Raw genomic sequence first — 57671 nt, forward strand, 5'->3', positions numbered from 1 at the left:
CTGTTGTAGGTACACGAATTGCTGTACGATCCATACTCACGCGCCCTACAATCTCACATTCAGTCTCCCTAATTCTGACATTTGACCCTTGCATTGAACGTAAATAGCCATCTGCATAGCCAATCGGTAATAAAGCAATCGTCATATCTTCAGATGCTGTATATGTTTGACCATAACCTACCGTCTCACCTTTTAACAACGACTTTACTTCCATCACTTCTGTCACGAGTTGAACAGCCGGCGTTAGTTGTGCAGTCGCAATACTTTCAATAAATGCTGAAGGATAGTAGCCATACATCGCAATACCTGGTCTAAAAGCATTACATAATGACGGATTGAAACGTAAAGTTCCTGCAGAATTTTGCATATGAATATAAGCAGGATGTGCTGTACTTTCAATAATTTCTTCAAATCGTTCATATTGTAAATGGGCTGAATCGTTATCCTCATCTGCTGAATGAAAATGTGAAAAAGCCCCTTCAAATACAAGATTTTCTTGAGATTGTATTAAAGCAATAATTTCATGATACGCTTCTATATCTTTCACACCTAACCGATTCATCCCTGTATCTACTTTAATATGTAACCATAATGTCTTTTCATTATCTTCTTCAATTTCAGCAATCGCCGCTTCTAACCATGCTTTTGACGTAACCGTTACTGCAACACGGTGCTGAATAGCTTTATTAATGGCATCTGGGGGAATACTCGATAAAATCAAAATCTTCTCCTTGATTCCGTGCATTCTCAACTCAATCGCTTCGTCCAAAGTCGCCACACAGAAAAACTCAGCGCCTAACTGACTTAAATGTTGAGCAATTTGTATACTCCCAAGACCGTATGCATTCGCCTTAACGACAGGCATCATCGTTTTATTCGGTTGTAATTTCGTTAATGCATAATAATTATCCGTAATCGCATCTAAATTCACTTTCATCGTGGTGGTGCGATAATATTTTTCTGACATGATTGTCATCCTTCCTCTATCTATATTCGTCCATTATTGTTCTAAAATCACTTGTGCGGCTGCATAATGTTCTGTATGTGTGATGGAAACATGTACGCGATAGCCTGCCATTTGAATTGTAGGTTTGCCAAGCGCATCATTTTCACAATGAATTTGTTTGAATGTAATGTCCTTACCAATCCCTGTACCTAACGCTTTACTGAATGCCTCTTTCACCGCAAATCGACCAGCTAAAAATTCGACACGGCGTCGGTCAGTCGTATAATCTCTATAACGTTCAAGTTCTCGTTCTGATAAAATACGTTCTGGAAAGCGGGGTTGACGTTGTACAGTTTCTATAATTCGGGCTATTTCAACTAAATCGAGTCCTACACCATATATCATAAAGGTCCCTCTTCTTTTTCGTCGTGTTCTACTAACGGCATTGCTTCTGATGTTTGTACTTTCGCATCCTTTTGTTTAATAAATGCCATCACTTTTTGAGCGGTTTCTTTATCAATCAACGTCACATCGACATTGCCTCCAGCTGTGGAAAGTGTCAATGTCGCTAACTGATATTTTCGCATCAACCATCCTTCTTTAAAATCGACGTTTTGAATTCTAAAAGTTGGAATACGTGTTTGTTTAATCATCATAAACCCTTTTCGTACTGTAACGATATGCGAATCGTATGTGTAGCCAAACGTACGATATTGATAAATCGGTTTAAGCCACACATCGACAATAAGTTGGAGGAGCAGTACGATTGCCAATATGATGATCAGTGCTATCGTGAATCGATCCCAATCTAAGAAATAACTTAATACGATAGCACCAATTAACAATAGCGTGATGATGGCTGACATAATCAACGCAGCGATACGCATCACTTTAACGCCACTTTCACTCATCTTTTCCATTGACATCTCCACCTCCTAAATACCATTGTTTATTGCGTGTGACTATAGCCTGATTCTCAAAGCGTAACCCAAAATCTTTAGAAACTGAACCACTTGCGATAGTAAAATCAAAATGCGCTAACTGGTTACGTTGCATCAAAGGGTGCGCTGTTTGTTGGAAACCTAAAATTTTATCCTTTTTAAAAGTCGTCGTTTTAAAACCAAACCATGTCACTTTACGAATCGACACTTCTTCGTCAGTAAACACTGAACCTGACATACGCGTCGCAATCACACTATGAATAATCAAATAAAAAATAATGACTGCGATCGGTATCCATGTCCACACCCACCAATAATAATGAATCAGTGCACCTATAGCGATTAAAATGACTGACGGAATCCAAAAACGTCGGTGAAAACCTTGCCAAGGCAGGCCAGTTTCAACCGGCTGAAACGAATAAACCGGTATGAGAGATGCCAAAATTTTAGTCCCTTCTCGTCGTTTAATGAACGGCAACACCATAATTTCACCTGACGCAAAATCATCCTCCATATCGACTTCCATATCACTTGTAATAATAAAATGATATGACGTAAAGCCAAACAAATGTCTAAAAAAGGATTTCTTTTCTTGGACCGCTTGTAATTTAGCGATAGGCAGCGATAAGTTGGTCACTTTTAATAAGCCATAGCGAATTTTTAAAAAGTCACCTGAACGTGTTAAAGTGAATCGGTAATATCTCACCATTGTAATGATGACGCCCACAATATAAGCAATCATGAGAATCCCAATCACTAATGTAATGACTAACGCTACTAAATTCTTAATCCAATTCTCGACTTGTTCAAACAAACCTTCCCACGGGATAATATCTTCAAATGCAGCAAAAATTGGCCCAACCGTTGCTAATGTGACAAAAACAGCACCACTCGTCATCGCCATTAATAATAAATTTTGCGTAGATAATTGATAAATCATTTCTGTAGGTGCTTGCTTTGTGATAGTTGGTGTGTCTTCGTAATAATCATCTGTACTAATTTTTGAATTTTCGGACTGAACTTGTCTTCCATCTTCACTTTCTATTCTCGACTTGACTTTCTCTATTTCCTCTTGAATCCATTGACTCTGCTTTTTCGTCACCATATTTAAATCAATACCATCACTTGGTGTTTTGATCGTGAGTTTCACTCCACTTACCAATTGATGCACAATCGGTTGTATAGTGTCCATGGATTGGATGCGACGAATATTAAGTTCTTTTTGTTCTATGTTAAACAAGCCACTTTTCACAATAAAATAATCGCCTTCAATCCAGTAGCTCGTTCGATAGATTTCAATCGTTCGGTTAATGAAAACGATAGTAAACGATATTGCGATGAAGCCTGGCCATATATAATTGGTCCAATCTGTAAAATCAAAGCTATCTAGTTGAAAGAATACAAATATGATAATAAAAAGAAAATTACGCTTTACTGCATCGATAATACTTAAAACGTACGAAATAGGGTGCAACTTTTGAGGACTATACATCACTGTCACCCCCTTTTAATTGCGCAAGACAGAATGATTCAATCTCTGTAATCGTGTCGTCATAAAGTAACGGCAACACTAACTCATGTCCAGCTGTATAAAAGGTCAATCGATTCAGTTGAAAACGTCTCATCAATGGCCCCGCTTTACGTCTCACATACTGGATACGTTCGATTTGAATCACTTCATTGCGTTTGAACCACCAGTTCTTTTGAATTTCAATATAACTGTCCGTCACGCGGTAATAATAGTAACGATAAAGGAGTATTGGGTGAATGATATAATAAAAAATATCAATCAGCACGAGTCCGATGAAAATATAAGTCCCGTAAAACGGCATGTCGTAGTAAAACCATACAGCGAGTGCAGCTGTTAAGATGATTAAAGTTGCGATGAATTGACAGAAATACCATAACTTTAAATAACGACGTGCAGGTTCGGGACTTTGAGTACATTCAAGTTGCATGTTGACAGTCACTCCCTAGTAAATTTAGCATTATTATATCATAAACTTTTTTCATTCTGATAGTTCGATATGTAGGTTATAGACAGAATTCATTTCAGCCACAATGCGATGAGGTTACAGATTCATCCTGCTTTAGACCCGAAACTTGCGCGTCACCTCTTTAAAAAGGCATCAAAAAAGCAGCACGTACATCTCCATTGAAATGCACTGTACTGCTGTTTAATTAAATGCACGAACGCTGATTATTTTTGATGATCCGCAAATGTGCGTCCTTTTTTCACTTTTGTTTCTCTTTTATGTTTGAAGTTGCCTTTTTTATTACCACTTGGCTTATGATTACGTCCTGCTTTTGAATGACGTTTGTTGTTGCCACCTTTACGATTGCCTTTTGGTGAACGACCATTTTTACGTGCAAGTGGTTTTTCAAATGTTAATTGTACATCGACTTCATCATTTGATTCTACTAATTCTTGTAGTAACGCTGTCACAAGTTCAGTTTGATCATATGTTTCTAGAAGTTGTTTTGCGATGTTTTCTACTCGTGGTTCTTTCGTAGCGTCCATCCAACTTTGAACTTTGCTCTTAATTTCATCTTCACGTGCTTTTAATACTTCTTTACGATGTGGCGGTCTTAAAGCGCGCATTTGACGACGGTTCGTTTGCTCGATTTGACGGATATAATCCATTTCAATTGGGTTAACAAATGTTACAGCGATACCATGTTTACCCGCACGACCTGTACGTCCGATACGGTGTGTGTAACTTTCTATATCTTGTGGAATGTCAAAGTTATAAACGTGACTCACACCTGAAATGTCTAATCCTCTAGCCGCAACGTCTGTCGCAACTAAAATATCAATTTGGTCGTTTTTGAACTTTTTCAATACTTCTAAACGTTTCGCCTGTGTAATATCACCGTGTAAACCTTCAGCTTTGTAACCTTTTGAAAGTAACGCACTTGTTAACTCATCGACACGGCGTTTTGTACGACCGAACACAATTGCTAACTCAGGTTGGTGTACATCTAAGAAATTTGTAAATGTATCGAATTTTTCAAGTTCTTTAACGATTGTATAATATTCGTCGATTTGTGGGTCAGAAATTTCATTATTCATCGTTTTAATAATACGTGGCGATTTCATAAATCTTTGTACTAATTCTTGAATCGCTTTTGGCATTGTTGCCGAGAATAACATCGTTTGACGGTTTTCTGATGGCAATTTATCCATAATATAACGCATATCGTCAATGAAGCCCATGTTCATCATTTCGTCCGCTTCATCTAAAATTAACGTTTCGATTTGTTGTGGTTTTAATGTACGGCGATTAAGGTGGTCAATCACACGACCTGGTGTACCCACTACGATTTGTGGTCCGCGTTTTAAAGATTTAATTTGACGGTCGATAGGCATACCACCAAATACAGTCACGACTTGGACTTTTTGACCACGGCTGAATTCACGTAATTGTTCAGCTACTTGCATCGCTAATTCACGTGTAGGTGCTAAAATTAAAGCACGCACGCCTTCTTTCCCAACAACTTTTTCGATCAATGGGATACCAAAGGCACCTGTTTTTCCTGTTCCGGTCTGCGCTTGACCTAGGATATCAATGTTTTCGAGTGCAAATGGGATACTATCTTTTTGGATGGGTGTCGGCTCCGTAAATCCCATTGCCTCGAGGGTTTCAGCTGTACGTTCTGAAACGCCTAATTCTGTAAATTTTTGCAAAGTAATTCTCCTTTTTTGAATCATCATTCTTATATATTTTTGTCAAATAAGATTAATCTAACTTCTACATATTACCATTTTCGTCACAATACCGCAATAAACGAAAGTTCACTATCATTTAAATTCTTATATATTCTCTATGCTTTTAATTCGTATCACTGTAGGGTTTAAGACCTCTTTTTATACATGCCAAATAATAAATTTTAGTGCCTTCATTTTTATTTTTTTAATTAAAAATGGAACAAAGGCAGTGATTATTCACGGCTTCGTTCCATTCTTTATGTTATTCTGCTTGCACGAGCGCTTCGACAACTTCTTCTAAATGCATACCTCGAGACGCTTTAACGAGGACGACGCTGTTTTGTTCTACGATAGAAGTCAAATAACGAATCAATTTATCTTTTTGATCAAAATGAATCGCCTCATTCACGAACGCCTTGCCCTTTTCATGAATCGCCATCGCACCTTCACCAAACGTATACAGTTGATCAATGCCTTTATTTTCGAGGTAGGACCCAACACTCGCATGCAATTGACGTGATTGTTCACCAAGTTCTAGTACATCACCGAGTACCAACATTGTGTCACCTTTCATATGACTCAACGTATCAATCGCAGCCTTCATACTCGTTGGACTTGCATTATACGCATCATTAATGACCATCGCACCATTCGGCGTCATAAACTTCTGCATACGCATATCTGTCAGCTTGAGCGACGTCAATTGCTGTTGAATTTGTCCATCTGTTAAGCCCATTATTCGCCCAACTGTAATCGCAATCGTCGCATTACGCATATTATGTTCACCTAAAATAGGAATCGTGTAGGTCACGTCGTCATTCACTGTAAACGTAATACCGTCTTCAAGATGTAACACCATTTGACATTGCATATCATTCGTAGCTGACAAACCAACACTCACTTGATGCGCAGTTGTTAACGTGTCTACATGGGGTTTTAACAATGGTTCGTCCCCATCGTAAATGAAATAACCGTCTGATTTTAAACCTGTCACAATTTCAAATTTCGCTTTGGCAATCCCTTCTCTTGATCCTAAATCTTGCATATGAGATTCGCCGATATTCGTAATCACCGCAAAATCCGGTTGCGCAATGTCGGACAGTAATTCAATTTCATGAAAACCTGACATCCCCATTTCTAAAATTGAAACTTCCGTATCTTCATTCAACTCTAAAATCGTTAATGGCATGCCGATTTCGTTATTGTAATTGCCTTGCGTTTTTTGAACACGGAATTTTCCAGATAAGACGTTTTCCAACATATCTTTTGTCGTCGTCTTTCCGTTTGAACCTGTTACAGCAATCACAGTAGGCGCGACATGTTGTAAATACGCTTTTGCCAACTGTTGCAGTGCAGTCAATGTATTTTCTACAAAAATGACTGGTCCGTTTGTTGGTGCAGTCATTGTACTGTCTTGTTGAAAAAACGTCGCACCTGCCCCATCGTTCAATGCTTGTTCACTGTACTGATGGCCATCTACATTTTCACCTTTGAATGGAATGAATAACTGACCTTTTTGAATATGTCTCGAATCGATTGTGACGCCCTTAATTTCAACATCTAAGTATTGTGGTTCGATTTCACAGTCTACCCATTCGGCAAGTTGTTTCAGCGTTATATTTATCATCGTCAAAACTCCTAATCAATTCGGTGTTTATTTTTTTGTTTATCTTCGTAACGTGCCTTCGCAAGATCGATTAACTTTGTAATTAATTCTGAATAAGAAACACCCATATTTTCCCATAATTTCGGATACATACTATACGCTGTAAATCCAGGCATCGCATTCGTCTCGTTAATGAAAATTTGGTTGTCAGACGTCACGAAAAAGTCCGCACGTAACAAGCCTGAACAGTCTGTCGCTTTAAATGCTTCTACAGCCATATTGCGTAAAGTCATTTGTACTTCTTGATCAAGGTCAGCCGGAATAGCGAGCTTTACTTTACCGTCTTTATATTTTGATTTATAGTCGTAGAAAGCGACATCTTTGACAACTTCACCTGGCCAAGTCGTTTCAGGGTAGTCATTGCCTAATACTGCCACTTCAATCTCACGTGCATCCACACCTTGTTCAATGACAAGCTTACGGTCAAATTGGAAAGCTTCTTCAATCCCTTTAATTAAAGACGCTTCATCGTCACACTTACTAATACCAACACTTGAACCTAAGTTCGCAGGCTTAACGAACACCGGAAACTCTAACTTATCATGGACAAGCTTAATAATATTTTTACGATATTTTTCGTATTCACTTCTTAAAAAGCTCACGTATGGTAATTGCGGTAGACCGCGATGTGCAAATAATTGTTTCATCACAAGTTTATCCATTGAACTTGATGCCGCTAACACACCATTCCCCACATATGGAAGGTCTAGCACTTCAAATAATCCTTGAATCGTCCCATCTTCACCATTAGGTCCGTGTAATAATGGGAATACCGCATCATAACGACCGCCTTGACTACTTTCTGTTAACATGGCTGAAATATCACTTGTCGGGACGTCATCAATACGTAAAGCTTCAACGTCAGTAATGTCTTCAGTAATATTGTCCATTTTTTTCCATTGACCATCATTCGTAATATAAATAATATCGATGTGGTAACGCGCTTTATCAATTGCATTCAATACATTTTGTGCGGTTAAAATTGACACATCATGTTCGGCACTTTTACCACCATAAATGATACATAATGCTTCTTTCGACATAACTCCGCCTCCATAATTTTTATCTAAATTCCATATTACCATGACTCTCATTTGTATTGCATTTATTTTCCGAGATTATTAGCAATTTGATTACAACTTATGTAAAATCGGTATATAATGACAATATAGAATTTATATATAAAGGAGATTGGCATGGTATCCTCTCGTCAACTAACGCAGAAGTCGTTTTTGCGCCGCTTAGATTGGCCACTCATCGCACTGATTACGATTCTTTGTATCATTAGTGTCACGACGATCCATTCGGCAATGGGTGGCGGTCAATATAGCCTTGATTTCGGTGTAAGACAGATTTTTTATTACATACTAGGTGCAATCATTGCGTTCATGATTATGCTGTTTTCACCTAAAAAGATTCGCAATTACACTTATATGGTATACATTATCTTTAATATTTTACTTTTTGGTTTAATCATACTACCAGAATCTTCCATTACACCCGTGATTAACGGTGCAAAAAGTTGGTATCGTTTCGGTCCAATCAGCATCCAACCTTCAGAATTTATGAAAATCGTACTTATTTTGGTGATTTCAAAGGTTGTCGCGCAACATAATCGTTTCACCTTCAATAAGTCTTTTCAAACAGACGTCATGTTACTGTTAAAAATTGCAGGTGTGAGTTTAGTACCTGTCGCGTTAATTTTATTACAAAACGACTTAGGTACGACACTCGTCTTTTTAGCGATTATTGCTGGTATTGTGATTGTAAGTGGTGTCACATGGAAAATTTTAGCCCCTTTATTTGGTGGCGCAATCGTCCTAGGAGTCGGCTTAGTCCTATCTATTATTTATAAACCGAGCTTGATTGAGAATGTAGCAGGCATTAAAACGTATCAATTAGGTCGTATCAATTCTTGGCTAGACCCTTATTCATACAGTTCTGGGGATGGCTTCCATTTAACAGAATCATTAAAAGCCATTGGTTCAGGTCAGCTGATTGGTAAAGGATTATATAATGGAGAAGTTTATATTCCGGAAAACCATACAGACTTTATTTTTTCAGTTATTGGAGAAGAATTTGGCTTTTTAGGATCCGTCATCTTATTAGGTATCTTTTTATTATTACTTCTTCACTTAATTCGAATGGCGATGAATTCGGACGACCTGTTTAACAAATCATTCATTATCGGTTATATTAGTTTATTGTTATTCCATATTTTCCAAAACATTGGCATGACCATTCAACTTTTACCGATTACAGGTATCCCGTTACCATTTATTAGTTATGGTGGAAGTTCGCTTTGGAGTCTTATGTCAGGGGTTGGTGTGTTATTGAGTATTCATTACCATACACCGAAAAAGTATAACGATGAAGCACCTACACAAAAACGTACAACATCATATTAAGAAAGAGGTTGAGGGACAATAACGTTTCCCCAACCTCTTTTTTAATTAATGATTTGTTTTGCGTCGTCGCGTGAAGAGTGCGATGACACCTAGTGCAATCATGGATAGTGCAAGTGCTGTTTGACCGATTGTATTGATTTGTGGTTCCCCTGCTGCCGGTAACATTTTTGCTGCTTTATCTTGTTGCTTCATCGCTTGATTTGTATCTGCTTGTTGTTTCGCTGGTGCCACTTTTGCAGATGCCATCTTTTTATCTGCTTGTGCAGTTTGCGTTGGCACACCTTTTTTCTTCTTATCTTGTGGTGATGCTTTTGAAGTCTTTGCTACTTTTTGTGCATCACTAGTTTTGGCATCTCCAGTAGCATCAATGTGTTTAACACTTGGTCCTACTAATGCTGGTGGTTCAATTTGTAAATCACTAGCTACCGTATCTTGATCATCTGCAGGCGCAAAAACCAAATCTTTCATGGCATTTGGATCTTCAACTTTTAAAATATCGTAATGTGGATTCGTATTCGCTTCCGTAATTGATCCATCTTTATTCAACACACCATATGGAACTGCGCCTTCTGGTGGATTGGTTGCCATACGTTTTAAATACGCAGCATCATCTTCACCTTCTAAATGCGGGTAAATGTATGTAGGTTGATGGATTGTAGGTGTCGCATCTTTTTTAGCCTCATCCTTAACCGTCACTTTCGGAGCATCTGTAGCATCATTTTCCGCTGCTTGTGTGTCATGCGCATAAACTTGCGTCGCTGCTGTAGCAATTAAACCTGTAACAACTAATTTTTTTAACATATACATCCATCCATTCTTAGAAGTAAATTTCATCATGGTGACTTAGTAACTGTAGACACCCCCTAATCCATCAACCATTTATTTTTAGCATCATGGATTAAGATTCACTCTCACACAACCTCTATCTTTAATGCCATTATACATTACAAACACAATTATATACAACAATACATTGTAATTTTTATAATTTTATTACATATTATTTATTTTTTTATATTTCAAAATACTTACACGATACTAGTGAATGCTGATAAAATTCGACATGTTTTCTACTCAATTTCCACTACTCCCCAAAACAAATTTAAGTATGGTGAGCAATTTTGATGTTGATTTGGTCACATCTACCTTGTTTTTTCAACACTATGTAACCACTACGACTTCGATTGTGTAATCGGGTTCTCATTTTACTATATGTTGATTTTGGGTTGCGGACCTGGCCGAGACGCCTGAGGGATCGTGTTAAAAGCAAAATAACGTCATTTAACTTTAAAAGCGGTAACTGTTTAACGCAGTAGCTGTCTGACTTCTCAATGTATGCACTTTTGAGAAGTCTAGTCAGCCTTGCGGGGGGCAGTACGACGAAATCTTTGTTGCACATGAGACTTCTGTACTGCTCCCGAAAATCCAATTCGGCCTCCAACCAGTGTCCACTCCAATCAAGCCGAATTGAGTTGAGGCAAGTCCCCTAGGAAAGCAAGGCCAAAGGGAAGCAATGAACAAAATCAACTTGATTTACCATCATCAACCCGATTACACAATCGAAGATACTTAACGAAGTGTTTAAAAACAAAAAAACACCTAGATGTGACATCAATCAACATCTAAGTGCTTCTTAAACATACTTAATAAGGTTTCAATTTCTCAGTTGCAGGATTTGGTTTGGGTAATGATCGCATAATATCTAATCGGGGCTTCGTTTTTTTCACCTTCACACCGATTGAAGATAACATTTGGACCACATTTTGAAGCTTATCATTCTTTTTCGCCATTTGATCACCCCGTATTCTGCTATCTACTCTTTTATCTTACCCTAAATTGTAGCGCTTTACTACACCAAATCGTAAATTCATAAAATTATTTTTTCGCATTTTTTAATCGTAATGCATTTAATACAACTGAAACTGAACTAAACGCCATCGCTGTACCTGCAAGCCAAGGCGCTAAAAAGCCTGCTGCAGCAATAGGGATACCAATCAAGTTATAGCAAAATGCGAAAAATAAGTTTTGTTTAATATTCTTAATCGTTAAGCGACTGAGTTTAAGTGCTTCTGCAATACCACCTAAATGATTACGTACGAGCGCAATGTTTGCTGATTCTAATGCGATATCAGAACCTGAACCCATTGCGACGCCGATATCACTTTTCATTAACGCCGGCGCATCATTAATGCCATCGCCGACCATCATGACACGTTTACCTTCGTTTTGTAGTTCTGTAACGACTTTAGATTTTTCATCTGGTTTCACTTCTGCAATAACACGTGTAAAGCCGAGTTCACGACCGATTGCTTGCGCCGTCTGTTCACTATCTCCACTCAACATCACTAAGTCGTAGTCTTTGTTTAACGTTTGAACGACTGCTTTCGCTTCTGCTTTTGGTTCATCTCTCACACCAATGATTGCGACAAGTGTATCATTCATTGTCATTCCAACAACTGTTGCACCTTGTTCTGCCAACGTGTGAATTCTATCGCGTTGTACTTCTGTTAAGCCATTATTTGTAACGAAACGCATTGAGCCAATACGAACACGCTTGTCGTCAATCACACCTGAAATACCACTCCCTGCATGTGTCTCATAGTGCAAAACAGTGAGAACCGCTTCGTCATTATAATAATTGACTAATGCTTTAGAAAGTGGATGCTCAGATTGCATTTCCAAACTTTTAATATAAGTCCCAATATTTGTTTCTTCCGTCTGATGATACACATGCACGACTTTAGGCTCACCATTCGTAATCGTACCAGTTTTATCAAAGACAATCGTATCGACGTGTTGGGCTTGTTCAAGTGCTTCTGCTGTTTTAAATAAAATACCAGATTCCGCTGCACGACCTGACCCGACCATAATCGAAGTCGGTGTCGCAAGTCCTAAAGCACAAGGACAGGCAATGACGATGACAGCGATGAAAATCTCAAATGCTGCTGTAAACTGAAATGGTGTTACAACGAAAAACCATACGATAAATGACAGTAATGCAAGCACAACGACAGTCGGTACGAAAATATTTGAAATTTTATCCGCTAACCGTTGAATTTGTGGTTTATCATTTTGCGCTTCTTCAACGACTTTAATAATTTGATTCAATACTAAGTCTTCACCAACATGTGTCACTTGAAGTTTAATAAAATTTGTTTGGTTGATCGTACTCCCAATGACAGTGTCGCCGATATTTTTTTCAACAGGCATACTTTCGCCTGTCAACATCGCTTCATTTACCGTAGTGGAGCCTTCAATCACTTGACCGTCTAGCGGGATTTGTTGACCGCTTCTTACCCATACAATATCACCAACACGGACATCATCAATCGCAATCATTTCAGTCTGACCATCACGTTCCACTTCCGCATCTTTCACTTGTAATGCAGCCAGTTTACTCATCGCATCACTTGCATGCCCTTTTGCACGCATTTCGAAATATTTACCTAATAAAATGAGTGTAATTAATACCGCACTCGTTTCAAAATAGAGTGGCACATGACCGCTATGTCCGATATGCGTTAACATTAAATAAATACTGTAAAAGTAAGCCGCTGATGTTCCCATCGCAACGAGGACGTCCATGTTCGCACTTTTACTTTTTAAAGATTTATACGCACCGATATAAAACTGCCAACCGAGTACAAATTGAATCGGCGTTGCTAAAATAAATTGAAACCAGCCGTTCATTAAAAGATCTGGAACTGGAATAAAACTTAAAAATGAAAAATGTCCGAACATCGTATACAGTAATGGTAATGCTAAAATTAATGAAATAATGAATTTCGCTTTTTGTCGCTTCAATTCATCATTTTTTCTTTTAGCTGTTTCATCTTTCGTCTCCATTGGAAAAGCTTCATAACCGATTTTAGCGACACGTTCATAAATCTCTTCAATCGTAATCTGGCTAGGGTCATACTTCACTGTCCCATTTTCCATGACTAAGTTGACATTCATTTGGTCAATTCCCGCTTCACGTTGGAGCACACGTTCGATACGTGCTGAACAGGCAGCACATGTCATACCTGCAATTTTGAAAGTTTCTTCTTGAGTCATTATGTCATCTCCTATACCTATAGAGGGTATATTTTAAAAACGAAATGAGGGCTTATCTCTCATCTCTTCAATGAAAAACTAAGCCCTAATTCATACTGAATGATGATACAACGTCATATCCTTGATCGTAAATACGTTGCTTCACATCTGCTAATGCACTTTCTTCATTGACTTCCACTTCTACTCTATTTTCAGCAGGGAATGCCTCTACATGTGTCACTTGTTCATTTTCTTTTACTGCACCTTCAACTGCTGCTTTACAATGTGAACATGTCATACCTTCTACTTCAATGATGTGTTTTGCCATTTTTTACACTCCTTTATGTGATTGGATAACAGGAAATCCTGCATCATAAATTTCTTTTTCTATCGTGTTCAAATTTGCTGGCGTGTCGTAAGTCAATGCAATTTGTTGTGTCGTCAAATCGATATCAACTGACTCAACGCCAATTAAACGAAGCAAACGATCAGATAGCTGTTGTTGCTGTTCTTCAGTTGTCAGTTGTGTTACTTTAACATAACCATTTTCCATAAATGTACCTCACTAATCTTTCATGAGTTTTTGAAACGTCACCAATAATTCTTCCATCGCTTCGTCTTGATGACCCTCTTCAATCTTATGCATAATACAACCTTTCATATGATGATCTAATAAACGCGATGCCACACTGTTTAAAGCCGAACGTGTCGCTCTAATTTGTGTCAACACGTCATCACAATAGACATCTTCATCTATCATACGGTTGATTGCTTTCACTTGGCCTTCAATACGATTCAAACGCGACTTCAAGTTACGCTTAATTTCTTCAGAATGATGTGCTTGTTCAGTCATGTCACATCCCCCAGATTCATTTTGATACTTTAATGATATACCCTATACAGGTATGTGTCAATGCGTAAAATTCCTCTATTTTATAGAACATGATACAATAAAAGCACTTCACGAAAAAGGAGATAAAAGTGATGCCAGAGGTTTTTTATGCGATTTTTTACAATCAAAATGTACTCATCAACTACTTATTAGTCGGTGCATTTTTATTAAATTTAATCTTCATCTTTACCATTATTTTTATGGAAAGAAGAAGTGCGAGTTCTATATGGGCTTGGATTTTTGTATTGGGATTATTCCCGCTTATTGGCTTTATATTATATTTATTATTTGGTAGACAAATACAACGAAAAACTATTTTTAAACTCGAACAACGAGATCGTATCGGATTAGACTCTATCGTCAATGAACAACTCACTGCTCTTAAAAATGGCGAGTTTGAAGTTGACAACCCTCATATTCAAAACTATAGCCGTATGATTCAAATGTTGCTTTATAATAATTCAGCATACTATACAAACAATAATGAAATTGAATTACTCACAGACGGCAAGCAAAAGTTTAATCGTTTAAAAGAAGATATTCGCCAAGCGGAAAAATATGTTCATATTCAATATTATATTTTTCGCCATGATACCCTTGGTAAAAGTTTGTTAAATCTATTAGAAGAAAAACTTGAACAAGGTGTCGAAGTGAAAATGTTATATGATGATATGGGCTCTCGTGCATTAACATTGCGTGATTTTAAACGCTTTAAGCAAAAAGGCGGTCATGTAGAATCTTTCTTCCCTTCTAAGTTACCGCTTATCAATTTACGTATGAACAATCGTAATCACCGAAAAATCGTCATTATAGACGGTCAAATTGGTTACGTTGGCGGCTTTAATGTAGGTAATGAATATCTCGGTTTATCTAAAAAGTTTGGATATTGGCGTGATACACATCTACGTATTCAAGGTAATGCTGTAAGCGCGTTACAGTTACGTTTCATTTTAGATTGGAACTCTCAATCGCACCGCGACAACATTACATATAGTAGCCAGTATTTTCCAAAACCTAAACAAACGAACAATGGAAATATAGGGGTACAAATTGCCTCAAGTGGTCCCGATGAATTTTGGGAACAAGTGAAATACGGATATTTAAAAATGATTTCGATGGCAAAAAATGATATTTATATTCAAACACCTTATTTTGTACCTGATGAAGCGTTTATGGATGCGCTCAAAATTGCTGCTTTAGGTGGCGTCAATGTCAACATTATGATTCCATCTAAACCTGATCACCCATTCGTTTACTGGGCCACATTCAAGAACGTAGCCAGTTTAATCGAAGCCGGCGCACGTGTTTATCTTTATGATAACGGCTTTTTACATGCGAAAACATTAACTATTGATGATGAAATTACGAGTGTAGGTACAACAAATATGGATAATCGTAGCTTTACTTTGAATTTTGAAGTGAATGCATTTGTATATAATGAAAAATTAGCGAGAGAAGTACGCGAAAGTTTTGAAGAAGATTTAAAAGTATGTAGCGAATTGACGAAAGAACGCTATGCACAACGTAGCTTATGGATTAAATTTAAAGAATCCGTCAGTCAGCTGCTCTCCCCTATTTTATAAGTTAAGGAATGACATAACGAAATGAAACAACACCCTATCCAAGCAGCAGAAAAATATATGAGAAAGGCACATCAGCATGATAGCAGCGGACATGACATCGCGCATGTGTTACGTGTTAGAAATCTCGCCGTTGAAATCGCACATCATTATCCGTCAGCTGACCATTACCATATCGAAATGGCATCTCTCCTTCATGACACTGTTGATGACAAATTAGCAGACCCCCAAAGTGCCCGTCAAACATTGTTGGCATTTTTAGACGAACAAGGGGTGTCATCGATTGATCAAGAAGCCATTTTTTACATTATCGACCATATGCGCTTTCGAAAAACTAAAGCAGTGGGCACACTCAAAACAATTGAAGCACAAATTGTCCAAGATGCTGACAGACTCGATGCAATCGGTGCTATTGGCATTGCACGTACATTCCAATTTGCTGGTCACTTTAATGAGCCAATGTGGACCGGCACACACTGTTTAACCGAAATGCAACAACTGTCAGATATAGACTCGGTACCACCATCAGCAATCAAACACTTCTTTGAAAAGTTACTCAAATTAAAAGATTTAATGAATACACCTGTGGCCATAGACATGGCGCAACAACGTCATAACTTTTTAGAGCAGTTCTTACAACAGTTCTTCGATGAGTGGGACATTGAAAATAGAACACATTAAAGAGGGCCTCAATACGAGACCCTCTTTTTAATATTCGATATGTTGCTATTTCTTTTTATTCTTTTTACTCACGACTTGTGTGTTCTTACCTGTTTTGTTGCCATTTTTTTCTGCTTCAAACTTTTTAATTAATGGCGCAACTTCTTCTTTTGCTTTTTTACCATATACGACATTAGCAATATAAGTTTGAACTACAAGGAATGCCGCCGATACTAACCAATATAAACCTAACGCCGCCGCAGAGCTGAATGAAATCCACACAATCATAATGGGTGAGATAATCATCATCATATAACCCATTTGACGTTGTTCTTGAGGCATATTAAAACTTGACACATATGCTTGGATGAAGTAAAGTACACCCGCAATGATTGTAATCCAAATATCCGGTTTATCTAAATGGAACCATAAGAAATCTGAATACTTCGTGATACCGCCACCAGACGGATATTTTAAGACGAAGAATAATCCCATGATGATTGGCATTTGAAGTATAAGCGGTAAACAGCCTAACATACTTGCCATTGGATTCATGTTGTATTTTTTGTATACTTGCATCATTTCTTGGTTCGCTGCCATTTTGTCTTCTTGTGTACGTGCGCGTTTTACTTTTTCTTGCGCTTCTGTAATTTCAGGTTTCGCAATTTTCATTTTTTCACGCATCATGTGCATGTTTTTATAGTTTGATAACATGAAAGGTAATAAGACGATACGTACAACCAATACGATGATAATAATCGCTAAACCATAGTTATTATTTAAATGATCCCCTAACCAGTGAATCAATCTGTCCATTGGTTGAACAAACGTATTAAAAAAGAATCCGTCTCGATTACTCGGCTTACTATAGTCACAACCCGCTAGAAGTAAAACTACACCTGCAAGCATTGTCATTAACGCTTTGTTCTTCATTTTTCCACCTCTAATGATATATTCACATAAATGATATTTTATCATAGAAATAGACAAGGTGGAAATATATTCCGACATAAATTGAACTTTATTTAAAATATTGCAAGTAACGTTTCACAGATTTTTCAATATCTGTACTATGTGTAATTGAAGAAATCGTCGCAATGCCATCAGCTCCGTTTTTAAGAAGCGGTGCAACATTTTCTTCTGTAATCCCACCAATAGCGACCATCGGAATATTTTCATCATATTCTCTCATACGTCGAATTAAACGGATGCCACCTGGTTTACTTGCATCAAGCTTAGAACTTGTTTCATAAACAGGTCCAACACCAATATAATCGACGTTTGTGAGGTCAGATTGATCGTATTCTTCAAAACTACCGACGCTGAGACCGATAATTTTATCTTCTAATAAATGTTGAAATGACTGTACTTTCGCATCTTCTTGGCCGACATGTATCCCATCCGCATCGACTTCAATAGCTAAGTCAACATCATCATTGACAATGAATGGCACGTGATAATGGCGACACAAATCTCTTAAACGAACGGCCATTGCTGTTTTCTCCTCACCTTGTAAAGATGAAGGGCCTTTTTCACGAAATTGATACATCGTAATACCCGCTTCTAACGCTTCTTTTAAAATGCCATCTAAGCTACCTTGTTTAACATCTTGTGTACCTGCAATAAAATACACACGTAACTGTTTTCGATTAAATGTCATTTTCACTCACTTCTCTCTTTTTAATCTCCATTAAATAGGACTCAGCTAATGTTTGATTTAATGCATCGATAAAAGCGACTAAAAATGTACCTGGTAAATCTGCACCCTCACGTAATTCAGCTTGTTCTGCTGAAATGTTATAGTATGAAACGGCTTCAATGAGTGGGTCGATAGATGGCTTTGTTTCACCTAATAGAAAACTGGCAACCACTGCGCCTAATAAACAACCAGCTCCTGTAATTTTTGTCAACAACGGAGAACCATTTGATAAGATGACCACTTTCCCATCTTGTAAAATGACATCATCTTTACCTGAGACGACAATAGCGGTTTGATACTTTTCGTAAGCTTGATGTGCAATGCTGACAACATCAATATCAGAAGCACTATCTGTACCTTTCATCGTCGTCGCTGTATCAACTAATGTCATCATTTCCGATGCGTTGCCTTTAATGACAGACACATCAATTTCTTCTAAAAAGCGTTGACAAAAATCTTTACGGAATTGCGAAGCACCCACTGCGACAGGGTCAAAAACGATAGGTACACCCATTTGATTCGCAGTCTTGGCAATAGCTAGCATGTCCTCACTATTTCTCGCTGTTAACGTACCAATATTGATTAATAATCCTTGTGTTACTTTGAAAAAATCTTCTGCTTCTTCTGGGGCTTCACTCATCGCTGGACTTGCACCCATACTCAACAAACCGTTGGCAGTAAAGTTTTTAACGACATCATTCGTATAACAAACGACAAGGGGTTGTTGCTTTCTGACTTCTGCTAAATAATTCATGTTAATCCCACCCATTTAATTTTTCATATGCAAAGTGATTCACTGGACCTCGACCTTTACCAATTTCTGGTGTGTGTTGAATCGCTAATGAAATGTATTTTTTTGCTTTGGCTACCGCGTCATAAACTGTTTTTCCTTTAGCTAATTCTGCTGTAATGACGGCTGAAAATGTGCAACCCGTGCCGTGTGTATGTTGAGTTGGAAAACGCTCGCTTTTAAACTCATAATGACCATCTTGCGTAAATAAATGATCGATGGCATCTCCTTCTAGATGGCCACCTTTAATAATGACCCCTTTTGAACCAATATCATGAATAAAAAAACGGCCAACTTGATGGATTTTTTCAACCGAATCGATTGTGACACCAGCGATTTCTTCAGCTTCTGGGACATTAGGTGTTGCCACATCTGCATAAGGTAACAGTGTTTCTTTAAGACGGTTACGCACTTTTTGATCCATTAAAGAATCACCACTTTTAGCGACCATGACTGGGTCAATCACATATGGGATATTAATCTTTTTCAAATATGATGCAATCACTTCCATCATTTCTGGCGTCGGAATCATACCTGTCTTCAACGCATGCGGCATTTCGTCATTAAAGACACTGTCTAATTGCTCTTCTAACCAACTTGCTTCTAAATTATGAATATGTTGCACACCCATTGAATTTTGAGCCACGATACTTGTCACTGCAGCCATGCCATAGACACCACAAGAATGAAAAGATTTCAAGTCTGCCATTGCTCCTGCACCACCACTTGGATCTGTACCTGCAATCGTTAGCGCAATTTTTGGTTTTTCCATCATTTCTCTCCTCCAAATTCCCATTTTTCAAGTTGATAAGCCATATTGAAAAAGTTTCGTTCATGAACCGTGCTTTGTAGAAAGTTTTGTCTCAATTGTTGTTGAACACTTTCGGAACTCGCTTCTGCATATGAGTCAAGCCAACGATCAATATAGGACAACAGCGTATCCATTTCTCTATTGTAAAAATCGAACCATGCTTTTAATGGATGATCGGCTTCAAAGTGATGATTTTCAATCGCCATTTTACCTATTTGTTGATACACATAAGGACACGGTGCCATTGCAGCAAGCGTATAAGCAACATTGTCAAAAGCATACGCGTTATAATACATATGTTTAATATAATGGTCGGCAGATGGATACCAATCCCCTTGTTGAATGATGCTTTGATAATCTTCACCGATATAGTCCGCTAAAATATGATGGGCCTCTACCTCTCCAGAACTCGCAAACTGAATTTGTTCTGTTAAAAATTGAATCTCATCTTTCGTATCCACTTTAGGTATAAGCAGCGCATATATTTTAGCAAATTCATTTAAATAACGTGAATCTGCGCGTAAATAATGTTTAACTGCTTCTGTAGCAATATTCCCTTTAAGCATGCCTTGTATAAAACCATCTTGATAAATTTGTTCAATCATTGGTTGTGCTTCTTGTTTAATTTGTTCAGAAAAACGCATCTTCATTCTCCTTTAATATGAAAAAAGACTACCTTGAAAGTAGCCTTGTTCACACATTTGAAGCATGCGTGTCCACGTGCTACTTCCCTACGTTGGTTTCATCCAAATCAGGTTCTGAGGGTCTGAATATCCATTCATCTCAGCCATAAATCGGCACCCCTAGTAGTCCTTCATTTTTTTAGTTATCTTTAATGTATCAGAAACCTAACACAAGTTCAATTATGTAAAAGCACTAAACAAATTGCAAAATATATGTATAGTTTAACAAAACAAATGACTCTATTAGATTATTTTACATTTCTTATGAATCATTCGTTAAATATCAATAAGAATAAAAGTGGTGATTGGCCACTAAATACAATGCACGTATTTAATAGCCAATACACCTCATTTTAAGGTTGATAGATAGACAATTTTGGTAGCAGGTTGTATACCAAATATCATTAGAGCTCAAGTCAATATGTTGAAGATAAAAGTAATGGTGTGAGATAAATCGAATTATTTCAATCGGAGAATATACTTTGAGAAGGGTTGATAAAAGTTGGTGGGATTATCAAATATTGGAAAAACTTTGCTTGTTGCTTTGCTATTCATCGTTGAACTCATCTTTGTTTGACTCTATCGTTACTGTACCAATTGGAGAGATTTGTGAAACGAGTAATTCTGTAGCATAACGTTTTTCATCATTATGGATGTAACGTCTGGTTTGGATTTGCCCGCTTATGGCTACAGTTGTCCCCTCATGGATGTTTTCATGAATTTGAAGAGCAATGTTACCGAACGCTTTACAATTTAAGTAATCAGTGATGGGCTTTTGGTTTTTACTTAAATACTCTCGCGTGACAGCAACGGTAAAGGTAACAAAGTAACTCTCTTCTTTTTCGTAAAAACTGGGCGGGCGGTTAATGATACCTACTGCTTGAAAATGGTTAATGTTGTTCACCTCCTGTACCCGTAATATAAACCTTTCAATGTGAAATGACAAAATGCAAATTCCCATAAAATTAAAGTATGCATCGAGGTGTATTTAAGCCTAATCGAGAATTATTTTAAAAATTGCGTTATAATGAAAAGTACCATAGAAATTTCGTAAAGTTTTTAAATGATATGGGGGTGGCTCCAATGAAGACGTTTAAAGCTGTTCGTTTTCAGATCGTTTCTGAAAATAGTAGCGTGGCTGAATATGAACTTCTAGACGGTGTAATTATTAATAAAGAAAATAGTGGTACGGGTTGGGTGTTAGAAATAGTTATTTCAGATATACATCAAGAACAGATGCAAGCGTACATGGAGGCAGAAGCACTTTTAGATATTCGTGTCGTTATTACGCGACCGTCTAATGATCCTGCGCTGTTTGATGCGACAATCAAGCACATTACACCTTTAAATGGCAGTATTTCAGTTGTATTTGAGTGTCATATTTATACATTGCGACAAGTTTATGCGGAAAATTTATTAGAACAACTTGTCAATGAAGGCATGCAAGGTCAAGAGCTCATCACAACGTTCAATCGCATGATGAAATCTAAACCACGTCTTAAAGATGAACGACAATAATATTTGAAGCATACATACATGTGCTATTATTCCCGCTTTTGAGACACTATAAAATAATTAAACCACCTCATTACGAAGACGAGGTGGTTTTAATGTATGATTTACGCATTTGGATCTTGTAATGCAAAAGTTAATTCGCAACTACATGCAATTTGACCATCAACGGTTGCTTTTGCAGTACCTTTACCAATTGGCCCTTTAATTTTTGTAATTTCAACTTCTAACACTAAAGTATCCCCAGGCACCACTTGCTTTTTGAAGCGACATTTATCAATCCCTGCAAATAAAGCCAATTTCCCTTTGTTTTCTTCACTATTTAACATGGCAACTGCGCCTGTTTGTGCCAACGCTTCAGTAATTAAAACACCCGGCATGACAGCATAATCAGGAAAATGTCCTTGGAAAAATGGTTCGTTACCTGATACTTGCTTAATTCCTACACAACGTTGACCCGGTTCGTATTCAACCACTTTATCAATCAATAAAAAAGGTTGTCTGTGCGGGATGATATTTTTAATTTCATTATAATTAAAGATTGTTTCCATTAGTGATGTCCTCCAATTGTTTTGATGATATGTTGCCAGAACCTTAAGTTAAATGTATTCAACACGTTATCATGGTTGATAATAAAGCCTGTCATTAAACCGACTACAAACATAATGATTGCTATAAAAGCAAATAAAGTTAATTTAAAACTGATTGAATCCATTAATGTTTGAAGCCAAGACGTCCATTTAGTCATTAACTCTTTCAATATTTGCACCTAAAGATTTGAGTTTGCCATGAAAATCAACATAGCCACGGTCAAGGTGTTTTAACTCAGTGACAATCGTCTCACCATCAGCAACGAGACCAGCTAAGATCAATGCTGCCGCTGCACGTAAATCAGTCGCTTTCACTTGTGCACCTTGTAACGCACTTTTCCCTTCAATTTTAGCGCTTCGACCTTCAACTGAAATTTGTGCGTTCATACGTTTGAATTCCGCTACATGCATAAAACGGTTTTCAAAAACGGTTTCAGTGACCAGTTTATGCCCTTCAGCTGTGAGGAGTAACGCCATCATTTGAGACTGCATATCTGTTGGGAAACCAGGATGTGGCAATGTTTTAATATCAACAGGCTGTAATTTTTCCGGTGCTGTCACTCGGATGCCCTCTTCTGTATAATCTAATTCGACACCCATTTCTTCTAATTTATATACAAGACTTATCATATGCTCTTTAATCGCACCTTTAACGAGTACATCACCGCGTGTAATAGCTGCTGCAATCATCAACGTTCCGGCTTCAATACGGTCAGGAATGATAGCATGCTTCACACCTTTTAATGATTCAACACCATTAATCATCACTGTATCTGTACCGGCACCTTTCACATCGCCGCCCATTTCATTGATATAGTTCGCTAAATCCACAATTTCTGGCTCTCTCGCAACATTTTCAATAACAGTACGCCCTTTTGCTAACGAAGCCGCCATCATGATGTTTTGTGTTGCACCGACACTTGGAAAATCGAAATGAATTTCATTACCGACAAGTCCTTGAGGGGCTTCTGCATAAATGTAGCCTGCTTCTTGATGAATCTCAGCCCCGAGAGCTTCTAATCCTTTCAAATGTTGCTCGATCGGACGTGAACCAATCGCACATCCTCCTGGTAACGCGACTTTAGCTCTTCCTAAACGCGCCAATAACGGCCCCATTACTAGAATACTCGCTCTCATCTTGCTCACGTATTCATATGGCGCTTCTTCACTTAAATCTTTCGACGCATCGACTGTTACTGATTGTTGCTTTTCATTATATTTAATCTTCGCATTTAATACGCTCAATACATTATTAATAGTTTCCACATCACTTAACGCCGGAACGTTGACAAGTTCACTTTTGCCATCACTTGCTAACAAAGACGCTGTGAGAATCGGCAAAACTGCATTTTTCGCTCCTTCTACTCCGACTTCACCTTTAAGTGTATTTCCACCTTTAACAATAATTCTATCCATCTTATTAATCCTCCACCATGCTTACAGCTCTATTCTATTTTTGCTCTGAAAATGAATCTATCTACCTATAACGTATTAACTTATTTCATTCGCTTTAAACATCTTAACGATTAAAATAAGTATTTAATCTGAGTTGAAAATTGTAATAAATCAATGATAAAATCACTCACGCTTGTGCCAATCACTATTGCCAAAAATATCATAATGACTTGTACTTGTAATGGAAATCCCTTTTTGAAAAACTGGTCTAAACGAACGGCGTTTAATCCCCAATAGGCTACACAAATGCATAAAACATGCATTATAATATGTGCTATCGCAAATTGTCCTAAATAATCCATTAATTGATATTGCTCCTTCACATATAATCTCTTTATTAATTTTACATGATTTAAAGCCCAAATCATACTATAAGCAACTTAAAGAAACACAATTTTTCACATTATAATGCTAAATGACAAGCAATTTACATTTTACTGTCTTTCATAGTTTTTGTATAGAATTTTTGTAAAGCACGCGATATATATTCAGCGTATTAAATGTATGCGCTATTACATAAATAATCGTATTCCTATATTTCGAAGGTCAGCCGATATGTCTGCTTATCATCGTATGCACATCCCACATTTTACTTCATCCTTCAATGTAGCTTCCTTTCATGCAAAGTTCAATAAAGCCAAAAGCTCGGTCTGCCACAAGGGACATACCGAGCTTTTTGATATGCATATGATTATTTATATTTCGCAACTTCGATACGGTTTTCGGCACGCTTTAATGCACGTTCAGCACGTCTTAAATCCGTATCATCATGATTGTCTTCAAGGTAGAAAGTTGCACGTTGTTTCGCTGATTTCGCACGTTCTAAGTCAATATCATCTGCTGACTCTGCTGCTTGAGCTAGAATATTCACTTTTTCGTGACGAATTTCAGCAAACCCTTCTGTTACAGCTATATAATCCGATTTGCCATCTTTAGTCACTTTCACATGACCAATACGTAATGGTGTAACCGTCGGAATGTGACCGTACATCACACCCATCTCGCCTGCTGTCGTTTGTAAGACAACAATTTCGACATTGTCTTCTTTATAAACAGAACCATTAGGAGTGACGATATCTAAGGTTAATGTGTTCATTATCCAAGCCTCCTAATTTGTATTAAACTTCTACACCCATGTCTTTAGCTTTAGCGATCACATCATCAATGCCACCGACTAAACGGAATGCATCTTCAGGAATGTGGTCGTATTTACCATCTAAAATGGCTTTAAAGTCTTGAACTGTTTGTTTAACTGGTACATATGAACCTTTTTGACCAGTAAATTGTTCAGCGACGTGGAAGTTTTGTGATAAGAAGAATTGAATACGACGTGCACGTTCAACTGTTTTCTTATCTTCTTCTGATAATTCATCCATACCTAAGATTGCGATAATATCTTGCAATTCACGGTATTTTTGTAACGTCGATTGAACTTGACGTGCAACATCATAATGCTCTTGTCCGACAATTGTTGGCTCTAAAGCACGTGATGTTGAAGCCAATGGATCCACCGCTGGGTAAATCCCCATTTCACTTAATTTACGCTCTAAGTTTGTTGTCGCATCTAAGTGAGCGAAAGCTGTTGCTGGTGCCGGGTCAGTATAGTCATCGGCAGGTACGAATACAGCTTGGATTGACGTAACAGATCCTTTGTTTGTTGATGTAATACGTTCTTGTAATTGACCCATTTCTGTTGCAAGTGTTGGTTGGTAACCTACTGCTGATGGCATACGACCTAATAATGCCGATACCTCAGAACCTGCTTGTGTGAAACGGAAGATGTTGTCAATGAACAATAACACGTCTTGGCCTTGTTCATCACGGAAATATTCAGCCATTGTTAAACCAGAAAGTGCAACACGCATACGCGCACCTGGTGGCTCGTTCATTTGACCGAATACCATCGCAGTTTTCGCAATAACGCCACTGTCTTTCATTTCGTAGTACAAGTCGTTACCTTCACGTGTGCGTTCACCTACACCCGCAAATACTGAAATACCACCATGTTCTTGTGCGATGTTATTAATCAGCTCTTGGATTAATACGGTTTTACCTACACCGGCACCACCGAATAAACCGATTTTACCACCTTTAATGTATGGTGCTAATAAGTCAACAACTTTAATACCTGTTTCTAAAATTTCTACTTCTGTAGAGAGTTCATCAAATTTAGGCGCTTCACGATGAATTGGGTCACGACGTACAGAGGCATCAATTGGCTCTTCTAAGTCAATATGTTCACCTAATACATTAAATACGCGTCCTAATGTAGCATCCCCGACAGGGACACTGATCGCTGCTCCTGTATCTCTTACTTCTGCACCACGTTGAACACCGTCAGTAGAGTCCATTGCGATTGTGCGTACAACATCATCGCCTAAGTGAAGGGCTACTTCTAATGTTAAGCTCTCAGTCTCACCGTCTCTTGACACATCAATAAGCAGTGCGTTGTTAATGTTTGGAATTTCGTTATGTTCAAAACGCACGTCAATTACTGGCCCCATGACCTGAGTTACACGGCCTAATCCCATGTTTCTTCCTCCTTATAATCAAAATTATTCTAACGCTGCTGAACCACCAACAATTTCAGTAATTTGTTGTGTAATGGCTGCTTGTCGCGCTCGGTTATATTGTAATGATAAATCGTCAATCATTTCTGTTGCATTATCTGAGGCATTCTTCATTGCATTCATACGTGATGCATGTTCACTTGCTTTCGCATCAAGAATCGTACCATAAATTAAACTCTCAATATATTGAGGTAATAATATTTTAAGAATGGCATCTTTATCTGGCTCAAATTCATAAGTGGCCATTGCACCGTGACCTAAGCTAGAGTCCTCTGGAGATAATGGTAATAATTTTTTACTGCTAGGCTTATTCTCAATTACACTTACGTAATGGCTATAGTAGATGTGTAATTCATCAATCTGTTCATCTACGTATAAATCGATGGCACGTTTTCCGATTGCCTGAATTGTTTTAAATGCAGGTTGATCCGGAATGTCAGTCAACGTATTTTCAAGTTGATAGCCACGGTTTTGTAAAAATGTCGCACCGATTTGTCCAAGTACGATAATACAATACTCTTCAGGACTGTTATGACGTTGTTCGATGTCACGAATCATTTTCTTTAACACGTTCGCACTATAAGCACCCGCAAGTCCACGATCGCTCGTAATGACCATATAACCTACACGTTTCACAGGACGTTCGTTCAACATCGGATGTGATGAAACTCTATTCGATCCCGCGATTGCTGTTATTGCGTCTTTCATTTTTTCCATATAAGGACGAAATGTCATCGCATTCTTCTCAGCTTTACGCAATTTAGAACTTGATACCATGTTCATCGCATTCGTAATCTGCTTCGTCTTTTTCGTCGATTTTATACGTGAATCAATTTCTTTTAATGAAGCCACCATCTCACCACCTTATCTATTTTAATCATCTGTTCAATTATTCTTCTGAAGCTTTAAAACCTTTTTTGAATTCATTGATTGCTGATTCAAATTTTTCGTCTGCAGGTAGGCCACCTGTTTCGCGAATTTCAGTAAAGATTTCGTTCGCGTTAGATTTTGTCCATTCGATAATTTCAGCCTCGAAACGTGTAATATCAACAACAGGAATGTCATCCAAATAACCCCGTGTTAATGCATAAATAATCAATACTTGGTGTTCAACAGGAAGTGGTTTGTTTTGGTCTTGTTTTAATACTTCAACCGTGCGTTTACCACGTTCTAATTTACTTGCTGTTGCTTCATCAAGGTCAGAACCAAATTGCGCAAATGATTCAAGTTCACGATATGAGGCTAAGTCTAGACGTAATGTCCCAGCAACTTTCTTCATCGCTTTAATTTGTGCAGATCCCCCTACACGTGATACTGAAAGACCCGCATTGATCGCTGGACGGATACCAGAGAAGAATAAGTCTGATTGTAAGAAGATTTGACCATCAGTAATTGAGATTACGTTTGTTGGAACGTATGCTGAGATATCCCCGGCTTGAGTTTCAACAAATGGTAAGGCTGTAATCGAACCGCCACCTAAATCATCATTTAATTTCGCCGCACGCTCTAATAAACGACTATGTAGGTAGAATACATCACCTGGGTATGCTTCACGACCTGGTGGACGACGCAATAATAATGATAACTCACGGTATGCTGCAGCTTGTTTTGTTAAATCATCATATACGATTAAGACGTGCTTACCGTTGAACATAAATTCTTCTGCCATCGTTACACCCGCATATGGCGCGATGTATAACATGGGCGCTGGTTGTGCTGCTGATGCAGAGACAACGATTGTGTAATCCAATGCACCGGCTTGACGTAATTTTTCAACTGCTGCACGAACAGTCGATTCTTTTTGACCAATTGCGACATAGATACAAATCATATCTTGATCTTTTTGGTTTAAAATCGTATCAATTGCTACAGTTGTTTTACCTGTTTGACGGTCACCGATGATTAACTCACGTTGACCACGGCCGATTGGTACTAGGGCATCGATTGCTTTGATCCCTGTTTGTAAAGGTTCATCAACAGATTTACGTGCCATAACACCTGTTGCTTTTTTCTCGATAGGACGTGTTTTTGTTGTATTTAATGGGCCTTGTCCATCAATAGGTTGACCTAATGAGTTCACAACACGACCGATCAGTTCTTCACCTACTGGTACTTCCATGATACGACCAGTACGTTTCACTTCGTCGCCTTCTTTAATCTCATCATAAGGACCTAAAATAACGACACCCACGTTTGTTTCTTCTAAGTTTTGTGCCAGTCCAAGTACGCCGTTATGGAATTCTAATAACTCACCAGCCATAACGTCGTTCAATCCGTGAACTAATGCAATACCGTCACCAATTTGAATAACTGTACCTACATCCGTTACAGACATTTCTGACTCATAGTTTTCAATTTGTGAGCGAAGTAATGCACTAATTTCTTCAGCTTTTATGGCCATCTATGTCACTCCTCCATTTAATCTAATTAATGTGCTCTGTTAAATTTCTTAACGAGTTGATTTAAATCATTTTGTACACTACCGTCATACACTTTAGTGCCGATTTTTACGCGTACGCCACCAATCAGTTCTTCGTTTACAGTAGAATGAATGATTAAATCTTTAAGTCCTGTACGATCTAACAATGCGTTTTTCACTTGCATCACTTCATCCTCATCTAAAGTTGAAGCTGATTCAACATAGGCATCTGCCAGACCGTGGAAATGATAATACTGCGCTTCAAATGATTTGAAAATAGCAGGTATTAAATGTAAATTACGGTGTCCCGCAACAATTTTTAATGTATTCATCAAATAAGGTTGTGTTCCTGCAAAAACATTATCTACAATATGGCGTCTATCCGCTATTGTAATTTTTGGTTCATAATCGATGCTTTTTAAGTAATCAATTTGACTTTCAACAGCCGTATTGATTTCTGTAAATTCATCATATACCTCGGATAAGACATTGTGTGATAATGTGACATCATACAGTGCTTGGGCATATTTTTGAGCAACGTCAGCCATTACTTATCCCCTACCTCTTTAACGTACTTCTCAATTAAAGCTTTTTGATCTTGTTCAGAGATTTCTTTACGTAATACTTTTGATGCGATGAGTACTGAGAGTTCCGAAACTTGATTATTAATTTCTGCTAATGCACGTTCTTTTTCACTCTTAATTTCACTTTGTGCCGTTTCAAGCATACCATTGGCACGTTGATTTGCTTCATGAAGGATTTCTTCTTGTTGACGTCTTGCTTGTAACTTGGCATCTTCAAGAATTTTATGAACTTCATCTTGTGTTTCTTTAAGTTTTTTTCTATTTTCTTCTTCTAAACGTTGCGCATTCAATTTTGCACGTTCTGCATCATCAATGTCTTGATTAATTGAACGCTCACGATCGTCCATGACTTTTTTAAGTGGTCCCCAAGCAAACTTTCTAAGTAGTGCAAGTAAAATGAGGAAAGTTACTACTGTTACAATAATATCCCCAATGTTCACACCACCACCTGCTGATGCAAGGGTAAATAAATTAGCAGTCACTATGATGTACACTCCTTTCAACCATTTCATCTGTTCAAACAATAAAAACGAATGGCGAAAGCCTAATCTATACTAGACCTCGCCCTGACAAATGTTTTTCATATGTAAAAATAAGAAATTAACAAATGTCCTGATTACGTCATGCTTCCTAACTAATCAACCTCGATTAAATGAATAATACGATGAATGTAATAACTACCCCGATGATAGGAAGTGCCTCAACTAAACCGATACCGATGAACATAATTGACATTAATTGTGTACGTGCTTCTGGTTGACGTGCTACACCTTCAACTGTTCTAGAAACGATTAAACCGTTACCAATACCTGCACCTAATGCTGATAAACCAATTGCGATTGCTGCTGCGATTAAATTCATTATATAAATCCTCCTAATTGTTTTAAAATTTTTATTTTTATTTTAATGGTTGTCTGCTACTTTATGTGACATATACACCATTGATAACATGATAAAGATATAGGCTTGGATTGAGCCTACGAAAATTGAAAAACCTTGCCAAATGATAAGTCCAGGAATACCAATAATAAAACCAAATGCTACTGTCATAGTCACTTTTGCAAGTAATCCTAATAAAATCTCACCGGCATAAATGTTACCGTAAAGACGTAGACCTAATGTCAATGTCGATGCAAACTCTTCAAAGACATTAATAGGAAGTAATGCCACATACGGTTTTGTGTAGCCTTTAAGATAAGCTTTGGGACCTCGCATTTTAACACCATAGTAATGTGTTAAAAGGACCATCATCGTTGCGAGTGTCAAAGTCACATGTGCATCTGCTGTTGGCGACTTCCACCATAGTGTATGACCGTTCACAAACTGAAATGGAAGCCCTAGCATATTCGCCACAAAAATGAATAAAATTAATGTGACGGCTAAGAAGTGAAATTGTCCACCTTTTGACCATGCCATATTACTTTCAATGATGCCACGGACAAAGTCAAAAACCCATTCGATGAAGTTTTGTGCTCCTTTTGGTCTTTTCTGGAGGTTGCGCGTACATAAGACTGCAATAACAAATACTATCGCTGCTGTTATTAACAACATCATAATAGTAGATAAGTTGAAATTAATATCTACTCCGAGAAAATGCCAAGTCACCACGGGATGTTTGTGATCCATTCTAGATTTCACCTCTTTTCAAAATATAATTCAATACTTATTCCTTCTTTAACAAAGGACGAAAAACCATTAACACATATGAAACCATCAATCCTATAAGCACGCCGAGTATATGTATTTGCGCTTGAAATAGTACCCATATGACACATGCCAATATTGCGATAAGATAGCGCCAACCATTACCCGTTGAAATAGGTTCTGCTGTGAAACGCTTTGATCGCCACAAATAATATTCAAAAATGCACGTATTCACTATAGATGCTATCGTCCCTACGATGAGCCCAAGTACAATCGGTTTTTGCACGTCTAATGAATAGAGGATTAATAGCACTGCTAAAATCGTAGCGTAATATGTTAAAAACGGCTGAAACATTTGATAAAAGCGATTCATATTGAGCCTCTTTTCTGCCTTAAGACACAATTCTGAAAGCCGTTCCATACATACAACTTTCATGATAATATAGGGCGAAAAGTGTGTCAATTGCACAATTAAAAGGGTCAATTTTTGTAAAATGAATTGTCACAATTTTGACACATTCGTCCCTATAAAAATGTCACTTTACTATTTCACTTGGAATGGTGTGGGTTTTTGATCGATTAAACCGTAAAAGTATTTAATATTTTCACAAATACGCTGTGACGCTTGCCCATCACCATACGGATTTTGTGCGACACTCATCGCTTCGTACAATGCTTCATCCGTTAATAAAGACTTAGTCGCTTCGTAAACATCCGCTTCTTCAGTGCCGACAAGTCGGAGTGTCCCTGCTTCCACACCTTCTGGACGCTCTGTTGTATCTCTTAATACGAGCACAGGCTTACCTAGTGAAGGTGCTTCTTCTTGTACACCACCTGAATCCGTCAAAATAAAATGTGCTTGATGTGCGAAGTTATGAAAATCAACAACTTCGAGTGGTTCAATTAATTCAATACGTTCATGGTCACTTAAATGTTCATAAGCAATTTCACGTACTTTGGGATTTTTATGCATTGGGTAGACGATGACCGCATCTTCAAATTCATCAACAATGCGTCTTGCCGCTTTAAAAATGTGATGCATAGGTTCACCAATATTTTCGCGACGGTGCGCAGTGAGTAAGATAATACGCTTATCTTGATGATGTTGAATGATGTCTGATTGGTATTGTGGATCGACAGTCGTATGCATTGCGTCAATCGCTGTGTTCCCCGTTACAACAACCTTTTCAGGGTCTTTATTTTCTTGTAATAAGTTTGCTTGTGCCTGTTCAGTCGGTGCAAAATGTAAATCAGCCATAATACCGGTCATTTGACGATTCATTTCTTCTGGGAATGGAGAATACTTATTCCAAGTTCGTAACCCGGCTTCAACATGACCAATGCTAATCTCGTTGTAAAATGCAGCGAGACTTCCTGCAAAAGTTGTTGTCGTATCTCCATGGACCAATATCATATCTGGTTGTGCCTGTTTGATAACATCTTCTAACCCGAGTAACACGCGTGATGTCACTTCTGATAACGACTGCCCCTGTTTCATCACGTTTAAGTCATAATCAGGTTCAATCCCAAACGTTTCTAATACAGAATCTAACATTTCGCGGTGTTGTGCAGTGACAACGACTATAGGTTCTAATACTTCATCTTTTTTGAGCTGTAAAACGAGTGGTGCCATTTTAATCGCTTCAGGCCTTGTACCAAAAATCGTCATTATCCTTTTCATGTCAATGCGCTCCTTGTATGAATTATTTTGTACCGAATAGACGGTCTCCAGCATCGCCGAGACCAGGGATGATGTAAGCATTGTCATCTAACTTTTCATCCAATGCGGCAATAAAAATATCCACATCTTCATGTGCTGCTTGAAGTTTTTCAACGCCTTCTGGAGCGGCAATTAAACACATAAAACGAATATGTTTCGCGCCTCGTTTTTTCAATGAGTTAATTGCTTCGATCGCTGATGCACCCGTTGCAAGCATTGGGTCGACTACGATGATTTCGCGTTCTTCAATATCTTGTGGTAGTTTCACAAAATATTCGATCGCTTCAAGTGTTTCAGGGTCACGATATAAACCTACATGTCCAATTCTTGCTGCCGGTACAAGGTTTAAAATCCCTGTTGTCATACCGAGTCCTGCACGTAAAATCGGTACAAATGCGAGTTTTTTACCTGATAAACGTTTCGCAATAGCTTTTGTGACAGGTGTTTCGATTTCAACATCTTTTAATTCCAAATCACGTGTCACTTCATAAGCCATCAGCATGCCTACCTCATCAACTAACTCACGAAATGCTTTTGTACCCGTGTTGACATCTCGAATATAACTTAACTTATGTTGAATTAAAGGGTGATCAAATACATGTACTTTACCCATGTGATTGCCTCCGTTTGTTCTAAAATAATCGGTTTATTGATATAAAGGGAATTTTTCTGTCAACGCTTGAACACGTGACTTCGCGTCTGCTAAAACTTTTTGGTCTTCATGATTTTTAAGGACATCGCTGATGATGCGGCCGACTTCTTCAAATGCTTTTTCATCAAAGCCACGCGTCGTCGCAGCTGGTGTACCTAAACGGATACCACTCGTAACGAAAGGTTTTTCTTGATCAAATGGAATGGTATTTTTGTTACATGTAATACCAATTTCATCAAGTGCTTCTTCTGCTACTTTACCAGTAATGCCTACAGAACCTTTAACATCTACTGATACAAGATGGTTATCTGTACCACCAGATACAATTCTAAAGCCATTATCTTTTAAAGTTTTTGCAAGCATTTGCGCATTTTTAATTACTTGTTGTTGATACGTTTTGAATTCTGGTTGCAATGCTTCTCCAAATGCAACAGCTTTCGCAGCGATCACATGCTCAAGTGGACCACCTTGAATGCCAGGGAAAATTGTTTTATCAATCTCTTTTTTATATTCTTCTTTACATAAAATCATACCGCCACGAGGTCCGCGTAATGTTTTATGTGTTGTTGTTGTAACGAAGTCTGCGTATTCAACTGGGTTTTGGTGAAGACCCGCTGCAACAAGCCCTGCGATATGCGCCATATCTACCATTAACTTCGCACCAACTTCATCAGCAATTTCTTTAAATTCCTTGAAGTCAATTGCACGTGAATAAGCAGATGCACCCGCTACAATTAATTTAGGCTTGTGTTCTTTTGCTAACTTACGAACTTCTTCATAATCGATATGCTCTTCATCTTTAGTGACACCGTACTCTACGAAATTGTAGAACTTACCACTAAAGTTAACTGGTGAACCGTGCGTCAAGTGACCCCCATGACTTAAATTCATACCGAGCACTGTGTCACCATGTTCAAGTGCAACAAGATATACGGCCATATTTGCTTGTGAACCAGAATGCGGTTGGACATTAACATGTTCAGCATTGAAAAGCGCTTTTGCTCTATCAATTGCAAGCTGTTCAGTTTGGTCTACAAATACACAACCACCATAGTAGCGGCGTCCAGGATAACCTTCAGCATATTTGTTCGTCATGACCGAACCTTGTGCTTCCATTACTGCTTCAGAAACAAAGTTCTCAGATGCAATTAATTCAATGCTTGTGTTTTGACGATGAAACTCTTTTTGAATACTTTCAAATACAGACTTATCTTGTTTAGCAAGAAATGACATAGACAATTCCCTCTTTTCTGTTAAAGTTGATATTTAGCACGTTCGCCCCCGATTTTTTTCGGTCGAGATGTTGCTACAGTCACAATTGCTTGGCCAACTTGTTTCACTGTAGTCCGAACAGGTACTGCCACATGCTTTAGATGCATACCAATCAATGTTTGACCGATATCAATACCTTTGTCAGCTCGGATATGTTCGACTACCATGGGCGCTTCCATATGACGATACGCATACGTTGATAAAGAACCCCCAGCATGCACATCTGGAACGACAGATACTTCAGTCATCACATATGGATCAAAATCTTTGCGCTCGATGGTAATGGCACGATTGATATGTTCACAACCTTGAAACACAAATGAAACACCTGTCTCCTGTTGAATCTTAACAAGTGCTTCGAAAATTTCCTTAGCGACATCTATCGAGCCTGTCGTTCCTATACGCTCCCCTTGAACTTCAGAAGTCGAACAACCTATGACACATATCTCACCTTCATTAAAAAACGATTGGGCTTTAAGTTCTTCTAATAATTGATTTAAATCCTTCATATGGTTACCCCCTTGTTCGTCGTATGAGTCAAAAAAACAATAATTAAAGAACTACGAAACATGCTATACGTCCTTTATTATAACTTATTTTTTCTTTAACTTATACTGATTATACAATTATTCTGTCACTAATTTAGACTTTAACTTTTCGATCATCCGTGTCAATTGTTCAAAGACTTGTTCATACGTTTCATACTGCCCGCCATAAGGGTCTTCTACAGCCAAATCTTCACCCACATAATCATTTAATGCATACACGTTCACTTGTGGTCCATACATCGCTTGAATCATTTGGCGATGTGAAGCCGTCATCGTTAAAATCAAATCCGCTTCAGCATCCCCCGCATCAAACAATTGTGCACCATTCGGTAGCGGTAACTCATGACGTCGTAACAATTCACGACTATGTGGCGATATCGGGTGTCCTTTTTGTGCCATCAGACCCCTTGAAACAATTTCAAAGTCTGGCATTAACTGTTTTGCAATACTTTCGGCTAATGGACTGCGACACGTGTTGCCGGTACATACAAATACGATTTTCATAACGACTCATCCTTTACGACTTGTTGACTGACCGCTTTAAGCATCCGATTTCTCAACGCTTCAGTTTCAAAATTATTTTCAAATCCATAAATATACGCCATGTCTACATCATCTAATTGGTCTAATTGGTGTAACACGTCATACAGATTATAGTTCGCACCTTGAATATCGGATTCACTTTCACTCATGACAATGACTTGCACACTTGCTGGCAAAAACTTTTTCTTCGTTTCAGGTACGATAAATGCGATTTTCGACCAGTCTTCGTGTGCATGTTCGTGAACCGGTGCATTTAACTGCTCTATCATTTTAAGAGGCGTTGACGGCGCATAATGACGATATTTCATCCCTGGCGCAATCGGCTTTTCAGTAGCTAGCGGACTGTGGACTTCGACTGATTGTGGCAAAATATCATTCAACATGTTGCGCATTATCGTACCTGGGCGTGCAATTCGAAATGGGAATGAGGTGCAATCCACAACTGTACTTTCCAATCCTGCATCACTTTGCGTAGATTGTATGATGCCATCCACACGTTGATTCAAATCATTAAACGCATGTTCAAACGTTGTTGGGGAGGGACGTCCACTTAAATTTGCGCTCGGTGCTGCAATCGGCAAATCGACTGCTCTTAACAATGCTAAAGCTACAGGATGACTCGGCATACGCACTGCAACGGAATTCAATCCACCCGTGACGCGATCACATAAGAACCCTTGTTTTAACGGTAGTATAAAGGTAATCGGTCCCGGCCAAAAAGCTTCCATTAATTTACGTGTCGCCTCCGAAATATTTGCTACAAAATCGTCGAGCTGATCCGTATCATGAATGTGCACAATTAAAGGGTTATCGGAAGGCCGCCCTTTTGCTTCATAAATTTTACGAATGGCCGTATCATCTTTTGCATTTCCACCTAAACCGTAAACAGTTTCTGTCGGTAGTACGACGAGTCCGCCATCCTGTAAAGTTTTTACAATTTCTGGTAATTTCGGATATTTTTCTAGCCTTGTTGTATAATCACGAACATCCCAAATTTTCGTTTCTGACATTAACGTCCACCTCTCCTTCTCTTCTATTTTACTACAAAAATAAAAATGGGTGCATGACTTCAATCGTAAGAATACATCTTAGATTTTACTGTCGTGCATCCATTTATAATTAATGTTATATTGACGCTCACTCACCAAATTTTTCATTGCCTCATAAACATAGTGACTATGGCTGAGTCCATTTAAAATGAAAAATTCGTGCATGACCGTTGATGTCGTTAATCACTTCTGTCGTAATATGCGGATACAACTGTTGCATCATGAGCGTTAACTTTACACCTTGTTGGAAGCCAATTTCAAAGACGACCGGTGCACCGTCTTGCATGACATGAGGTAAATCGCGTAATATCGCTGCATACACTTGATACCCTTCTTGATCTGCAAAAAGGGCCATATGCGGTTCATATTGAATCACACTGTCATCCATCAATGCGCGTTCATGCTCACCAATGTACGGTGGATTAGAAATTAAACCATCCAATCGAATGCCTTGATTAATCAACGGCTGTAACGCATTTCCTTGTAAAAAGGTGATGTCTTGTTGCAAACGCTGTGCATTCCGATGTGCGACTGTTAACGCTTGAGACGAAATATCTGTCGCAATCACACGCAATTCAGGTCTTTCAGCTTTTAAAGTGACGGCAATCGCACCACTTCCCACACCAATGTCAGCAACAACTTTAGCAGCTGTCAATTGTGTAAAAAAATAATGCACCACTTCTTCTGTCTCGGGTCTAGGAATGAGTACATCCGAATTCACTTTAAACTGACGGCCGTAAAACTCAGCTTGACCGACAACATATTGCACTGGCATTCCCGCGAGCAGCTGTGATAAACCGTCATTCAACTGTTTAAGTGTTGAATCAGGAATTGGCGTCATTTCATTCAATATTAAAGCTGTTCTCGACCATTGCAACGTATCCATCATGAACCATTGGATGGCGTTCGCTTCATATCCATTGGCCACCATTTGCTGCTCAGCATGTTGTCGCCACTGTTTATAATTCACCAGTATTAAGCTCTTTCAATTTTTCAGTTTGTTCGTGCATCGTTAACGCATCCACAATTTCGTCTAGCTTGCCTTCCATAATTTGGTCTAATTTTTGTAATGTTAAACCAATGCGGTGGTCTGTCACACGGCTTTGCGGATAGTTATATGTGCGAATACGTTCTGAACGGTCACCTGTACCAACCGCTGACTTACGTTGCGCTGCATATTTTTGTTGTTCTTCTTGCAACTTCATATCATACAAACGTGCTTTTAACACTTTCATCGCTTTTTCACGGTTTTGAATTTGCGATTTTTCTGAAGATGTCGCAATGACCCCAGTTGGAATATGGGTAATACGTACGGCAGAGTCCGTTGTATTGACGTGCTGTCCACCCGCACCACTTGAACGATACGTATCGATTTTCAAGTCTTCATTGCGAATTTCGATTTCTACATCTTCTACTTCTGGCAATACTGCAACTGTTGCCGTTGACGTATGAATACGGCCACCTGATTCTGTTTCAGGGACACGTTGAACACGGTGCGCACCATTTTCATATTTCAACTTACTGTAGGCACCGTCACCAGATACTGAGAAACTGATTTCTTTATAACCACCGTGGTCACTTTCTGTCGCTTCTACAATTTCAAGTTTAAAACGATGTGACTCAGCAAACTTTGAATACATACGGAATAAGTCACCAGCAAAAATAGCCGCTTCATCGCCACCTGCAGCCCCACGAATTTCCACAATAACGTCTTTTTCGTCATTCGGATCTTTTGGAATCAATAAAAATTTAAGTCGTTCTTCAAGTTCTGGAACTTCCGCTTTTAAGCCAGTCTCTTCTTCCTTTAACATCGCTACTTCATCGCTATCATCTGTTTCTGAAAGCATAAACTCTATTGCTTGAATATCTTCTTTCACTTGTTTGTAATGACGGTAGACTTCTACAGTTTTATGTAATTCTGATTGTTCCTTTGAATATTTGCGTAATAAATCTGAGTCACTGACCACTTCTGGGTCGCTAAGCAATTCGTTCAGTTGCTCATAACGTTCTTCAACAATATCTAATTGATCAAACATTATTCTTGTCCCTCCTTAGTATCTTCACTTGGTGCTACGATATGATGTGCACGACAACGCGGCTCATAACTTTCATTTGCACCTACAAGTATAATCGGATCATCCACTTTTGCAGGTTTACCATCAATTAATCGTTGTGTACGACTTGATGAAGCACCACATACAGCACAGACTGCTTGTAGTTTAGTAATATGCTCACTTACTGCAAGCATTTCTGGTACTGGATGAAATGGCTCGCCTCTAAAATCCATATCTAGCCCGGCTGTAATGACTCTATAACCTTTTTCTGCAAGTGTTTCTGCAATTTCTACAATTTCTTCATCAAAAAATTGAATTTCATCAATACCAATAATATCTACATCTTTTAAATTATAATTCCATATTTCATTTGCTTTAGAAATATTAATCGCTTCTATTTCATTACCATTGTGTGAAACCACTTTTTCTTTATGATAGCGGTCATCAATAACTGGTTTAAAAACGATAACTTTTTGCTTGGCATAAACACCTCTGCGTAATCGTCTAATCAGTTCTTCTGACTTACCACTAAACATACTTCCGGTAATACATTCTATCCAACCTGAATGGTACGCTTCATACATCGTTCTTTCCACCTTTTCCAAAACAAAATCAATTCATTATATCATAAAATATCCGTATTCGTTGATGTAATTCGTACGTATATCAAAAATCATTAAATGCTTACTTATTTTATTTGAAGTCGTGGGTCTAGACTTTCAAAACGTGATCATTTCAATGGTGCCCTCGCAAATCAAGCAATAAAAAAGTGGGCACACAATCTAAAGGTTTAGATTCCGTTTACCCACTTCAACGCACAACACGTTTCCTTATGATGCGGTATCAAAGAAAACGTGTTTACGTATATTTTATTCACATTTCATCAAGCACAAAGTTTGAGCAGACAGCTATCCACCCAAGCCAATGTTGTCTTAGTTGTCTGATTTGAGACCAAATTTTTTGTTGAAACGTTCCACACGACCATCTGCCGCAGCAAACTTTTGACGTCCTGTGTAGAATGGGTGTGAATCAGAAGAAATATCTAAACGAATAACTGGGTACTCGTTACCATCTTCCCATTCCATTGTTTCGTTTGAAAATTTAGTAGAACCGCTTAAAAATTTGTAATCAGTTGTCGTATCTAAAAAGATAACTTTACGGTATTCTGGATGAATCCCTTGTTTCATAATTTTCAGCTCCTTTGCCCTGAACCATCCGGAACAGAGTTATTTCTGAGTTTTTACCCAATACTTAAACATTATATAGGCCGCATGATGAAATTGCAACCCTACATCTGAAATTATTCTGATTAAATAATAGGTTTACCTGTTTTGCTACTTTCAGCCGCACTTTGTTGTAACACTTCAAAGAATTCGGCATTCGATTTTGTTTTCTTCAACTTACGAATGAAACGTTCTGTAAAGTCAGACGAATTCGAAAACATATTGCGCAGTTGCCACAAGCTATCCAATTCGTTTTTCGGAACGAGTAGTTCTTCTTTACGCGTCGAACTTCTAGAAATATCAATCGCTGGATAAATACGACGTTCAGAAAGTTTTCTATCCAAATGCAATTCCATATTGCCTGTTCCTTTAAATTCTTCGTAAATCATATCATCCATGCGTGAGCCCGTGTCAATTAATGCTGTCGCTAAAATAGTTAAGCTTCCCCCTGCTTCTATATTTCTTGCTGCACCAAAAAACGTTTTAGGACCGTGTAATGACGCAGGATCCAAACCACCTGACAAAGTTCTACCACTCGGCGGAACGACTAGATTATACGCACGCGCTAAACGTGTAATCGAATCCATTAAAATAATGACATCTTCACCAATTTCTACGAGACGTTTTGCACGCTCGAGTAATAATTCTGCCACTTTCACATGATGTTTTGGATGCTCATCAAACGTAGAATGTACCACTTCCGCTTCATCAACTGAACGTTCAATGTCAGTCACTTCTTCTGGTCGTTCCCCTATAAGTAAAATAAATAATTTAGCGTTGGGTTTATTGGTTACAATAGCATTTGCGATTTCTTTGAGTAAAGAGGTTTTTCCGGCTTTCGGTGGTGCCACAATCAAGCCACGTTGACCTAAACCAATAGGTGTGACTAAATCCATCACACGTGTTGAATAATTTTGAGGTTCAGTTTCTAATCGAATTCGTTCATCTGGATATAAAGGTGTAAGTGCTTGGAAGTGAGGACGTTTTTTGACTTCTTCTGCGTTGTGGTCATTAACAAAGTCAACTTGAAGTAATCCATAATATTTTTCATTTTCTTTTGGTTTTCGAACTTTTCCTGTTACTTTATCGCCTAGTTTAATTTCAAATCGACGAATTTGGCTGGCAGAAATGTATATATCTTTTTCTCCTTTTGAGAAGTTAACCGTTCTTAAAAAGCCGTAACCATCTTGTTGGATATCATCGAGAATACCTTCCATATAGTAGTTTCCATCTTGTTCCATTTGCGCTTCCATAATTGCAAGTACGAGTTCTTTTTTGTTTAATTTACTATAGTTAACAAGTTTAAGAGATTTTGCCTTTTCAGTGAGGGCCTTTGTTGTATAATTCTTGTATAATTCATGAAAAGATTCATATTGCGGAGATGTTCGTTCCCTTGACATGTTAAACACTCATTTCATTTTAAATTCTATTTAATCGCAAATGTTACGATTAAACCTTACTATATCAAATAATGGGCTCAATGACAAAATATCAATGGAATTTACACTAAAAATTTGGATTTTATACATCATCATTTTTTCAATAAATGTCGTAAATGACGCGCATTTTTTAAAGTTTAGCGAATCATAGAAAAGTGGCATGAAATTAAAAGCTCATAAAATGAAGAAAATCTAATTTTTACGCTCAATTTAGCCATTTTTGATTTTATTTTTCAATATGCAAATTTTCTTTAAAAATTAAAAAAAGGCTAGGAAAACGCAATGTTCTCCTAGTCCTTTCCTAATTCATTTCATGCGCATGTTTTCACGCATACACTATTTAAAACAGTTATTCACCTTTGTAATAGCCTGCAATAGATTTCACTTCTAAAAATTCTTCAATACCGAAGTCGCCCCATTCGCGTCCGATACCTGATTGTTTATAACCACCGAATGGTAAATCTGACGCACGTCCAGCTTCGTTAATTTCGATTGTTCCTGCTTCAATTGAACGTGCAACACGGATTAAGTTATCTTTATTTTGACCGAAAACATAACCTGCAAGTCCGTATTTTGTATCGTTAGCAATTTCAATCGCTTCGTCTAAATCTTTATACGTAATAATTGACATGACAGGTCCAAAAATTTCTTCTTGGGCAATTGTCATTTGATTATTCACATTTGTAAAGATTGTTGGTTTCGCGAAATAACCTTTATCTAGGCCATCCGGTTTACCCGTACCGCCGTATAATAGTTCAGCGCCTTCATCGATTCCTTTTTGAATGTAGTCTTGTACTTGATTGTATTGTTTTTCACTAACAATAGGTCCCATTTGTGTTTCAGCATTTTGCGGATCGCCGACTTTAACGTTCGCCATTTGTTTTTTAACTTCTTTGAGGAAGTCGTCTTTAATACTTTCCGGTACAAGTGTACGTGTGCCTGCTGTACATACTTGCCCTGTATTGTTAACGACTTTCATGACTGCCGCTTTAGCCGCTTCTTCAAGATCCGCGTCATCTAAAATGATAAATGGAGATTTTCCGCCGAGTTCCAATGATACTTTTTTGAAGTCTTTGCTCGCTGCTTCCATAATTTTTGAACCTGTACCACCAGAACCTGTGAATGACATCATGCGGACATCAGGATGTTGACTTAGCGGTGTGCCGACACCTTCACCATCACCATTGACAAGGTTAAATACACCTTTTGGCACGCCAACTTTATCGAAAATTTCAGCTAAAATAATCGCTGCGTACGGTGTCATTTCAGACGGCTTGAGTACAACTGGACTTCCCGCCGCAAATGCTGCCGCTAATTTAAGTGATGTTTGGTTCGTTGGGAAGTTCCAAGGTGTCACAAGTCCCGCAACACCAATCGCTTCTTTCACGATTAAGTTATCTCCGCGACGTTCTTCAAATTGGAAATGATCTAATGCGTCACGTGCAGCTTTAAAATGGTTTAATCCCATTTGATAGTGCACTTTTTCTGATTGTGTGACAGGTGCACCAAGCTCTAATGTCATAGCTTCTATTAAATCATCTTTACGATTTTCATATTCTTTAACAATACGATCTAACAACTCTTGTCGTTCTTTGACAGAAGCGTTACGAAATGAAAGGTACACGTCATGAGCAGCTTGAACTGCTTGGTCTACATCTGCTTTATTTCCTTTTGCGATATGACCAAATACTTCTTCCGTGGCTGGATTGATGACTGCCATCGTTTCACCGCTATTGCTTTCAACCCATTCACCATTAATATATTGTTTCGTTTGATCTCTCATGAACAAACACTCCTTCATTTAATGTCATACACTTTGTATTGCCAAGTTCATTGCTTTTTAAACCTGACCAAACAAATCAAAAATATTCTGTCAAGTTGCAAAATATAAAAGAGTAAGCACATACGCAATTGTTCGCGTCGTCTTACTCTTTTATATCATTCGTTACTGCACTTTTTCTTCTAAATTAATATAGTCATGCGCCCAAGTTTCGAGCGGTTCTAATGCGCGCGCCAATGCTACACCTTTTTCTGTTAAATGGTAACAAACTGACGGCGGATTTGTCGAAATGACCTCTTTCGTTAATAAATCTGCATCAGCCAACTCAGCTACTTTCATTGACAATGCTCTATTTGTAATCGGACGTAAATGTCTTTTCATCTCTGAGAAATGCGCTTTATATCCATCGCAAGTCGAAAGGTAATGTAAAATCAAACCGTTCCAACTGCGTCCTAAAATTTTAAATGTTTCTTCTAAATATGGACATACTTCCATGGTTATCACCTCGCATTTTAAAATTTGTGATAACAACACTAAACGGATTAAGCTTCAACTTGTTCCGTCCAAATATCAGCACCTAACGCTTTAAGTGTTTTCACAATATCTGTATAACCTCGGTATATATGCTTTACATTATAAATCGTTGTCACACCTTCTGCTAACAATCCAGCTACGATTAAGCATGCACCTGCACGTAAGTCACTTGCATACACTTCGGCGCCTGTTAATTTCGAAGGCTTCACTGTCGCAGTACTTTGGTCTGCTGTTATCAATCCATTCATTTTTTGTAACTCTTTCACATGTCTGAAGCGCTCTGGATATATTGTTTCAGTGACAAAACTAGGTCCATTTGCTAAGAAGAGTAAAGGTGTAATAGGTTGTTGTAAATCCGTTGCAAAACCGGGGTATACGAGCGTTTTAATATCCACGCTTTTGTAAGGTGAAGAGGATTGGACTATCATGTAGTCATCGCCTGTTTCTATTGTAACACCTAACTCTTTCAATTTCACAGTGAGTGCTTCCATATGTTTCGGAATGATGTTGTCGATATGTACCGACTCACCACAAGCGGCCGCAATACACATGTATGTTCCAGCTTCGATACGATCCGGAATAATTGAATGACGGCTTCCATGCAAATGGGGCACACCGACAATTTTAATCGAACTTGTTCCTGCACCTGTGACTTTTGCACCCATACTATTTAAAAAGTTTGCAACATCGACCACTTCAGGTTCTTTAGCTGCATTCTCGATAATCGTCTGCCCTTCAGCACGTGTCGCAGCAAGCATAATATTAATCGTTGCACCTACACTAACAATATCTAAATAAATGTTCGCGCCCACCAAACGTTCTGCTTCAATTTTCATTGACGTCAGACTCAACTCATCTACCGTTGCACCTAAAGCCTTAAACCCTTTAATATGTTGATCAATCGGTCTCGGCCCAAGTGGACATCCTCCAGGTAAACCAATGACGCACTTTTTAAAGCGACCGAGCATGGCCCCCATCATATAATAAGAAGCACGCAAAGATTCAACTTTATTGTTTGGCAAAGGGGCGTTTTCAATATGTGTCGGGTCTACTGTTAAAGTTGTGCCGTTAAGTTCAGTCTTAATGTTTAAATCTTCCAATAAACTGACCAGCGTTTCAACATCAGAAATTTGCGGCAATCCCTCTAACGTTACCGGTGCTTCTGCCATTAATGTTGCAGGTATAATGGCAACTGAACTGTTTTTCGCACCATTAATTTCAACACTTCCTTTTAAAGTTTGACCACCTCTTATTTTTATTACTTCTTGTGCCATGTCATTGAACTCCTTTTCCCTTGCTCATTTTAACCTTATAATACTATATTAAAAGCATTATAAAGTAAATTTTTTCAAATTGCAAAATGAAAAAACGACGCTTTGAGATGTTTAGCCCTACTTTGTGTTCAATTTTTGTAAATGTGACAGCCATTGAACGACTTTGCCCATCTTTCAATAGAATGGTATCCTACACATTTTCACTTTGTATCATCAACACTATAATCAAAAATAAAAAAGAGAGTAACTGACTCACAACTTGTGATCACGCTACCCTCTTTTGAATTTAATGATGTTGACACTGCACAAATATGTGATACGTGTGTGACATCTCTTAAAATAGATTAACCTTTAATGTTTGCTGCTTTACCTGAAGTACCGAACTCTCTAATTTTACCGATAACAGTTTCTTTAATCGCTTCACGAGCTGGTCCTAAATATTTACGTGGATCGTAAACTTCTTTGTCTTGATCTAATACTTCACGAACACGTTTAGCTGAAGCAATTTGGTTTTCAGTGTTAACATTGATTTTAGCTGTTCCGAATGAAATTGCTTTTTTAATGTCATGTGTAGGGATACCTGTACCACCGTGTAATACTAATGGTAAACCAGTTGAAGCACCGATTTCTTCCATTTCTTTAAAGCCTAAGTTTGGTTCACCTTTGTATGGTCCGTGAACTGAACCTAAAGCAGGTGCTAATGTATCGATACCTGTTGCTTTAACTAAGTTTTGACATTCAGTTGGGTTAGCGTAAATGACACCATCAGCAACAACGTCATCTTCTTGACCGCCGACAGTTCCTAATTCAGCCTCAACTGATACACCACGTTCGTGCGCGTAATCTACAACTTTTTTCGTAATTTTCACGTTATCTTCGTATGGTTCGTGTGATGCGTCGATCATTACAGATGTGAAACCAGCATCAATGGCTTCTTTACATTTTTCAAAGCTTGAACCATGGTCTAAATGAATCGCAACAGGAATAGTGATTTCGTAGTCGTGTAATAGTCCCTCTACCATTTTAACTACAGTGTAGAAGCCACCCATGTATCTTGCTGCTCCTTCAGATACACCAAGAATTACAGGCGCATTCTCTTCTTGAGACGCTTGTAAAATCGCTTGTGTGAACTCCAAGTTGTTTAGGTTATATTGACCTACAGCATAACCATTTTCTTTCGCGTCGATTAACATTTCTTTCATTGAAACTAAAGGCATGAAAGTTCCTCCTTGCGTGCATGTCGCACGAATATTTATAAATACAGTATAGCAAAGTCATAGTTAATATGCACCGCAAAATCGTACTAAATTTGTGAAAAATATCGTAATTTATTATGTAAGCGCAACCATTGCTGTGAATTGATTCTGACATGATTATTCTATAAAATGAATTTTGAATTTCGTATCGTCCATAGCTGTATCAATACAGAAAATTTAATTTTATATATATACGAAAAATGACCAAAAAGGAGGAAATATGCATGTCAAAAATGCTCACAACACAATTAACAGGTGTATTTAATCGACTCGATGAACAAGAGTTGGATATTCAAATGGCTGCACAAAGTTTGATTCAAGCAATGGGTGGCGAAGGTCATGTTTACGTTAAAGGTTACGGGGATTTAAAATGTTTTGAACCGTACATCTTAACGAGTTTTGAGAAATTGCATTCAAGTTTGCTATTAGACGATTGTCCGTCGTTTGACGCGTTAGATACGACAGATAGAGTGTTATTGTTCGGCGCAGAGTATAGCGAGGAAATGGCACGTGATTTGGCACAGTTAATAGCGGATGATCGTGATATTGTCGTCATCACAAATAAACCGAAATCCGTTGAGTTGCCGGATCATTTAATGCATTTTATTAATTTGTCGACACCGAGACCGCTTGTTTACACAGAAGATTATGATAAAGTCGTGCAACCGCATCTCATGGCGTTGAATTATGTGTATTATGAAATTTATACACAAATGGTCGAAATGATGCGTGATTTAGATTTGGAATAGCATTTATATTCGGGACTCACTTTGAGTGATCAAACACGTAAAACCATACACAACTTACTTTTGTGCACTGGAAATGCCCCTACTCATTGATGACATTTCCGGTGTGTAAATTCTAAATCAAACAAGGCTCCCTATTCTATTGCTTCTCTTTCTTTTTGAACACACACTCAATGATAGAAAAAACGACTAAAGTCACTATGATGATGTAGGTTGGTGTTGTCATTTTGGTCCAAATAAAAATACAATTTGATCATGGCGCACCAAAAAAAAGACAAGTACCTCTTATGAATCAAAAGATACTTGTCTTGCTTTAATTCTAATGTACGACTTCTTGTCCACGCTTATTCCACGTGAAGATAAAGCTAATCATTGCTAATACACTAATGATTGTTAATAAGATGAAGCCTGCACTCCAACCCATATGATCCACGATAGCACCCATGACAATGTTAGCCATGACAGCACCACCGAGGTAACCGAATAAACCAGTTAAACCTGCTGCAGTCCCCGCTGCTTTTTTCGGCACATAATCCAATGCTTGTAAACCAATCAACATCACTGGCCCGTAAATTAAAAAGCCGATTGTAATCAATGCTAGGTTGTCAACGAGTGGGTGGCCTGGTGGGTTGAGCCAGTATACGACAACCGCAATCGTAACACCAATCATAAAGATAAAGCCTGCTGGACCACGACGGCCTTTGAATACTTTATCTGATAACCAACCACAGATCAGTGTACCTGGAATACCTGCCCATTCGTATAAGAAATATGCCCAGCCTGATTCTTTCATGTCAAAGCTTTTCACTTCACTTAAATAGAGCGGCGCCCAGTCTAACACGCCATAACGTACAAAGTATACGAAAATATTCGCAATCGCAATAATCCAGACCCATTTGTTGTTAAGCACGTATTTGAATAAAATCTCTTTCGTCGTCAATTCTGTTTCGAATGTCTCTTTCTTTTGTGTTGGATAGTCATCACGATACGCTTCAATGGATGGTAAACCAACTGATTGTGGTGTATCACGCACTAAAACGTATGATGCAATCGCAATGACCATCGCTAGTAACGCCGGATAAATAAACGCCCCTTCAAAGCCTTGTAAATAACCAAAGCTCAGTGAACCAGTTAAATAAATCCCAAACAATGCAATCGGTGCCATCAAACCGCCACCGACGTTATGCGCTACATTCCAAATCGCCGTTTTACTTCCACGTTCACTCACACTAAACCAATGCACGAGCACACGTCCTGAAGGCGGCCATCCCATGCCTTGGAACCAACCATTCAGGAATAACATGATGAACATGATTGTCACACTTGACGTTAACGCTGGAATGAAACCCATCAGTAAATTGACAATAGCTGTTAACACAAGTCCTAACGTTAAAAAGATACGCGCGTTACTTCTATCACTGACCGTCCCCATGACAAACTTACTAAAACCATAAGCAATCGAAATCGCGGACAATGCAAAACCGAGTTCCGCCTTTGAGAAGCCCATATCAGCTAAGTACGGCATCGCGATAGAAAAGTTTTTACGCAACAAATAATAACCTGCATAGCCTAAAAAGATACCGACAAACACTTGTAGCCTTAATTTTTTATACGTCTCATCTTGCTGACTTTCCGGCACAGGTGCTGCAGCTACAGGCGGTTTTAAAAACTTAAACATATGTACCCTCCCCCTTAATTATTAACGAAATATTAATTTCATGTAAATTTTATGCATTGACACAAAGTTTGTCAATCGCATTTTTACAACTTTGTAAGGGGTTTCATAACATTGTTTAGTTCTAATTCAATAACGTTTACTTTATGCACTTTAAAACAAAGGTTCTACCTCATCATTTAACTACAAATTGCTCGCCATGAGTTCTGCTTGTTCCACCACTTGTTCTACCGCCATCTTTTGAAGGTCAGGTGGATAGCCATACTTTTTAAGCAATCGTCTCACTTGCACTCTCATTTTAGCTTTCGCACTGTCACGTTTTGACCAATCGACACTCATGTTTTCTTTGACTGTTTTCGTCAATTCATGGGCAATCGCTCGTAATTCTTTGTCCCCCATCACTGTTTTAGCTGTTTCATGTGACGCGAGTGCATCATAAAACGCGATTTCTTCTGTGCTTAACCCTAAATCGTTCCCTCTTTGTTGTTCTTGTTGAATCTCTTTCGCCATATCGATTAATTCTTCAATGACTTTTGACGCTTCTATCGTGCGGTTATTATATTTTTGAATCGAGCGCCCTAACATTTCTGAAAATTTTCTAGACGCCGTCGTATTCATTTTCATCAATGTTCTCACTTGGTTTTTAAGTAATCTGTTTAATAATTCTACCGCAACGTTTTTCTGTTCCAATCCTTCGACATCTTTTAAAAACTCGTCTGATAGGATTGAAATATCTGGATTTTCGAGTCCTAATGTTTGGTAAATATCAATCACTTCTTCAGTCACAACTGATTTCGATATCAACTGCTTAATCTCCGCTTCAATCTCTGTTGGCGTTTTCTTCTGTACTTCTTCATCAGTGACCGGTGATAATAATTTCACAATGCCGGATTTCACTGCTTTGAAGAAGGCAATTTCGCTGTTTAATTCTTGGGCTGCGGGTTCAGTGGCACATAGCGCGTATGCTTTCCCGAGTTCTGTCACGGTCTTCACAAAGCGCTGACGTTCTGCTTCACCTAACCCGAAGATATAATCCATCGTGGTTGAAATCGCATTGTAACGATCCATCTGTTTTTCAGATTCGAAGCCTGAATAGTCATGCTGATACAACATATCTTGAATGACATCATATTTCATCAACATCAGTTCCAACGCTTTATCCGTATCGATACCGGCTTTATCTCTATCCTTATCCGAATAATCTTTCAATGCTTCTTTCAAGTATTCCGCAATACCAACATAGTCAACAATGAGTCCACCTGGTTTATCTTTAAATACACGGTTGACCCGAGCAATCGCCTGCATGAGGTTGTGGCCTTTCATCAACTTATCAATATACATTGTATGTAATGAAGGTACGTCAAAACCTGTCAACCACATGTCTCGTACAATCACAAGTTGCAATGCATCATTTTCATCTTTCATACGATTTTCAAGTAATGTCCGTCGTTGTTTGGACCCAATATGTGGCTGATATTTTTGTGGATCACTCGACGCCCCCGTCATAACAACTTTAATCACACCTTGATGATCATCATCCGAATGCCACTCGGGTTTTAGGCTAATGATTTCATCGTACAAATCAACGGCAATACGGCGACTCATCGTGACAATCATCGCTTTCCCTTTTATCGCTTGTTGTCGCATTTCAAAGTGCTGAATGATATCAACAGCTAACGTATGAATCCGTTGTTTCGCACCTGTTAATGCTTCAATGCGCGACCATTTTGATTTGAGTTGATCTTTAATATCCGCTTCCTGGCCCTCAGTAATCTCTTCATAAGCCTCATCAATATCAACATCACTCGGTAAACTTAACGGAATAATGCGGCTTTCATAATAAATCTTAACCGTACTGCCATCCGCAACGGCTTGTGTCATATCATATACATCAATGTAATTGCCGAAAACGAGCTGTGTATTTTTGTCCGTTAAAGTAACAGGTGTTCCAGTAAATCCAACAAATGAGGCATTAGGCAAGGCATCCCTTAAATATTTCGCATAGCCATACTTCACACCTTGCCCTTTATTGTCATACGTTGCATTAAAGCCATATTGCGTGCGATGTGCTTCGTCAGCCATCACGATGACATTTTTACGGTCTGTTAACATGTCCATCGTCTCTTTGCCCGCTTCTGGCTCAAACTTTTGCATCGTTGTAAACACAATGCCACCTGATTCTACAGATAACAGTGCTTTTAATTGTTTGCCTGACTCTGCTTGTTTCGGTATTTGTCTCAATAAACCTTTGCCTGAGCGCCCTTTCGATTTAACAAACGTGTGATATAACTGGTTATCTAGGTCATTACGGTCTGTCACAATGACTAATGTCGGGTTATTCATTTTTTGAATTAACTTTCCTGAAAAGAACACCATCGTTAAACTTTTGCCCGAACCTTGCGTATGCCAAATGACGCCACCTTTCCCATCACCACAATCAGATGACGCTTCAATCGCACGTTCTACAGCTTTATTCACCGCATAATATTGATGATACGCCGCTAAAATTTTAACGACGCGGCCATTCCCTTCGTCTTGAAACAAAATGAAATGACGGATTAAATCAAGCAACACGGTCTTGTTGAGCATTCCATGAATAAGGACATCTAAACTTGCCATAGTTGATGATGCCTCGGTTTGACCATCTTTCGTGCGCCAAGTCATAAAACGATCATAATTTGCCGTTAATGAGCCAGCTTTCGTATTAATCCCATCACTCGTTACCAAAATGGCATTATGATAAAACAATTGCGGAATGCGCATCTTATACGTTTCTAACTGATGATACCCATCTTCTACGCCAACAGATGCATTGGTCGAACTCTTCAACTCAATGACAACAACAGGCAAACCATTGATAAAGAGCACAATATCTGGCCGCTTCCGATAGTCACCATGCACAACTGTGAGCTGATTCACCGCTAAAAAGTCGTTATTTTCTGGATTCTCAAAGTCAAATACATTTACTAAATCGTGAACCACTTCACCAGACGCATTATAATGCGCAACTTCAATCCCATTTGTCATTAACTCATGAAAGTAACGATTGTTTTCTAATAAATGTGGTGACTGCTCAATAGAAATATCACGTATCGCGTGTTGAATCACATCATCATGCAAATCCGGGTTCAACCGTCTTAAAGCTGCTTCTAAACGCCCATCAAGAATGACATCTTGATCACTTTCACGTTCAGGTGAGATACCTGTCACACTCACCTCACGCCCATGTTTTACCGTGTAGCCAAGATTTTCAAACCATTCCAGCGCCACTTGTTCCAAATCATTTTCACTAAATTGAAAGTTCATCCTCATCCCCCCAAACCTCATCAGGAATCTCAATCTCACCAGACATTAACTTAGGCAATAACGTATCGCGGAGTTCGGTTAACTTTTGGATTTCGTTTCTTAATAATTTTATTTTTTCTAAATAGGGCTCAACTGCCTCGCTAAACAGTGAAGCAATTTCACTATTGAATGCAAAATTATAACGAATCGCTATATCAGGTTTGACTCTTTGTCTACTATTGGTCGAACCAGTAGCATTCGAAACTAAAAACTCATTAAACCCGTCAGAAGTGCATACGTTATAAATAAATGCGTTGTTAAAGCTATTATCACTTTTTAAAACTATAAATTCTGATGAAGCAATATTTAAATATTTGTCATCAATTGAGGTAAGCCAAATTCTCCTAGTAGTTGGATTCATTTTAGAAAATAAAATACAATTTTCATCTATGATCCACTTATTACTTTTGATATTTATTACTTTGTCTAAAACAGGTAATTTACGATTATCAAATGCAGGTAAGCTAAAATGCAAAACTTCTTTTTCGCCACTTTTTTTAGGATTAAAAGTATCTTTCTTATGACCTGCTAAATCTTTTAATTGAACAACCTTCCACCCTTTTGGTATCTCTCCTAATTCACTTACAACCATTTCACCGCCACTCGATTGATACGGATTCCCATTTTCATCAGGAAACTCAAAATCCACGAACCAACGTTTGAAAAGTGTTTGAGAAAGTTCCTCGAGATTAGCGATGATGTCTTGATTTAATTCTATTTTGTCATCTAAATTTTTCAATATTTTAGCTATTATTTTTTGTTGTTTTAAAGAAGGCAAATTTACTTCAAATTCTAAAATCGATTCCTTTTGAGCTCTCTGTCTCCCAGAAGTTCCTGTCATCGATTTAATTACAATGTTTCTTAATTTATGTGTTCTCATTAGATAATAAAGATATTGATTATCCATTAGATCTTCTTTAGGTCTCAATACAAAAAACTCTGTTGACCCAAAAGCTATCTCATCACTGTCTAAAATATCTACATAAGCAGTTTTCCCATTTTCTAAGCAAGGTGTTATTCTAGCTAATAAGGTATCTCCATTCTTAAATTTTGAGCCACCTTTAAATTGCGAATAACTAAAACTCTCTATTCTCTTTTGGTTTTCTATTAGATTATCCATTGATACTTTTTTGGCTATAGTATTTTTGGATAATTTAAGTTTAGGATTTAATACTATTACCTCTTTCAACTTACAACTTTTATACTCCATAACCCAACCCCTCCAATGATTTGCGAATCTGTTCCTCAAGTGCCTTAGATTTCGCAAATTGTTCGCTGAGTTCGGCGGTGATGCGTTCCATTTTTTGTTCGAACGGTTCAGCATCTTCTTCCACTGCTGCCAATCCTACGTAACGTCCTGGTGTTAAAATATAATCGTTATCTCGAATTTCTTCTGTTTTCGCTACTTTACAAAAGCCCGCTTGATCTTCATAGGATTGCTCATTTGTCCCTTTCCACGCGTGATAGACGTTGGATATCATTTGAATGTCTTCATCCGAAAACTCTTTCAACGTTCTCGATACCATATGACCCACATTTCTTGCGTCTATGAAAAGCACTTCACCTTGTCGTTCACGGTTCCCTTTTTTACTTTTATTTTTTGTCACAAACCATAGACAAACTGGAATTTGCGTCGAATAAAATAATTGCCCAGGTAAGGTCACAATACATTCGACAAGGTCTTGTTCAATGAGTTCCTTTCGTATCGCGAGTTCATCTTTGCTACTTGTCGACATCGACCCATTCGCTAATACGAAGCCTGCTGTGCCACTAGGTGCGAGTTTCGAAATCATATGTTCAATCCAGGCATAGTTGGCGTTCCCTTTTGGTGGAATACCGAACTTCCACCGATAATCGTCCAATAAACGTTCTTGTCCCCAATCACTCTGATTAAACGGCGGATTGGCTAAAATATAGTCCGCTTTTAACCCTTTATGTAAATCGTTATGAAAGGTATCAGCATGATGTATCCCCAAATCATTGTCAATCCCACGAATGGCTAAATTCATTTTCGCAAGTTTCCAAGTGGTCGGATTCGATTCTTGTCCATAAACAGCAATATTGTCTATGCGCCCTTGATGTTCTTCAATAAAGCGTTCACTTTGGACAAACATCCCACCAGAACCACAACACGGATCATAAATACGCCCTTCATACGGTTCGACCATTTCAACGAGCAACTTTACAATAGAAGCAGGTGTGTAGAATTCGCCGGCGTTTTTCCCTTCCGCACTCGCAAACTTCGCAATAAAGTATTCATACACGCGGCCGAGCACATCTTGACGTCGACTCTCAGTATCACCGACTTTAAATGTAAATAAGTCAATAATGCCCCCGAGTTTTTCTTTATCTAACGTCGGTCTCGCATATTCTTTTGGTAATACACCTTTTAGCGATGTGTTTTCTTTTTCTATCGCAATCATCGCTCTGTCAATGATTTGTCCAATTTCGGGTTTTTTCGCATTGGCATTGATGTAGTGCCAACGCGCTTCTTTTGGCACCCAGAATATATTGTCCGCCAAATATTCATCTTTATCTTCTTCGTCCGCCCATTCGTCATTTTTCAAAACTTCATATTTTTCCTCAAATGCATCTGAAACATACTTCAAAAAGATTAATCCTAATGCGACATTTTTATATTCTGCCGCATCCATACTGCCACGCAATTTATCCGCAGCTTGCCATAACTTTTCTTCAAATCCAATCGTTGCCATTTTTCAAAATTCCACCTTAAAAAGTATCGTTAAATTAAATATAGCAAAAAAGCGGTGAAAAATGTTAACGTTGTACAATTTTATTTATATTTAAATCTAAATGTTTGAAAATTGTATTTTTGCTTAATTTTAAGATGATGTGCGCTTTGAGAGCACTTTTGAACTTCATGACCAATTAAAAAAACAGCCCTATGGAAAGTTCCATAAGACTGTCATGTTTACTGCTGTTAGTATCATTTCGTGTTATTTTGTTGTAACAGTGCCGCTTCAATGAATGATTTGAAGATCGGTTGCGGACGGTTCGGTCTTGATAAAAACTCTGGGTGGAATTGGCATGCGATAAAGAATGGATGTTCTTTTAATTCAACCATTTCAACTAAACGACCGTCTGGGCTTGTACCTGAGAAGGTCATGCCTGCCGCTTCAAGTTGTTCTCTATATTCATTGTTGAACTCATAACGGTGACGATGACGTTCTTCCACTTCTGTTTTACCGTAGATTTTTTCAGCTAACGTACCTTCTTGAATCGTACATGGGTATAAACCTAAACGTAATGTACCCCCTAAGTCCTCGATATCTTTTTGTTCTGGCAATAAATCGATGACTGGATATGGCGTGTTCGGATCTAACTCAGCTGAATGTGCACCCTCTAAACCAACAACGTGACGTGCATATTCGACTGTCGCAAGTTGCATACCTAAACAAATACCGAAGAATGGAATCTGTTGTTCACGCGCATACTTAATCGCTGAAATTTTACCTTCACTTGCACGGAAACCGAAGCCACCTGGTACGAGGATACCGTCTACATCTGATAAATATTCTGCAACATTGTCATCATTAACCTCACTTGAATCAATCCAGCGAATCTCGATATCTTTCATAAATTGGTAACCCGCATGTTTTAATGATTCTGCCACTGAAAGGTACGCATCTTGTAATGACACATATTTACCGACAAGACCAATTGTCACTTTACCTTCTAAGTTATTCACGACACGTAATAAATGATTCCATTCATCGAGTTGTGTATCGCGATCCACTTGAAGTCCTAAACGTTCAATAACGATATCGTCCATATTCTGATGGCTTAATTGTAACGGAATTTCATAAAGTGATTCTGCATCGCGACATTCAATCACACTTTCTTTATCAATGTCACAGAATAACGCAATTTTATCTTTTAAGTCTTGCGTCATTTCATATTCTGTACGCACAACGATTAAATCAGGTTGAATCCCTAAACCACGTAATTCTTTCACACTATGTTGTGTCGGTTTCGTCTTCATTTCTCCTGCCGCTTTAATGTATGGCAATAAAGTACAGTGTACATACATCACGTTGTCGCGGCCTAAGTCACTCTTAATTTGGCGAATCGCTTCAATAAACGGTAACGATTCGATATCACCTGTCGTCCCACCGATTTCAGTAATGACAACATCTGCATTTGTACTTTCCCCAGCGAGTAACAAGCGTGACTTAATTTCGTTTGTAATGTGTGGAATAACTTGGACTGTACCACCTAAGTAGTCACCACGACGCTCTTTTTGTAGCACGTGTGAATAGACTTTCCCAGCCGTTACGTTAGAGTATTGGTTTAAGTTAATGTCGATAAAACGCTCATAATGACCTAAGTCTAAGTCCGTTTCTGCACCGTCATCCGTCACGAAAACTTCCCCGTGTTGATATGGACTCATTGTACCCGGATCCACATTTAAATAAGGATCAAATTTTTGGATGGTCACCTTTAATCCTCTATCTTTTAATAAGCGTCCTAGTGAAGCGGCTGTAATCCCTTTACCTAATGATGAAACCACGCCACCAGTTACGAAAATAAATTTAGTCATCATTCCATTTCCTCCTCGTTTGTTGTCAGAAGTACCTTTCAAAATTTAGGGGTGAATTTGTATGCCAATCATTGATTATGTGCAGGACAGCATTCTCAAATTTTAAAAGTTTCCGTCGTTTCAGTGAGATGAAGATGGTATTGTGAACACTTTGATATTTGTATTCTGCTCTCCACCATCTACGCGCTATTTTGAACACACTGTCACTTTTATCATTTAGAAACGCCTAACGTCCGCAATGTTTCATAAAATTAAAAAAGTTCCCACTCACAATATCATGATTGTAAGGGGAACCTTAACGATAGATGAGACTCACATTTTCGGAACCATCACTACTTTCTATCGTCTTCATTTATTTATCCGTCCTAATTAAAGGAGCCCGAATAAAATTTTATCATGTTGTCGT

The 57671-nt window shown here is 38.2% G+C and carries 58 protein-coding genes and 1 riboswitch (1 of these 59 cut by a window edge); of the genes, 5 read left to right on the plus strand and 53 right to left on the minus strand.

Translation table 11 applies throughout. The annotated features are described in order from the left end of the window. From alr to GZH82_RS09145, 8 genes are all read right to left on the minus strand, one after another. Positions 1-967, minus strand: partial view of an alanine racemase gene (alr, locus tag GZH82_RS09110; protein ID WP_162682230.1) — the 5' portion only. The gene continues 182 nt to the left of window position 1, outside the view; only the first 967 of its 1149 coding nucleotides appear in the window; its start codon is at positions 965-967; its stop codon lies off the left edge, out of view. A gap of 33 nt (positions 968-1000) precedes the next feature. Continuing rightward, positions 1001-1351 (minus strand): holo-ACP synthase, encoded by a 351-nt coding sequence (acpS, locus tag GZH82_RS09115; RefSeq protein ID WP_162682231.1) that lies wholly within the window; start codon positions 1349-1351, stop codon positions 1001-1003. Beyond that, a complete protein-coding gene (locus GZH82_RS09120) occupies positions 1348-1866 on the minus strand; it encodes a PH domain-containing protein (protein ID WP_162682232.1) in 519 nt (172 codons plus the stop codon). Before GZH82_RS09120 ends, acpS begins: the two co-directional genes overlap by 4 nt. Continuing rightward, positions 1850-3379, minus strand: coding sequence for a PH domain-containing protein (locus GZH82_RS09125; protein ID WP_162682233.1), 1530 nt, complete (start codon positions 3377-3379; stop codon positions 1850-1852). The genes GZH82_RS09120 and GZH82_RS09125 overlap by 17 nt, the downstream gene beginning before the upstream one ends. Then, the gene (locus tag GZH82_RS09130; protein ID WP_162682234.1) at positions 3372-3845 is read right to left on the minus strand and encodes a PH domain-containing protein; all 474 of its coding nucleotides are present in this window, start codon (positions 3843-3845) and stop codon (positions 3372-3374) included. Before GZH82_RS09130 ends, GZH82_RS09125 begins: the two co-directional genes overlap by 8 nt. 242 nt (positions 3846-4087) lie before the next feature. Continuing rightward, entirely contained in the window at positions 4088-5575 is a 1488-nt protein-coding gene (cshA, locus tag GZH82_RS09135) for a degradosome RNA helicase CshA (RefSeq protein ID WP_162682235.1), read from the minus strand. A 283-nt stretch (positions 5576-5858) separates the two neighbouring features. Then, on the minus strand, positions 5859-7223 hold the full coding sequence (locus GZH82_RS09140; RefSeq protein WP_162682236.1) for a UDP-N-acetylmuramoyl-tripeptide--D-alanyl-D-alanine ligase: 1365 nt from the start codon (positions 7221-7223) through the stop codon (positions 5859-5861). A gap of 11 nt (positions 7224-7234) precedes the next feature. After that, the gene (locus GZH82_RS09145; protein ID WP_162682237.1) at positions 7235-8305 is read right to left on the minus strand and encodes a D-alanine--D-alanine ligase; all 1071 of its coding nucleotides are present in this window, start codon (positions 8303-8305) and stop codon (positions 7235-7237) included. A gap of 153 nt (positions 8306-8458) precedes the next feature. On the opposite strand from GZH82_RS09145, the gene GZH82_RS09150 reads away from it, so the two are divergent. Continuing rightward, a complete protein-coding gene (locus GZH82_RS09150; RefSeq protein ID WP_162682238.1) occupies positions 8459-9670 on the plus strand; it encodes an FtsW/RodA/SpoVE family cell cycle protein in 1212 nt (403 codons plus the stop codon). 45 nt (positions 9671-9715) lie between these two features. Here GZH82_RS09150 and GZH82_RS09155 read toward each other — a convergent pair whose 3' ends face one another. The 6 genes from GZH82_RS09155 to csoR all read right to left on the minus strand — a co-directional run bounded on the left by GZH82_RS09155 (position 9716) and on the right by csoR (position 14558). Then, entirely contained in the window at positions 9716-10507 is a 792-nt protein-coding gene (locus GZH82_RS09155; RefSeq protein WP_238989551.1) for a peptidase, read from the minus strand. Positions 10508-11313: 806 nt separating this feature from the next. Further along, positions 11314-11460 (minus strand): Lmo0850 family protein, encoded by a 147-nt coding sequence (locus GZH82_RS13955; protein ID WP_014613367.1) that lies wholly within the window; start codon positions 11458-11460, stop codon positions 11314-11316. A gap of 85 nt (positions 11461-11545) precedes the next feature. Then, positions 11546-13726, minus strand: coding sequence for a heavy metal translocating P-type ATPase (locus GZH82_RS09160; protein WP_162682239.1), 2181 nt, complete (start codon positions 13724-13726; stop codon positions 11546-11548). 85 nt (positions 13727-13811) lie between these two features. After that, positions 13812-14033, minus strand: coding sequence for a cation transporter (locus GZH82_RS09165; protein WP_162682240.1), 222 nt, complete (start codon positions 14031-14033; stop codon positions 13812-13814). A gap of 3 nt (positions 14034-14036) precedes the next feature. Further along, the gene (gene csoZ, locus GZH82_RS09170) at positions 14037-14258 is read right to left on the minus strand and encodes a putative copper chaperone CsoZ (protein ID WP_162682241.1); all 222 of its coding nucleotides are present in this window, start codon (positions 14256-14258) and stop codon (positions 14037-14039) included. A 12-nt stretch (positions 14259-14270) separates the two neighbouring features. Further along, on the minus strand, positions 14271-14558 hold the full coding sequence (gene csoR, locus GZH82_RS09175; RefSeq protein ID WP_086429166.1) for a copper-sensing transcriptional repressor CsoR: 288 nt from the start codon (positions 14556-14558) through the stop codon (positions 14271-14273). Between the two features lie 131 nt (positions 14559-14689). Between csoR and cls the strand changes: the two genes are divergently transcribed. Continuing rightward, positions 14690-16180, plus strand: coding sequence for a cardiolipin synthase (cls, locus tag GZH82_RS09180; protein ID WP_162682242.1), 1491 nt, complete (start codon positions 14690-14692; stop codon positions 16178-16180). 21 nt (positions 16181-16201) lie between these two features. Further along, the gene (locus GZH82_RS09185; RefSeq protein ID WP_162682243.1) at positions 16202-16858 is read left to right on the plus strand and encodes an HD domain-containing protein; all 657 of its coding nucleotides are present in this window, start codon (positions 16202-16204) and stop codon (positions 16856-16858) included. A gap of 45 nt (positions 16859-16903) precedes the next feature. On the opposite strand, the gene yidC is transcribed toward GZH82_RS09185, so the two are convergent. The 6 genes from yidC to GZH82_RS09215 form a co-directional block, all read right to left on the minus strand. Beyond that, complete coding sequence (yidC, locus tag GZH82_RS09190; protein WP_162682244.1) at positions 16904-17770, minus strand: membrane protein insertase YidC; 867 nt, start codon at positions 17768-17770, stop codon at positions 16904-16906. An 88-nt stretch (positions 17771-17858) separates the two neighbouring features. After that, entirely contained in the window at positions 17859-18497 is a 639-nt protein-coding gene (gene thiE / locus GZH82_RS09195) for a thiamine phosphate synthase (protein WP_096556492.1), read from the minus strand. Then, the gene (thiM, locus tag GZH82_RS09200; RefSeq protein WP_162682245.1) at positions 18487-19290 is read right to left on the minus strand and encodes a hydroxyethylthiazole kinase; all 804 of its coding nucleotides are present in this window, start codon (positions 19288-19290) and stop codon (positions 18487-18489) included. The genes thiE and thiM overlap by 11 nt, the downstream gene beginning before the upstream one ends. A 1-nt stretch (position 19291) precedes the next feature. After that, positions 19292-20098, minus strand: coding sequence for a bifunctional hydroxymethylpyrimidine kinase/phosphomethylpyrimidine kinase (gene thiD, locus GZH82_RS09205; protein WP_162683036.1), 807 nt, complete (start codon positions 20096-20098; stop codon positions 19292-19294). Beyond that, positions 20098-20781 carry a thiaminase II gene (gene tenA, locus GZH82_RS09210; protein ID WP_162682246.1) on the minus strand — a complete coding sequence of 228 codons (684 nt, stop codon included), beginning with the start codon at positions 20779-20781 and terminating at the stop codon, positions 20098-20100. Before tenA ends, thiD begins: the two co-directional genes overlap by 1 nt. Before the next feature lie 67 nt (positions 20782-20848). Then, positions 20849-20952: riboswitch (TPP riboswitch) on the minus strand. Positions 20953-21367: 415 nt separating this feature from the next. Next, on the minus strand, positions 21368-21724 hold the full coding sequence (locus GZH82_RS09215) for a single-stranded DNA-binding protein (RefSeq protein ID WP_162682247.1): 357 nt from the start codon (positions 21722-21724) through the stop codon (positions 21368-21370). Positions 21725-21903: 179 nt separating this feature from the next. Between GZH82_RS09215 and GZH82_RS09220 the strand changes: the two genes are divergently transcribed. After that, positions 21904-22338: a YwpF-like family protein gene (locus GZH82_RS09220; RefSeq protein WP_162682248.1), complete on the plus strand. Its 435-nt coding sequence runs from the start codon at positions 21904-21906 to the stop codon at positions 22336-22338. A gap of 101 nt (positions 22339-22439) precedes the next feature. On the opposite strand, the gene fabZ is transcribed toward GZH82_RS09220, so the two are convergent. The 28 genes from fabZ to fdaB all read right to left on the minus strand — a co-directional run bounded on the left by fabZ (position 22440) and on the right by fdaB (position 46899). Then, positions 22440-22883 carry a 3-hydroxyacyl-ACP dehydratase FabZ gene (gene fabZ, locus GZH82_RS09225; RefSeq protein WP_014613353.1) on the minus strand — a complete coding sequence of 148 codons (444 nt, stop codon included), beginning with the start codon at positions 22881-22883 and terminating at the stop codon, positions 22440-22442. After that, positions 22883-23080, minus strand: a complete 198-nt coding sequence (locus GZH82_RS09230) for a DNA-directed RNA polymerase subunit beta (protein WP_238989552.1) — start codon at positions 23078-23080, stop codon at positions 22883-22885. Before GZH82_RS09230 ends, fabZ begins: the two co-directional genes overlap by 1 nt. After that, positions 23073-24338: a UDP-N-acetylglucosamine 1-carboxyvinyltransferase gene (gene murA, locus GZH82_RS09235; RefSeq protein ID WP_162682250.1), complete on the minus strand. Its 1266-nt coding sequence runs from the start codon at positions 24336-24338 to the stop codon at positions 23073-23075. The genes GZH82_RS09230 and murA overlap by 8 nt, the downstream gene beginning before the upstream one ends. A 110-nt stretch (positions 24339-24448) precedes the next feature. Next, positions 24449-24679 (minus strand): DUF1146 family protein, encoded by a 231-nt coding sequence (locus GZH82_RS09240; protein WP_162682251.1) that lies wholly within the window; start codon positions 24677-24679, stop codon positions 24449-24451. Between the two features lie 389 nt (positions 24680-25068). Next, on the minus strand, positions 25069-25473 hold the full coding sequence (locus GZH82_RS09245; RefSeq protein ID WP_162682252.1) for a F0F1 ATP synthase subunit epsilon: 405 nt from the start codon (positions 25471-25473) through the stop codon (positions 25069-25071). A 22-nt stretch (positions 25474-25495) separates the two neighbouring features. Beyond that, positions 25496-26908, minus strand: coding sequence for a F0F1 ATP synthase subunit beta (gene atpD / locus GZH82_RS09250; protein WP_096543027.1), 1413 nt, complete (start codon positions 26906-26908; stop codon positions 25496-25498). 24 nt (positions 26909-26932) lie between these two features. Further along, entirely contained in the window at positions 26933-27799 is an 867-nt protein-coding gene (gene atpG, locus GZH82_RS09255) for an ATP synthase F1 subunit gamma (RefSeq protein WP_162683037.1), read from the minus strand. 37 nt (positions 27800-27836) lie between these two features. Then, positions 27837-29348 carry a F0F1 ATP synthase subunit alpha gene (gene atpA, locus GZH82_RS09260; protein ID WP_014613346.1) on the minus strand — a complete coding sequence of 504 codons (1512 nt, stop codon included), beginning with the start codon at positions 29346-29348 and terminating at the stop codon, positions 27837-27839. Positions 29349-29374: 26 nt separating this feature from the next. Then, entirely contained in the window at positions 29375-29914 is a 540-nt protein-coding gene (locus GZH82_RS09265) for a F0F1 ATP synthase subunit delta (protein WP_162682253.1), read from the minus strand. Then, entirely contained in the window at positions 29914-30438 is a 525-nt protein-coding gene (locus tag GZH82_RS09270; RefSeq protein ID WP_162683038.1) for a F0F1 ATP synthase subunit B, read from the minus strand. Before GZH82_RS09270 ends, GZH82_RS09265 begins: the two co-directional genes overlap by 1 nt. 160 nt (positions 30439-30598) lie before the next feature. Beyond that, a complete protein-coding gene (gene atpE, locus GZH82_RS09275; RefSeq protein WP_014613343.1) occupies positions 30599-30811 on the minus strand; it encodes a F0F1 ATP synthase subunit C in 213 nt (70 codons plus the stop codon). Positions 30812-30853: 42 nt separating this feature from the next. Beyond that, complete coding sequence (gene atpB, locus GZH82_RS09280; protein ID WP_162682254.1) at positions 30854-31576, minus strand: F0F1 ATP synthase subunit A; 723 nt, start codon at positions 31574-31576, stop codon at positions 30854-30856. Positions 31577-31613: 37 nt separating this feature from the next. Then, positions 31614-31967: an ATP synthase subunit I gene (locus GZH82_RS09285; RefSeq protein ID WP_162682255.1), complete on the minus strand. Its 354-nt coding sequence runs from the start codon at positions 31965-31967 to the stop codon at positions 31614-31616. A gap of 171 nt (positions 31968-32138) precedes the next feature. Continuing rightward, positions 32139-33275, minus strand: coding sequence for a non-hydrolyzing UDP-N-acetylglucosamine 2-epimerase (wecB, locus tag GZH82_RS09290; RefSeq protein WP_162682256.1), 1137 nt, complete (start codon positions 33273-33275; stop codon positions 32139-32141). Between the two features lie 22 nt (positions 33276-33297). Beyond that, on the minus strand, positions 33298-33927 hold the full coding sequence (upp, locus tag GZH82_RS09295; RefSeq protein WP_019165801.1) for a uracil phosphoribosyltransferase: 630 nt from the start codon (positions 33925-33927) through the stop codon (positions 33298-33300). A gap of 33 nt (positions 33928-33960) precedes the next feature. After that, on the minus strand, positions 33961-35199 hold the full coding sequence (locus tag GZH82_RS09300) for a serine hydroxymethyltransferase (RefSeq protein ID WP_162682257.1): 1239 nt from the start codon (positions 35197-35199) through the stop codon (positions 33961-33963). Positions 35200-35219: 20 nt separating this feature from the next. After that, a complete protein-coding gene (locus tag GZH82_RS09305; protein WP_162682258.1) occupies positions 35220-35747 on the minus strand; it encodes a TIGR01440 family protein in 528 nt (175 codons plus the stop codon). Positions 35748-35864: 117 nt separating this feature from the next. Further along, on the minus strand, positions 35865-36290 hold the full coding sequence (locus GZH82_RS09310) for a low molecular weight protein arginine phosphatase (protein ID WP_162682259.1): 426 nt from the start codon (positions 36288-36290) through the stop codon (positions 35865-35867). After that, positions 36287-37339 (minus strand): L-threonylcarbamoyladenylate synthase, encoded by a 1053-nt coding sequence (locus GZH82_RS09315; RefSeq protein ID WP_162682260.1) that lies wholly within the window; start codon positions 37337-37339, stop codon positions 36287-36289. Before GZH82_RS09315 ends, GZH82_RS09310 begins: the two co-directional genes overlap by 4 nt. A 166-nt stretch (positions 37340-37505) precedes the next feature. After that, positions 37506-38348, minus strand: a complete 843-nt coding sequence (prmC, locus tag GZH82_RS09320) for a peptide chain release factor N(5)-glutamine methyltransferase (RefSeq protein ID WP_162682261.1) — start codon at positions 38346-38348, stop codon at positions 37506-37508. Then, on the minus strand, positions 38338-39414 hold the full coding sequence (gene prfA / locus GZH82_RS09325) for a peptide chain release factor 1 (RefSeq protein ID WP_162682262.1): 1077 nt from the start codon (positions 39412-39414) through the stop codon (positions 38338-38340). Before prfA ends, prmC begins: the two co-directional genes overlap by 11 nt. Then, positions 39414-40016 carry a thymidine kinase gene (locus tag GZH82_RS09330; RefSeq protein ID WP_162682263.1) on the minus strand — a complete coding sequence of 201 codons (603 nt, stop codon included), beginning with the start codon at positions 40014-40016 and terminating at the stop codon, positions 39414-39416. Before GZH82_RS09330 ends, prfA begins: the two co-directional genes overlap by 1 nt. A gap of 348 nt (positions 40017-40364) precedes the next feature. Beyond that, positions 40365-40619, minus strand: a complete 255-nt coding sequence (locus GZH82_RS09335) for a type B 50S ribosomal protein L31 (protein WP_014613331.1) — start codon at positions 40617-40619, stop codon at positions 40365-40367. 122 nt (positions 40620-40741) lie between these two features. Next, complete coding sequence (gene rho, locus GZH82_RS09340) at positions 40742-42055, minus strand: transcription termination factor Rho (RefSeq protein ID WP_162682264.1); 1314 nt, start codon at positions 42053-42055, stop codon at positions 40742-40744. 388 nt (positions 42056-42443) lie between these two features. Next, a complete protein-coding gene (locus GZH82_RS09345) occupies positions 42444-43877 on the minus strand; it encodes an aldehyde dehydrogenase family protein (protein WP_162682265.1) in 1434 nt (477 codons plus the stop codon). Positions 43878-44039: 162 nt separating this feature from the next. Next, positions 44040-44369: a winged helix-turn-helix transcriptional regulator gene (locus tag GZH82_RS09350; RefSeq protein WP_162683039.1), complete on the minus strand. Its 330-nt coding sequence runs from the start codon at positions 44367-44369 to the stop codon at positions 44040-44042. A 47-nt stretch (positions 44370-44416) separates the two neighbouring features. Continuing rightward, entirely contained in the window at positions 44417-45682 is a 1266-nt protein-coding gene (locus tag GZH82_RS09355) for a UDP-N-acetylglucosamine 1-carboxyvinyltransferase (RefSeq protein ID WP_162682266.1), read from the minus strand. A gap of 344 nt (positions 45683-46026) precedes the next feature. Next, positions 46027-46899 carry a class IIb fructose-bisphosphate aldolase FdaB gene (gene fdaB, locus GZH82_RS09360; protein WP_162682267.1) on the minus strand — a complete coding sequence of 291 codons (873 nt, stop codon included), beginning with the start codon at positions 46897-46899 and terminating at the stop codon, positions 46027-46029. Positions 46900-47162: 263 nt separating this feature from the next. On the opposite strand from fdaB, the gene GZH82_RS09365 reads away from it, so the two are divergent. Next, positions 47163-47687, plus strand: a complete 525-nt coding sequence (locus GZH82_RS09365) for a DUF2529 family protein (RefSeq protein WP_162682268.1) — start codon at positions 47163-47165, stop codon at positions 47685-47687. 316 nt (positions 47688-48003) lie between these two features. Here the strand turns inward: GZH82_RS09365 and glpT are convergent, their stop codons facing one another. From glpT to GZH82_RS09390, 5 genes are all read right to left on the minus strand, one after another. Next, positions 48004-49362 carry a glycerol-3-phosphate transporter gene (gene glpT / locus GZH82_RS09370; protein ID WP_162682269.1) on the minus strand — a complete coding sequence of 453 codons (1359 nt, stop codon included), beginning with the start codon at positions 49360-49362 and terminating at the stop codon, positions 48004-48006. Between the two features lie 180 nt (positions 49363-49542). Next, complete coding sequence (locus GZH82_RS09375; protein ID WP_162682270.1) at positions 49543-52665, minus strand: type I restriction endonuclease subunit R; 3123 nt, start codon at positions 52663-52665, stop codon at positions 49543-49545. After that, positions 52649-53914: a restriction endonuclease subunit S gene (locus tag GZH82_RS09380; RefSeq protein WP_162682271.1), complete on the minus strand. Its 1266-nt coding sequence runs from the start codon at positions 53912-53914 to the stop codon at positions 52649-52651. Before GZH82_RS09380 ends, GZH82_RS09375 begins: the two co-directional genes overlap by 17 nt. Next, positions 53904-55418, minus strand: a complete 1515-nt coding sequence (locus GZH82_RS09385; protein WP_162682272.1) for a class I SAM-dependent DNA methyltransferase — start codon at positions 55416-55418, stop codon at positions 53904-53906. The genes GZH82_RS09380 and GZH82_RS09385 overlap by 11 nt, the downstream gene beginning before the upstream one ends. A 233-nt stretch (positions 55419-55651) precedes the next feature. After that, positions 55652-57265, minus strand: a complete 1614-nt coding sequence (locus tag GZH82_RS09390; protein ID WP_162683040.1) for a CTP synthase — start codon at positions 57263-57265, stop codon at positions 55652-55654. Between the last annotated feature and the right edge of the window lie 406 nt (positions 57266-57671).

This window comes from Staphylococcus sp. MI 10-1553 (assembly GCF_010365305.1).
In the GTDB taxonomy this organism is placed as follows: Bacteria; Bacillota; Bacilli; order Staphylococcales; family Staphylococcaceae; genus Staphylococcus.

What these genes read in the sequence shown, in the direction of transcription:
- acpS (WP_162682231.1), bottom strand. Translation starts at nt 1,351, where the DNA reads ATGATATATGGTGTAGGACTCGATTTAGTTGAAATAGCCCGAATTATA.
- GZH82_RS09120 (WP_162682232.1), bottom strand. Translation starts at nt 1,866, where the DNA reads ATGGAAAAGATGAGTGAAAGTGGCGTTAAAGTGATGCGTATCGCTGCG.
- GZH82_RS09125 (WP_162682233.1), bottom strand. Translation starts at nt 3,379, where the DNA reads ATGTATAGTCCTCAAAAGTTGCACCCTATTTCGTACGTTTTAAGTATT.
- GZH82_RS09130 (WP_162682234.1), bottom strand. Translation starts at nt 3,845, where the DNA reads ATGCAACTTGAATGTACTCAAAGTCCCGAACCTGCACGTCGTTATTTA.
- GZH82_RS09140 (WP_162682236.1), bottom strand. Translation starts at nt 7,223, where the DNA reads ATGATAAATATAACGCTGAAACAACTTGCCGAATGGGTAGACTGTGAA.
- GZH82_RS09145 (WP_162682237.1), bottom strand. Translation starts at nt 8,305, where the DNA reads ATGTCGAAAGAAGCATTATGTATCATTTATGGTGGTAAAAGTGCCGAA.
- GZH82_RS09150 (WP_162682238.1), top strand. Translation starts at nt 8,459, where the DNA reads ATGGTATCCTCTCGTCAACTAACGCAGAAGTCGTTTTTGCGCCGCTTA.
- GZH82_RS09155 (WP_238989551.1), bottom strand. Translation starts at nt 10,507, where the DNA reads ATGATGAAATTTACTTCTAAGAATGGATGGATGTATATGTTAAAAAAA.
- GZH82_RS13955 (WP_014613367.1), bottom strand. Translation starts at nt 11,460, where the DNA reads ATGGCGAAAAAGAATGATAAGCTTCAAAATGTGGTCCAAATGTTATCT.
- GZH82_RS09160 (WP_162682239.1), bottom strand. Translation starts at nt 13,726, where the DNA reads ATGACTCAAGAAGAAACTTTCAAAATTGCAGGTATGACATGTGCTGCC.
- GZH82_RS09165 (WP_162682240.1), bottom strand. Translation starts at nt 14,033, where the DNA reads ATGGCAAAACACATCATTGAAGTAGAAGGTATGACATGTTCACATTGT.
- csoZ (WP_162682241.1), bottom strand. Translation starts at nt 14,258, where the DNA reads ATGGAAAATGGTTATGTTAAAGTAACACAACTGACAACTGAAGAACAG.
- csoR (WP_086429166.1), bottom strand. Translation starts at nt 14,558, where the DNA reads ATGACTGAACAAGCACATCATTCTGAAGAAATTAAGCGTAACTTGAAG.
- cls (WP_162682242.1), top strand. Translation starts at nt 14,690, where the DNA reads ATGCCAGAGGTTTTTTATGCGATTTTTTACAATCAAAATGTACTCATC.
- GZH82_RS09185 (WP_162682243.1), top strand. Translation starts at nt 16,202, where the DNA reads ATGAAACAACACCCTATCCAAGCAGCAGAAAAATATATGAGAAAGGCA.
- yidC (WP_162682244.1), bottom strand. Translation starts at nt 17,770, where the DNA reads ATGAAGAACAAAGCGTTAATGACAATGCTTGCAGGTGTAGTTTTACTT.
- thiE (WP_096556492.1), bottom strand. Translation starts at nt 18,497, where the DNA reads ATGACATTTAATCGAAAACAGTTACGTGTGTATTTTATTGCAGGTACA.
- thiM (WP_162682245.1), bottom strand. Translation starts at nt 19,290, where the DNA reads ATGAATTATTTAGCAGAAGTCAGAAAGCAACAACCCCTTGTCGTTTGT.
- thiD (WP_162683036.1), bottom strand. Translation starts at nt 20,098, where the DNA reads ATGGAAAAACCAAAAATTGCGCTAACGATTGCAGGTACAGATCCAAGT.
- tenA (WP_162682246.1), bottom strand. Translation starts at nt 20,781, where the DNA reads ATGCGTTTTTCTGAACAAATTAAACAAGAAGCACAACCAATGATTGAA.
- GZH82_RS09220 (WP_162682248.1), top strand. Translation starts at nt 21,904, where the DNA reads ATGAAGACGTTTAAAGCTGTTCGTTTTCAGATCGTTTCTGAAAATAGT.
- fabZ (WP_014613353.1), bottom strand. Translation starts at nt 22,883, where the DNA reads ATGGAAACAATCTTTAATTATAATGAAATTAAAAATATCATCCCGCAC.
- GZH82_RS09230 (WP_238989552.1), bottom strand. Translation starts at nt 23,080, where the DNA reads ATGACTAAATGGACGTCTTGGCTTCAAACATTAATGGATTCAATCAGT.
- murA (WP_162682250.1), bottom strand. Translation starts at nt 24,338, where the DNA reads ATGGATAGAATTATTGTTAAAGGTGGAAATACACTTAAAGGTGAAGTC.
- GZH82_RS09240 (WP_162682251.1), bottom strand. Translation starts at nt 24,679, where the DNA reads ATGGATTATTTAGGACAATTTGCGATAGCACATATTATAATGCATGTT.
- GZH82_RS09245 (WP_162682252.1), bottom strand. Translation starts at nt 25,473, where the DNA reads ATGAACACATTAACCTTAGATATCGTCACTCCTAATGGTTCTGTTTAT.
- atpD (WP_096543027.1), bottom strand. Translation starts at nt 26,908, where the DNA reads ATGGGATTAGGCCGTGTAACTCAGGTCATGGGGCCAGTAATTGACGTG.
- atpA (WP_014613346.1), bottom strand. Translation starts at nt 29,348, where the DNA reads ATGGCCATAAAAGCTGAAGAAATTAGTGCATTACTTCGCTCACAAATT.
- GZH82_RS09265 (WP_162682253.1), bottom strand. Translation starts at nt 29,914, where the DNA reads ATGGCTGACGTTGCTCAAAAATATGCCCAAGCACTGTATGATGTCACA.
- atpE (WP_014613343.1), bottom strand. Translation starts at nt 30,811, where the DNA reads ATGAATTTAATCGCAGCAGCAATCGCAATTGGTTTATCAGCATTAGGT.
- atpB (WP_162682254.1), bottom strand. Translation starts at nt 31,576, where the DNA reads ATGGATCACAAACATCCCGTGGTGACTTGGCATTTTCTCGGAGTAGAT.
- GZH82_RS09285 (WP_162682255.1), bottom strand. Translation starts at nt 31,967, where the DNA reads ATGAATCGCTTTTATCAAATGTTTCAGCCGTTTTTAACATATTACGCT.
- wecB (WP_162682256.1), bottom strand. Translation starts at nt 33,275, where the DNA reads ATGAAAAGGATAATGACGATTTTTGGTACAAGGCCTGAAGCGATTAAA.
- upp (WP_019165801.1), bottom strand. Translation starts at nt 33,927, where the DNA reads ATGGGTAAAGTACATGTATTTGATCACCCTTTAATTCAACATAAGTTA.
- GZH82_RS09300 (WP_162682257.1), bottom strand. Translation starts at nt 35,199, where the DNA reads ATGTCATTTCTTGCTAAACAAGATAAGTCTGTATTTGAAAGTATTCAA.
- GZH82_RS09305 (WP_162682258.1), bottom strand. Translation starts at nt 35,747, where the DNA reads ATGAAGGATTTAAATCAATTATTAGAAGAACTTAAAGCCCAATCGTTT.
- GZH82_RS09310 (WP_162682259.1), bottom strand. Translation starts at nt 36,290, where the DNA reads ATGAAAATCGTATTTGTATGTACCGGCAACACGTGTCGCAGTCCATTA.
- GZH82_RS09315 (WP_162682260.1), bottom strand. Translation starts at nt 37,339, where the DNA reads ATGTCAGAAACGAAAATTTGGGATGTTCGTGATTATACAACAAGGCTA.
- prfA (WP_162682262.1), bottom strand. Translation starts at nt 39,414, where the DNA reads ATGTTTGATCAATTAGATATTGTTGAAGAACGTTATGAGCAACTGAAC.
- GZH82_RS09330 (WP_162682263.1), bottom strand. Translation starts at nt 40,016, where the DNA reads ATGTATGAAGCGTACCATTCAGGTTGGATAGAATGTATTACCGGAAGT.
- GZH82_RS09335 (WP_014613331.1), bottom strand. Translation starts at nt 40,619, where the DNA reads ATGAAACAAGGGATTCATCCAGAATACCGTAAAGTTATCTTTTTAGAT.
- rho (WP_162682264.1), bottom strand. Translation starts at nt 42,055, where the DNA reads ATGTCAAGGGAACGAACATCTCCGCAATATGAATCTTTTCATGAATTA.
- GZH82_RS09345 (WP_162682265.1), bottom strand. Translation starts at nt 43,877, where the DNA reads ATGAGAGATCAAACGAAACAATATATTAATGGTGAATGGGTTGAAAGC.
- GZH82_RS09350 (WP_162683039.1), bottom strand. Translation starts at nt 44,369, where the DNA reads ATGGAAGTATGTCCATATTTAGAAGAAACATTTAAAATTTTAGGACGC.
- GZH82_RS09355 (WP_162682266.1), bottom strand. Translation starts at nt 45,682, where the DNA reads ATGGCACAAGAAGTAATAAAAATAAGAGGTGGTCAAACTTTAAAAGGA.
- fdaB (WP_162682267.1), bottom strand. Translation starts at nt 46,899, where the DNA reads ATGCCTTTAGTTTCAATGAAAGAAATGTTAATCGACGCGAAAGAAAAT.
- GZH82_RS09365 (WP_162682268.1), top strand. Translation starts at nt 47,163, where the DNA reads ATGTCAAAAATGCTCACAACACAATTAACAGGTGTATTTAATCGACTC.
- glpT (WP_162682269.1), bottom strand. Translation starts at nt 49,362, where the DNA reads ATGTTTAAGTTTTTAAAACCGCCTGTAGCTGCAGCACCTGTGCCGGAA.
- GZH82_RS09375 (WP_162682270.1), bottom strand. Translation starts at nt 52,665, where the DNA reads ATGAACTTTCAATTTAGTGAAAATGATTTGGAACAAGTGGCGCTGGAA.
- GZH82_RS09380 (WP_162682271.1), bottom strand. Translation starts at nt 53,914, where the DNA reads ATGGAGTATAAAAGTTGTAAGTTGAAAGAGGTAATAGTATTAAATCCT.
- GZH82_RS09385 (WP_162682272.1), bottom strand. Translation starts at nt 55,418, where the DNA reads ATGGCAACGATTGGATTTGAAGAAAAGTTATGGCAAGCTGCGGATAAA.
- GZH82_RS09390 (WP_162683040.1), bottom strand. Translation starts at nt 57,265, where the DNA reads ATGACTAAATTTATTTTCGTAACTGGTGGCGTGGTTTCATCATTAGGT.